This window comes from Billgrantia montanilacus, from assembly GCF_003336675.1.
Classification (GTDB): domain Bacteria; phylum Pseudomonadota; class Gammaproteobacteria; order Pseudomonadales; family Halomonadaceae; genus Halomonas; species Halomonas montanilacus.
The window spans coordinates 1-57,068 of record NZ_QPII01000024.1; the positions used below are offsets into that span (position 1 = coordinate 1).

General features: G+C 62.2%; 46 protein-coding genes. 26 read left to right on the forward strand and 20 right to left on the reverse strand.

Translation table 11 applies throughout. The annotated features are described in order from the left end of the window. Positions 1 to 15 precede the first annotated feature (15 nt). Together DU505_RS20465 and DU505_RS20470 are read left to right on the forward strand one after the other, a co-directional pair. Positions 16 to 3,657, forward strand: a complete 3,642-nt coding sequence (locus tag DU505_RS20465; RefSeq protein ID WP_220250952.1) for a DUF5801 repeats-in-toxin domain-containing protein — start codon at positions 16 to 18, stop codon at positions 3,655 to 3,657. A 123-nt stretch (positions 3,658 to 3,780) separates the two neighbouring features. Next, positions 3,781 to 4,116, forward strand: a complete 336-nt coding sequence (locus DU505_RS20470) for a tryptophan synthase subunit beta like protein (RefSeq protein WP_114480820.1) — start codon at positions 3,781 to 3,783, stop codon at positions 4,114 to 4,116. 541 nt (positions 4,117 to 4,657) lie between these two features. On the opposite strand, the gene DU505_RS20475 is transcribed toward DU505_RS20470, so the two are convergent. The 5 genes from DU505_RS20475 to DU505_RS20495 all read right to left on the reverse strand — a co-directional run bounded on the left by DU505_RS20475 (position 4,658) and on the right by DU505_RS20495 (position 10,845). Next, positions 4,658 to 6,565 carry a bifunctional diguanylate cyclase/phosphodiesterase gene (locus DU505_RS20475; protein ID WP_114480821.1) on the reverse strand — a complete coding sequence of 636 codons (1,908 nt, stop codon included), beginning with the start codon at positions 6,563 to 6,565 and terminating at the stop codon, positions 4,658 to 4,660. Between the two features lie 64 nt (positions 6,566 to 6,629). Then, positions 6,630 to 7,337 carry a transglutaminase-like cysteine peptidase gene (locus tag DU505_RS20480; RefSeq protein WP_114480822.1) on the reverse strand — a complete coding sequence of 236 codons (708 nt, stop codon included), beginning with the start codon at positions 7,335 to 7,337 and terminating at the stop codon, positions 6,630 to 6,632. Between the two features lie 180 nt (positions 7,338 to 7,517). Then, positions 7,518 to 8,693, reverse strand: a complete 1,176-nt coding sequence (locus DU505_RS20485; RefSeq protein WP_114480823.1) for a cation diffusion facilitator family transporter — start codon at positions 8,691 to 8,693, stop codon at positions 7,518 to 7,520. Then, positions 8,690 to 9,886 (reverse strand): 1-acyl-sn-glycerol-3-phosphate acyltransferase, encoded by a 1,197-nt coding sequence (locus tag DU505_RS20490; protein WP_114480861.1) that lies wholly within the window; start codon positions 9,884 to 9,886, stop codon positions 8,690 to 8,692. The genes DU505_RS20485 and DU505_RS20490 overlap by 4 nt, the downstream gene beginning before the upstream one ends. Before the next feature lie 26 nt (positions 9,887 to 9,912). Further along, positions 9,913 to 10,845 (reverse strand): recombination-associated protein RdgC, encoded by a 933-nt coding sequence (locus tag DU505_RS20495; RefSeq protein ID WP_114480824.1) that lies wholly within the window; start codon positions 10,843 to 10,845, stop codon positions 9,913 to 9,915. 196 nt (positions 10,846 to 11,041) lie between these two features. Between DU505_RS20495 and DU505_RS20500 the strand changes: the two genes are divergently transcribed. From DU505_RS20500 to DU505_RS20540, 10 genes are all read left to right on the forward strand, one after another. Then, on the forward strand, positions 11,042 to 11,464 hold the full coding sequence (locus DU505_RS20500; RefSeq protein WP_114480825.1) for an acyl-CoA thioesterase: 423 nt from the start codon (positions 11,042 to 11,044) through the stop codon (positions 11,462 to 11,464). Positions 11,465 to 11,789: 325 nt separating this feature from the next. Next, entirely contained in the window at positions 11,790 to 14,528 is a 2,739-nt protein-coding gene (gyrA, locus tag DU505_RS20505) for a DNA gyrase subunit A (protein WP_114480826.1), read from the forward strand. Positions 14,529 to 14,725: 197 nt separating this feature from the next. Next, positions 14,726 to 15,844, forward strand: coding sequence for a 3-phosphoserine/phosphohydroxythreonine transaminase (serC, locus tag DU505_RS20510; RefSeq protein WP_114480827.1), 1,119 nt, complete (start codon positions 14,726 to 14,728; stop codon positions 15,842 to 15,844). A 4-nt stretch (positions 15,845 to 15,848) separates the two neighbouring features. Beyond that, on the forward strand, positions 15,849 to 16,940 hold the full coding sequence (gene pheA / locus DU505_RS20515) for a prephenate dehydratase (protein WP_114480828.1): 1,092 nt from the start codon (positions 15,849 to 15,851) through the stop codon (positions 16,938 to 16,940). Positions 16,941 to 16,942: 2 nt separating this feature from the next. After that, positions 16,943 to 19,231: a bifunctional prephenate dehydrogenase/3-phosphoshikimate 1-carboxyvinyltransferase gene (locus DU505_RS20520; RefSeq protein WP_245948108.1), complete on the forward strand. Its 2,289-nt coding sequence runs from the start codon at positions 16,943 to 16,945 to the stop codon at positions 19,229 to 19,231. Then, positions 19,228 to 19,917, forward strand: a complete 690-nt coding sequence (gene cmk / locus DU505_RS20525) for a (d)CMP kinase (protein WP_114480829.1) — start codon at positions 19,228 to 19,230, stop codon at positions 19,915 to 19,917. Before DU505_RS20520 ends, cmk begins: the two co-directional genes overlap by 4 nt. A 179-nt stretch (positions 19,918 to 20,096) precedes the next feature. Further along, positions 20,097 to 21,773, forward strand: coding sequence for a 30S ribosomal protein S1 (gene rpsA, locus DU505_RS20530; RefSeq protein ID WP_114480830.1), 1,677 nt, complete (start codon positions 20,097 to 20,099; stop codon positions 21,771 to 21,773). Between the two features lie 533 nt (positions 21,774 to 22,306). Further along, positions 22,307 to 22,717: an SRPBCC family protein gene (locus DU505_RS20535; RefSeq protein WP_114480831.1), complete on the forward strand. Its 411-nt coding sequence runs from the start codon at positions 22,307 to 22,309 to the stop codon at positions 22,715 to 22,717. A gap of 47 nt (positions 22,718 to 22,764) precedes the next feature. Then, the gene (locus DU505_RS22645; protein ID WP_181872892.1) at positions 22,765 to 22,929 is read left to right on the forward strand and encodes a hypothetical protein; all 165 of its coding nucleotides are present in this window, start codon (positions 22,765 to 22,767) and stop codon (positions 22,927 to 22,929) included. A 57-nt stretch (positions 22,930 to 22,986) separates the two neighbouring features. Next, positions 22,987 to 23,661, forward strand: coding sequence for a TVP38/TMEM64 family protein (locus tag DU505_RS20540; protein ID WP_114480832.1), 675 nt, complete (start codon positions 22,987 to 22,989; stop codon positions 23,659 to 23,661). 11 nt (positions 23,662 to 23,672) lie between these two features. On the opposite strand, the gene DU505_RS20545 is transcribed toward DU505_RS20540, so the two are convergent. The 13 genes from DU505_RS20545 to DU505_RS20605 all read right to left on the reverse strand — a co-directional run bounded on the left by DU505_RS20545 (position 23,673) and on the right by DU505_RS20605 (position 39,716). After that, positions 23,673 to 25,226 (reverse strand): sensor domain-containing diguanylate cyclase, encoded by a 1,554-nt coding sequence (locus tag DU505_RS20545; protein ID WP_114480833.1) that lies wholly within the window; start codon positions 25,224 to 25,226, stop codon positions 23,673 to 23,675. Between the two features lie 126 nt (positions 25,227 to 25,352). Further along, the gene (locus DU505_RS20550) at positions 25,353 to 25,589 is read right to left on the reverse strand and encodes a DUF2789 domain-containing protein (RefSeq protein WP_114480834.1); all 237 of its coding nucleotides are present in this window, start codon (positions 25,587 to 25,589) and stop codon (positions 25,353 to 25,355) included. Between the two features lie 103 nt (positions 25,590 to 25,692). Further along, positions 25,693 to 26,745 carry an asparaginase gene (locus DU505_RS20555; RefSeq protein WP_114480835.1) on the reverse strand — a complete coding sequence of 351 codons (1,053 nt, stop codon included), beginning with the start codon at positions 26,743 to 26,745 and terminating at the stop codon, positions 25,693 to 25,695. A 64-nt stretch (positions 26,746 to 26,809) separates the two neighbouring features. After that, positions 26,810 to 27,799, reverse strand: coding sequence for an efflux RND transporter periplasmic adaptor subunit (locus tag DU505_RS20560; RefSeq protein WP_422667067.1), 990 nt, complete (start codon positions 27,797 to 27,799; stop codon positions 26,810 to 26,812). A 244-nt stretch (positions 27,800 to 28,043) separates the two neighbouring features. Then, positions 28,044 to 30,413 carry an ABC transporter permease gene (locus DU505_RS20565; RefSeq protein ID WP_114480837.1) on the reverse strand — a complete coding sequence of 790 codons (2,370 nt, stop codon included), beginning with the start codon at positions 30,411 to 30,413 and terminating at the stop codon, positions 28,044 to 28,046. A 4-nt stretch (positions 30,414 to 30,417) separates the two neighbouring features. Further along, positions 30,418 to 31,149, reverse strand: a complete 732-nt coding sequence (locus DU505_RS20570; RefSeq protein ID WP_114480838.1) for an ABC transporter ATP-binding protein — start codon at positions 31,147 to 31,149, stop codon at positions 30,418 to 30,420. A gap of 917 nt (positions 31,150 to 32,066) precedes the next feature. Continuing rightward, the gene (locus DU505_RS20575) at positions 32,067 to 33,281 is read right to left on the reverse strand and encodes an MFS transporter (RefSeq protein ID WP_114480839.1); all 1,215 of its coding nucleotides are present in this window, start codon (positions 33,279 to 33,281) and stop codon (positions 32,067 to 32,069) included. Beyond that, positions 33,271 to 33,822, reverse strand: a complete 552-nt coding sequence (locus tag DU505_RS20580; RefSeq protein ID WP_114480840.1) for a hypothetical protein — start codon at positions 33,820 to 33,822, stop codon at positions 33,271 to 33,273. Before DU505_RS20580 ends, DU505_RS20575 begins: the two co-directional genes overlap by 11 nt. Before the next feature lie 147 nt (positions 33,823 to 33,969). After that, positions 33,970 to 35,289 carry a DEAD/DEAH box helicase gene (locus DU505_RS20585; protein WP_114480841.1) on the reverse strand — a complete coding sequence of 440 codons (1,320 nt, stop codon included), beginning with the start codon at positions 35,287 to 35,289 and terminating at the stop codon, positions 33,970 to 33,972. Between the two features lie 250 nt (positions 35,290 to 35,539). Continuing rightward, positions 35,540 to 36,025 carry a helix-hairpin-helix domain-containing protein gene (locus DU505_RS20590; protein ID WP_114480842.1) on the reverse strand — a complete coding sequence of 162 codons (486 nt, stop codon included), beginning with the start codon at positions 36,023 to 36,025 and terminating at the stop codon, positions 35,540 to 35,542. A gap of 67 nt (positions 36,026 to 36,092) precedes the next feature. Next, on the reverse strand, positions 36,093 to 36,677 hold the full coding sequence (locus DU505_RS20595) for a PqiC family protein (RefSeq protein ID WP_114480843.1): 585 nt from the start codon (positions 36,675 to 36,677) through the stop codon (positions 36,093 to 36,095). Between the two features lie 70 nt (positions 36,678 to 36,747). Beyond that, the gene (gene pqiB / locus DU505_RS20600; RefSeq protein WP_114480844.1) at positions 36,748 to 38,421 is read right to left on the reverse strand and encodes an intermembrane transport protein PqiB; all 1,674 of its coding nucleotides are present in this window, start codon (positions 38,419 to 38,421) and stop codon (positions 36,748 to 36,750) included. Next, the gene (locus DU505_RS20605; protein WP_245948109.1) at positions 38,418 to 39,716 is read right to left on the reverse strand and encodes a paraquat-inducible protein A; all 1,299 of its coding nucleotides are present in this window, start codon (positions 39,714 to 39,716) and stop codon (positions 38,418 to 38,420) included. Before DU505_RS20605 ends, pqiB begins: the two co-directional genes overlap by 4 nt. Positions 39,717 to 39,953: 237 nt before the next feature. Between DU505_RS20605 and DU505_RS20610 the strand changes: the two genes are divergently transcribed. The 6 genes from DU505_RS20610 (at position 39,954) to DU505_RS20635 (ending at position 48,122) form a co-directional block, all read left to right on the forward strand. Further along, entirely contained in the window at positions 39,954 to 40,937 is a 984-nt protein-coding gene (locus DU505_RS20610) for a calcium/sodium antiporter (RefSeq protein WP_114480845.1), read from the forward strand. A gap of 297 nt (positions 40,938 to 41,234) precedes the next feature. Further along, a complete protein-coding gene (locus DU505_RS20615) occupies positions 41,235 to 42,647 on the forward strand; it encodes a cytochrome ubiquinol oxidase subunit I (protein ID WP_114480846.1) in 1,413 nt (470 codons plus the stop codon). A gap of 3 nt (positions 42,648 to 42,650) precedes the next feature. Further along, complete coding sequence (gene cydB / locus DU505_RS20620; RefSeq protein ID WP_114480847.1) at positions 42,651 to 43,661, forward strand: cytochrome d ubiquinol oxidase subunit II; 1,011 nt, start codon at positions 42,651 to 42,653, stop codon at positions 43,659 to 43,661. A gap of 4 nt (positions 43,662 to 43,665) precedes the next feature. After that, positions 43,666 to 45,375, forward strand: a complete 1,710-nt coding sequence (gene cydD, locus DU505_RS20625; protein ID WP_114480848.1) for a thiol reductant ABC exporter subunit CydD — start codon at positions 43,666 to 43,668, stop codon at positions 45,373 to 45,375. Further along, entirely contained in the window at positions 45,368 to 47,101 is a 1,734-nt protein-coding gene (cydC, locus tag DU505_RS20630; RefSeq protein ID WP_114480864.1) for a thiol reductant ABC exporter subunit CydC, read from the forward strand. The genes cydD and cydC overlap by 8 nt, the downstream gene beginning before the upstream one ends. Before the next feature lie 25 nt (positions 47,102 to 47,126). After that, entirely contained in the window at positions 47,127 to 48,122 is a 996-nt protein-coding gene (locus tag DU505_RS20635; RefSeq protein ID WP_114480849.1) for an adenosine deaminase, read from the forward strand. Between the two features lie 51 nt (positions 48,123 to 48,173). Here the strand turns inward: DU505_RS20635 and DU505_RS20640 are convergent, their stop codons facing one another. Then, positions 48,174 to 49,178, reverse strand: a complete 1,005-nt coding sequence (locus DU505_RS20640; RefSeq protein WP_114480850.1) for a cytochrome-c peroxidase — start codon at positions 49,176 to 49,178, stop codon at positions 48,174 to 48,176. Between the two features lie 223 nt (positions 49,179 to 49,401). Here DU505_RS20640 and msrP point away from each other — a divergent pair, with 223 nt between their 5' ends. After that, entirely contained in the window at positions 49,402 to 50,367 is a 966-nt protein-coding gene (msrP, locus tag DU505_RS20645; RefSeq protein WP_114480851.1) for a protein-methionine-sulfoxide reductase catalytic subunit MsrP, read from the forward strand. Positions 50,368 to 50,382: 15 nt separating this feature from the next. Continuing rightward, positions 50,383 to 50,979, forward strand: a complete 597-nt coding sequence (locus DU505_RS20650; RefSeq protein WP_114480852.1) for a protein-methionine-sulfoxide reductase heme-binding subunit MsrQ — start codon at positions 50,383 to 50,385, stop codon at positions 50,977 to 50,979. Between the two features lie 34 nt (positions 50,980 to 51,013). Here DU505_RS20650 and DU505_RS20655 read toward each other — a convergent pair whose 3' ends face one another. Next, positions 51,014 to 52,393: an NCS2 family permease gene (locus DU505_RS20655; protein ID WP_114480853.1), complete on the reverse strand. Its 1,380-nt coding sequence runs from the start codon at positions 52,391 to 52,393 to the stop codon at positions 51,014 to 51,016. 329 nt (positions 52,394 to 52,722) lie between these two features. Here DU505_RS20655 and DU505_RS20660 point away from each other — a divergent pair, with 329 nt between their 5' ends. The 6 genes from DU505_RS20660 (at position 52,723) to DU505_RS20690 (ending at position 56,659) form a co-directional block, all read left to right on the forward strand. Next, positions 52,723 to 52,980, forward strand: a complete 258-nt coding sequence (locus DU505_RS20660) for a type II toxin-antitoxin system Phd/YefM family antitoxin (protein ID WP_114480854.1) — start codon at positions 52,723 to 52,725, stop codon at positions 52,978 to 52,980. Further along, positions 52,968 to 53,297 (forward strand): type II toxin-antitoxin system RelE/ParE family toxin, encoded by a 330-nt coding sequence (locus DU505_RS20665; RefSeq protein WP_114480855.1) that lies wholly within the window; start codon positions 52,968 to 52,970, stop codon positions 53,295 to 53,297. The genes DU505_RS20660 and DU505_RS20665 overlap by 13 nt, the downstream gene beginning before the upstream one ends. A 587-nt stretch (positions 53,298 to 53,884) precedes the next feature. Further along, positions 53,885 to 54,340 carry a DUF6998 domain-containing protein gene (locus tag DU505_RS20670; RefSeq protein ID WP_114480856.1) on the forward strand — a complete coding sequence of 152 codons (456 nt, stop codon included), beginning with the start codon at positions 53,885 to 53,887 and terminating at the stop codon, positions 54,338 to 54,340. 94 nt (positions 54,341 to 54,434) lie between these two features. After that, positions 54,435 to 54,929, forward strand: coding sequence for a P-loop nucleotide/nucleoside kinase family protein (locus DU505_RS20675; protein ID WP_114480857.1), 495 nt, complete (start codon positions 54,435 to 54,437; stop codon positions 54,927 to 54,929). Between the two features lie 93 nt (positions 54,930 to 55,022). Then, on the forward strand, positions 55,023 to 55,388 hold the full coding sequence (locus tag DU505_RS22775) for a glyoxalase superfamily protein (RefSeq protein ID WP_114480858.1): 366 nt from the start codon (positions 55,023 to 55,025) through the stop codon (positions 55,386 to 55,388). A 653-nt stretch (positions 55,389 to 56,041) separates the two neighbouring features. Further along, positions 56,042 to 56,659, forward strand: coding sequence for a hypothetical protein (locus tag DU505_RS20690; protein WP_114480860.1), 618 nt, complete (start codon positions 56,042 to 56,044; stop codon positions 56,657 to 56,659). Positions 56,660 to 57,068 lie beyond the last annotated feature (409 nt).

Here is a 57,068-nt window from a genome sequence, read left to right on the forward strand (position 1 = left end):
AGCGGCAGCATCACCGTGACCGCCGAGCTGCTGTCCGCGCTGCCACACAATGTAGACACTGACGACCTGACCATCAGCGGCCTCAGCGTCGTGGCCAGCGACCAGGACGGCGACAGCACCGAGGCTGGTATCACCGTCGAGGTCGCGGACGACCTGCCTAACGTAGAGGGAACCGAGCCCTCCGGCCATGAGGTCACTATTACCAACCTCGGCAGTGCCATCGGTGTTGGCTACAACAATAGTTTTGGCTATTACATCAAGGATGAGAACGGCAATCCTACCGCGGGCAAGGTCATTTGGTCGAATGTCAAGGATGATGTGGGCGTCACCTATACCCTGGAAGGCTACGCGCCTGGTGAGGTGGGTTACTTCATTATTCCTAATGGGGCGAACCTGAACTCGGGGCTGGAGAATGAGACAGACATCACATTCGTCCAAGTCAATGGTGTTTGGGTAGCGGTAACTGAGGATGGGGAGGTGTTGGTCGGACAAGACACCAATGCACCTGTACTATTCAGCGATTCGTCGCTGCACCCCGATGGCGCCTCTCATGTCGAGAACAACGCCGAAGAAGGTGATCTCAACTGGGAAGATATCTACGGCACCGGTAGTGACCGCGACTACAATGACGTCAACATCAACGTCGAATGGACTCCTGCCAACCTTACCGTTGACGAGTCGAATCTTGACGTTACGGCAGCGTTTGATTTCTCTGGCTACTTCAGCGCCGAGTATGGTGCCGATGGCTTGGATGTGCGGGACTACAGCTTGAGTGTGGCCGAAGATGGTATCGACTCTGGCCTGATTGATACGCTGACCGGTCAGGCTGTTCTCGTCAAGGAAGTTGATGGCGAGATTGTTGGCTATGTTGTTATCAACAGTGAAGAAGTTCCTGTCTTCACTCTTAATGTCGATGCCGAAACAGGCATTGTAACCTTGGATCAGATCAGAGCGCTGGCACATCCGCTGGAAAATGTGGTGGGAGCGAGCGACCCTGTCAATATCCTAGCCGGTGTTGTTTTCCTGACCAAGTCTGTCAAAGACGGAGATGGTGATGAGGCAAGCGCTGTGATCGATATTGGCGAGGTTATCTATTTCCTCGACGACGGTCCAAGCGCTTTCACGCCGGACAACGCTAGCCTTGTTGAAGGCTTCACCGGCAATATCAACTTTGCAGATGTGGCCGGTAGCGATGGGGTCGGAAATGTTACTTTCCTCGTGACAGAAGGTTCGCCAGTTCTCGACAAAGGGGGCAATCAGCTGTTCTTGAATGGTGAGCCTCTCTTCTACAGCTATGAAGTGGGTAACGAATCGGTTTTGCTAGCGAAGACTGACGAGGATGATCTCGGCTTCAAGATCACACTGAATCCGGCTGCTGATACTTACACTATTAGCGATGTAGGTGAGATCTATACGATTCAGGAGCTCAGTTTTGACCTTGTGGGCTTCAACGGTGGAAATTCCTCTCTTTACGATCTCTCCAGCAGTGCCGAAGGTGCCAGCCAGGGGGTGTTGATTTCTACGACCTCCGGGGAAACGCTGAATACAAGCTCTAGTCCCAATAGAGGTCTGGGCGTAAGCAGCAGTCAGGGTATTAGTGATGGCGAAGTGGCACGCTTCAATTTTGTCGATGACCTGACGCTTTCCGGCAGTGATGCAAGCTGGGCGAGGAACATCTCGGCGACGCAGTTCGAGCAGAAGATCAGCTACGCTAACCAAGGGGGCTCTAGCAAGGTTAATTTTACCATCCAGGCTTTCAAGGACGTCACTACGCTGTTTGATGGTGGCGAGGGTGACCTGATCGATACTGGCAACCTGGTTGTCCTGACAGCTGACGATATCACCATCTATGATGGGAATAACAATGTCGTCGTGCATGGCACCAATGGCTTGACAGTGTCGGCCTCTGCCGATGGCACGATTACTGTTAAAGGTATGGGAGATGGATGGCGGTTTGAGGTGAACTCCAGTGAAGCCTTCCAGGCCATTGAGGTGGAAGGTGCTAGTGAGACCAAGCCATTCACTCTGAATGACTTCAGTTATGGTGCTATCGATCATGCCGTGGGCAATGGGCTGGAGCTTGAGCTGGAAGGTGTCGACGGTGATGGTGATAGCGCCAACGGCACCATCGATGTAGAAACTCCAGAGCCCTCGCTGCTGCTGGTAGGTAACAACCTCGATAACGATCTGACAGGTGAAGGTGGGGCCGATATCTTGATCGGTGACCTAGGGGGAAAGCAGACTGTTATCGAGCCCGGTCAGTCTTACAATATCTCACTGATCCTGGATGCTTCTCTAAGTATGAATGATCCGTCCGGAACGCCTGGCCTCTCTCGCTTCCAACTGGCCAAGCAGGCCTTGAAAGCCTTGGCCGACCAGCTCGCTGACCATGACGGCACTGTCAATATCCAGCTTGTGGCATTCTCTAATAACGCTTGGGAAGTTGCGACTGTTGAAGGGCTTAATTCTGCTAATGTTGATGTCTTCAAGTCTGATATCGATAGTGTTTCTCAGCAAACTTGGACGAATTACGAGGATGCTTTCCTCGAGTCGAAAGATTGGTTCGATGGTATAGGTTCTTCTGGCTTTGAGAATGTTACTTATTTCCTGACGGATGGTGTGCCGACAGCCTACAACCATGGCTCGGGCTATCGCACGACAGGAGGGTACGGTACTAACCAGACTGCCATGCAAAAAGCCATGAATGCATTTGAGGAGCTGGCTGATATCAGCACCGTCAATGCCATTGGCATAGGGGCGGACATCAATGAAGACTATCTGAGGTTCTTCGACAACTCCGATGTGGTAGGCACCGCTTCACAATTTGTATTTGGTGGCTCGGTCACAGGCCCGGTCGGTCAGGTCGATATCGTCAACACCGCGGAGGATCTCGATGCTGCTCTGCAAGGAGGCTCTCAGCGCGACGAATTGGCTGCATTGGGTGATGATATCCTTACAGGTGGAGATGGCGATGACATCCTTTTCGGGGATACGGTTTCTAGTGATCATCTCTCCTGGGTCAATGGCGATACAGGTGAGGCGTTCAATGCCGGTGAGCATGATGGGTTAGGTTTTAACGGTTTGATCGAGTTCCTGCGTTGGGATAGTGACATTGGCAATAACGGTGCGACTCCCAGTGAAAATCAGATCATGGGCTATATCCGTGAGAACTGGTCTCAGCTGATCGACACGACTCGTGAGGATGGCGGCAATAACACCCTGGATGGTGGTGCTGGGGACGACATCCTGATCGGCGGTGCCGGGGACGACATCCTGATCGGCGGTGCCGGGGACGACATCCTGATCGGCGGTGCCGGGGACGACATCCTGATCGGCGGCCTTGGAGCAGACACCTTCGTCTGGAATCTTGGCGACGAGGGTGAAGAAGGTGAGGCCGCAATCGATACGGTCAAGGACTTCTCGTTGGAAGAAGGCGACAGTCTGGATCTGAGTGATTTGCTCAGCGATGGTAACGGCCCCGAGCATCTGCGCTTCGAAGCCGAAGAGGGTGGTAGTACTACGCTCTACATCAGCACTGAAGGTAATTTCGGTAGCAACGAAGACAGTTTCAATAGCGATCTTGCCGATCAGGTTATCGTGCTGGAGAACTTCAACGGAGACCTGGATGCGCTGAAGGCGAACCTGAATATCGATTGACCGGCTCGTAGAGCGAAGCGCCTGGCTTTGCCGGGCGCTATCGTCTTCTAACCCATCGCCCTGCCTGGAGACACCAGGCAGGGCGTTTGTTACTCTACGTTAGGATCATTCAAAGGTAGAGCCATGTTCATCAAACGCGACGAGTCAGGTCAGATCGTTCAGGTCAGCCGCGAGGCGACTGCCGAGTGCAAGGAATTCGTGCCACCGTGCTCACCGGAGGTGCAGGCATTCGTGTCCGATGAAGAGGGTGGCGAGAACCTGGCTCTCTCGAAGTCGGACCTGGCTTTCGTGCGGGTGCTGGAGGACGTGATCAACGTACTGATGGACAAGAGCGTGATCAGCTTCACCGACCTGCCCGAACCCGCACAGCAGAAGCTGATGGAGCGCCAGTCGCTGCGCAAGCGGTTGAATAGCGTCGGCTTGATGTCTGAGAGCGATGACGACAGCGGCGTGATCTAACGCTTTTGCTTTACCTGATTACGCATAAGACTCCGCAGGCGCCTGGTGGAGGCCGCCGCGATGCCGGTGATCGTTGGCGTTGGCAATACCGCCGGGAGTCCTTCGGCCTCCAGTCGTGAGCTGAAGCTTCCTCCGACATAAGTAAAAGCAGCTGTTGGAGCACTGCTCCGCATCGCGACTGGCGCCGATAGGCGCCTCGGCGGAGGCTGAAAGGTTGGTTGTTGTCGCGAATACCGGTAACACCGCCGGGAGGCTTGCGCCTCCAGTCGTGAGCTGAAGCTTCCTCCGACATAAGTAAAAGCAGCTGTTGGAGCACTGCTCCGCATCGCGACTGGCGCCGATAGGCGCCTCGGCGGAGGCTGAAAGGTTGGTTGTTGTCGCGAATACCGGCAACACCGCCGGGAGGCTTGCGCCTCCAGTCGTGAGCTGAAGCTTCCTCCTACAGCGGCGTGGCAACATCAGTTTACTTTAAGAACAGCCGGCACAAGTGCCGGCTGTCGGTCCTTCAGGCTGTCCGTTTCCGGGTGCCTTGCTATTCCCCTCAATCCTGGTCTTGGCGAATGCCCGGTCCGGTTACGCCATCCATGCCCAGCTCGAATAGCACGGTGGCGGCGGTGCGGGATTCCACCCCTTCGGCGATCGCCATGATGCCAAGCGAATGGGCGAGGGTGCACATGCCGCGCAGCAGGCTCTGCTGCTGGCTCTCATTCTCGATGCCCTGGCTCAGTGACGCATCGATCTTCATGAAGGTCAGTCCCAGGTCCTGGAGCCCTTCGATCTTGCCGAACTGGGTGCTGACGTGTTCCAGGCCCATCTTGCAGCCCAGGGGCAGCAGTTCGTTGCACAGGTTCTGCAGAGCCTTCGGCTGCTGGAAGGCGATCGACTGAGGCAACTCGAACCAGAGCCGAGATGCGCAGGCGGGCCGGGCGCGAACCCGGGAGACCACTTCACTGACGAAGCGACCGTCTCGCAAGGAGTTGGCCGAGAGGTTGATCCCGACGGGCTTGCCGCTGGTTTCGGTGTCCTTCAGGGCGGCGGTCACCACGGCGAGGTCCAGCTCGGCTGCCATGGCCAGACGTGACACCCATGGCAGGAAGATGCCGGCAGGCTGCCACTCTCCCTTCAGGCGCAGCCGGGAGGGAATCTCATGATGGATCAAGTGCCCCTTGGGGTCGAGCACGGGGTAGTGGGCCAGGAAGACGCCCTGTTCCAGCGCATCGTTCAATGCCCGGCGCCACTCTTCATGGCTGGTGTAAAGCACGCTGCTGGCGGGAACGCTCAGGATGATCTGCCCATTCTGCGCCTGGTTTTCGGCAGCCGCCAGCGCGCCATCGAGGCTTGCCAGCAGCTCGGCACGGCCCTCGCCCTGGGTGTATTCACACAGTGCCGATGGCAGCGAAAGCGAGATATCCTGTTCGTCAGACAGGGCTTCAAGGCGTGTCTTCAGTTCATTGCCGATGGCTTGCAGGTCGTGGTATCGCGGCACGATCAGCGCGAAATCGCTGCCGTTCAGGCGCCCCACCTGGCCGTCGCCGAAAAATTGGCCAAGCTGCTTCAGGCTGTAGGCCACCTTCACCAGGAGTGCGTCGGTCGCTCCATGGCCGATCTGCTGATTGACTTCTCCCAGACGAGCCACCCGCACGATGGCCAGCGTGCCGCTGGCATCGTCGCTGTCGCTCTGGAGGTGAGCCTGCAACTGGTCGAGGAAGGCGGTTCGGGCGGGTATCGCAGTGACCGAATCGTTCTGCATCCGCCGCCGCAGCTGGTCGAGCTTGTCGCTCTCTGCGCCCAGCATCTGTCGCACCGCGCCGGATAGCCGGTTCATGGCCTGAACCACTTCGCGCAGTTCCAGGGTTTTGGGCTCCCTGGCCGTGGTGAAGCGTCGCTCTCCGATGGCTTGAGCCTGCGAGACGACGTCGCGTAGCGGCAGGCGAATGGTGCGCACGATCCAGCTCGCCAGCAGCAGGCTGATGACGCCGGCTATGGCAAACCAGCCGGCCAGCTCCAGGCTGCTTCGCCACAGCGAGCGATAGGCGAAGCTGTGCTGGCTCTCCAGCTCGAGAGTGCCAAACTGCTGCCAGCCATCCTGGACGACGGCCTGGCCGGCTGGAATATCGAAACGGACCAGCTCGACGAACCAGCCGGGTACGTCATCGATATGCCCGTTGCCAACACGCTGTTCGATGACTCCGCCTTCCGGGTCACGAAGCTCGATGCGCCGGTAGTGGCCGGTATCGAACTGGGCGGCCAGCAGTAGCTCCAGGATCACGGGGTCCTTTTCCATCTGGCTCATGGATAGCGCGAGGGCGTTGGCGTTGTCGGTATTCTTGATGCGAACTTCCTGCTCGATGTAGTGGCGGCTGCTCGTCACGCCGATGAGCAGGCTGCCGACGAACGCCAGCAGCAGCAGTACCACGATGGTCAGCCAGAGCTGCTTGATCAGTGACATCTTGGTTCTTCCTCTGCCTGGGGCTGGTACCCCTGTTTTTCATGTCGACCGCTTTCGTGAATCATCAGATAAACCCCTGTTGCTGCATGCGCTCGATCACGCTGCGCCAGCGCGACAGTCGTGCCACAGGATCGGCCCGCGATTGAGTGGAGCCGCCGGCCCAAAGCCCTTCGCTGTTGAAACTGAAGACAGGGTCCAGGTCGGTGCGCTGGGTTGCGGGTGTGATGGAGGGGACCAGGTTGTCCAGCACCAAAGGCACGGCGCTGGGGCGCTCGTAATAGCCGAGCACCATGTGCGCCTGAACGATCTGGCTGCGCCCGATGCGGGCGCGGACATAGATCATGCGAAGTCGCTCGCCGGGTACACCCAATTCCTTCAGGCTGACGTATTTGGCGATGGAGTAGTCCTCGCAGTCGCCCTGGCCTTGGCCCATGGTTTCCAGCGGAGTGGCCCAGTGGTCCTCTCGGCCCCAGTTGTCGATGTCGTCCACCCAGCGAACCCGGCGATTGAAGAAGTCGTTGACCTCACGCATCTGGTTGTCGAGAGGGGCTCCATTCAATCTATCCAGCAGCGCAAACCAATCTTCCAGGATGCGCAGCCCCTGTTGGCCATAGAGACGTTGCATGCTCTCACGTAGCCTGGCCCGGTTGAGTCGTGCCTCTGCCGGGCCAGGCTTGAGACCCAGCCCGACAGCCAGAAACAGCGAACCCAGGCCGGCAATGAAGCGGCGGCGACTGGGGCTGAAGCGGTGTCTAGGAGGACGAGGGGGCATCTGGGTGCGCCGAAAGTGTTTAGTAATGTAAATCAGCGTTTCGTTGAGTATAGAGGAGTGAGAGGTGCAGGACGACCCGTGTGAGGGTTGTCATGCTGAGGTATGAGGAAATGGGCGGTGAACAGGGAGGCCAGGGCGGAGAGGCAGGGCAGGGAGTAAGTTATGGACGACGCTTGAGGATCAACCCTTGCCGGGACCCTGCCACACCCTGAGCCGCCCGATCCAGGCCAGCTTCCGGGAGGCAACGCGAAGTTCATGGGCGGCGTCATCCAGGCTCTGCTCGGGGGGCAGGTGTCGGACATAGATCGAGACATCGACCTGGTTGTCGAGATAGTGCAGGTCGAGGGCGATGCGGGTTTGCCAGGCTGGGCAGCGGGACCAGACTTCATCGAGAACACCCTCCACGTCGCGGCGCAATGGCAGGCCGGGGCGCAGGCTATGCTCGGTCTCGCCCGCATCGTCCTCGGGGTCGATGTGAAAGGTGACATCGGCAAGATTGGAGAAGTTGTCCCGCAGCCTCCGGCTGACAGCGTTGCCGATCTCGTGGGCCTCCGAGACGGTCAGCCGCGGCGCGACGACGATATGCAGGTCGAGAATGACCTGGCTGCCCAGCGAGCGGGTTCTCAGGTCGTGCACGCCATGGACGCCGGGCACTGCTTCGGCCACCGACTGCATCGCGTCGCGCTCCTCCTCCGGAAGCGCGGTGTCGATTAGTTCCTGACTCGATTCCCACAGCAGTCGGCCGCCCACTTGGCCGACCATCACGCCGACCACGATGGCGGCCGCGGCATCCACCCAGCCGGCACCGAATTGCGCGGCGATCAGGCCGATCAATACCACTACGGTGGAGAGGGCGTCCGAGCGGGAGTGCCAGGCGTTGGCCTCCAGCAGGCGCGAATTCACTCGCTTGGCGATGCGCAGCGTATAGCGGAAGATCCACTCCTTGGCGAGCAGCGCGAAGAGAGCGACGCCGATGGCCCAGATTCCGGGCGCAGATATCGGCTCGCCGACCAGCAGGCGGCTGAGACTGGCCCAGGCGATGCCGCCGGCAACGAAAATCAGCACACTGCCTAGCACGAGGGTGGCGAGAGTCTCGATGCGGCCGTGGCCGTAGGGGTGGTTGCTGTCTGGCTCCTGGCGTCCGTAGTGGGTCGCCGCCATGACGAAGCCGTCGGTCACCAGGTCGGAGAACGAGTGGATGCCATCTGCTATCAGGGCGGCCGAGCCGACCAGCAGGCCGGTGATCAGCTTGAGCACGCCGACGGTAAGGTCGACCACGGCGCCGACCAGCGTGACCCGATGAGCCTCGCGCGTCTGTGCACCGCGATCGGACGGCAGATGAACGTGTCCGCTCACGCCGTTCCCATGTCACTGCCGTTGAGCTGCCCCGCCTTGTTGCGAACGGGGTTGGCGTACTGGGCCAGCCACCAGGACCGCAGCTCGGCCGGCACGTCGTTCAGGCGGGCCTGGAAGCGTGCCCGGTCGACGTCGCTGACTTCGCTCATGTCCAGCAGCTCCGGAGCATCACCCAGCGCCTCGAGGGCGAGGTAGTGGCTTGGAAAGAGCTGATAGCCGGCTACCACCTGGCGGTCGATCTCGGCGGCAACGGCTTCCGGTGTATCGAAGCTGGCTTCCAGTGGTTCGCCGAAGCGCAGCTGTACTCGCCCCTTGTGGCCTGTAATCCCGGCCACGATGGACTGGATGTCTTCGAACTCGCTCTTGGCATAGCCGCCCTGGCTATGAATCGCCTGTAGCTCCCGGGCCTTCTGTACGTCGCAGGGGTCGTACTCGTAGCTGATCGATACCGGCACCACGCGCAGTTCGGCGATCGCTTCACCGATGGGCGCCTGGCGATCTTCCTGGCGTCGGGCCATGGTCAGCATCTTGATGATGGCGGGATCCGTGCGGTCGATGCCATCCTTGGCCCGACCCTCGCGCTGGGCCATCCAGATCGAGTGATTGTCTTCGATGATGGAGTGGCGGATATAGGCGGAAAGCGATTGGAATGCGGCCAGCATGGCACGTTTTCCGCGCAGCGCACGGCGAACGATGAAGCTCTTGTTGAGCCGCATCAGGTCGGTGACATAGGGCTTCTTCAGCAGATTGTCGCCGATGGCGATTCGCACCGTGTCACGTCCGCCACGATGCAGGCCGTAGTTGACGAAGGCCGGGTCGAGCGAGATGTCGCGATGATTGCCGATGAACAGATAGGCCGTATCCGGCGCCAGATGCTCCAGCCCCTCGACTCGAAATTCGTCGGTGGAGGTGCGTATCATCCGCTCCATATAATAGGCCACGCGCATCTGGAAATCGTGGACGGTGGCCACGCCGCGGGTCTCCCGGCGAATGGCGTAGGAGGCAATCGCCCGAGCCAGTGCGGGCAGCATCCGGTTGAGTCTCGGTAGCCGGTAGCGCGTCAAGGCGTCGAGCAGCTCACGGTTGCTGGCCAGCCTGGCCAGTACTGCTGCGACTTCACTATCCTCATAGGGTCGTATGTCGGCCCAGGGATCCTGCTCTGCGGCTGGCGTATCGGTCTGCGGTTCTGTCATCGGCGTATTCTGGTTGACGGGATCGGTCATGCGCTGTCCTGCAGCGACGCAGTGGAGGCTTCGCCATCCAGCCAGCCGATCAATTGCTCGATCTCTTCGGCGAGGGTCTGGGTCATCAGCATGAAGTCCGCCTCCAGTCTCACGATGGCATCGCCATCGTCTTCGGTTTCGTTGGCCTCGTCGATCAGTGCATCACTGAAGCGCAGGGATTTCAGGGCCAGGTCATCATGTAACACGAAGCTTAGCCGGCCTTCGATCTCAAGGGCCAGCCGGCTCGCCTGGCGGCCTGCCGACAGCAGCTGCTGGATCTCGTCGCTGTCCAGGTCGACCTGACGAGCACGCAGTACACCATCATCGCCTTTGGCCTTGAGCTCGACCTGGTCACCGAGCTGCAGGCTGGCGGGGCGTTCGTCCGGCTCGGCCAGCCACTGGGTCATGGCACGCATCGGTAGGGTCTGGGTGGCTAGAGGAGTTACCTTGAGGCTGCCCAGGGTTTCTCGCAGCAGGTCCAACACTTCCTCGGCACGCTTGCGCGAGCTGCTGTTGACAGCGATCAGGTTGCGCCGCGTATCCCACCACAGGTCGACCTTCTGGCTGCGGATGAAGGCGCGGGGCAGCAGCTCTTCATAGACCTGCTCCTTGAGTTCCTGCTTTTCCTGTCGGCGCAGTTTACGGCCCTCGCGGGCCTCGATGTCGGCGCCGCGCTCCTCGACCTCTTCGCGCACCACCCCCGCCGGCAGCAGGCGTTCCTGACGCAGGACCGTCATCAGCCGCTGCCCCTGCAGTTCGTGCAGCAGCGCCGTGCCGGCACGACCCGCAGGCGGGCACCACCCCAGCCGGCGAGCCTCGCTGCTGCCGGGCAGGCGCGCCGCCTGTTCGGCCAGTGCCGTCTCCAGGTCGGCTGCCGGGATCGTCGCTGACTCATGCAGGCGGTAAAGGTGCAAGTGCTTGAACCACATGGCGCATTACCTGATCAAAAAGGACGCATATTATGGCCAAGGGGAGGCGGGGGTTCCAGTGTTGAAGGTAACGGCGGGCAAGACAAATTCAAACTCTTGTTTGAATTGAGGCGGTGGCGGGGCCTAGAATCGATGCTCGCTTCCACTTCTGTATCGCACTCCCTCATATACCGGACCACCCTCAGGAGAAGCACCGATGGATTCTCGACTTTCCCGCGTCACCCTGCGCGTTCGCGGCTATCACCTGGATGGCTATGGCCACGTCAACAACGCCCGTTACCTGGAGTTCCTCGAGGAGGGTCGCTGGGGCTACTTCGATGATCGGCCCGATGTCGCTCGGCCGTTCGCCAGCGGCAACCCCGCCCTGGTGGCCGTCAACCTCAATATCAACTACCGCCTGGCGGCCGTGGCGGGCGACGACCTGGAGGTGCGCACGCGCCTTGCGGAGCTAGGCAGTCGAAGCGCGCGCATGCATCAGGAGATTCGCCGGCTGCGCGATGACAAGCTGGTGGTCGACGCCAGTCTCACCTTCGTGCTGCTCGATGTGAAGGCGAACCGGCCCCTTGCCATCGAGGGTGAGCTGCATGATCTTCTGGCGCCCCTGGTCCTCGAGGATTGAGCGTGACAGGGCGCACGTGACGGCACGTGATCCGAAACAACCACCCGGTTGATGAAGAATCCGGCTGATCCGTGACAGCCCCCCGCTGCCTTTGCGCTGTCCGCGATGGTATGATGCAAGGCTGTAATGGCGCCTCCTTAGTGGAGAAACGCTGCACGAATCGGCGAGCGAGATGAAGCGCAAGGCGCCCGGAGCGCAGGAACCGGAGCATATGGGGTATATGTGAGGATTCCGAGCACCGCGTAACGCAGCGATTCGCTCGTGCAGACATTCGTGGAGTGTTTCTTGGTGCCAAACCGCTGCAGCGCAAAGGATTCGACGACCCATGGGTGACATCGCCAGAGAAATTCTGCCAGTCAACATCGAGGACGAACTCAAGCAGTCGTACCTCGACTACGCGATGAGCGTGATTATTGGCCGTGCGCTTCCCGACGTGCGCGATGGCCTCAAGCCAGTGCACCGGCGCGTGCTGTTCGCCATGCACGAGCTCAGCAACGACTGGAACAAACCCTACAAGAAATCTGCCCGCGTGGTCGGTGATGTCATCGGTAAGTACCACCCCCACGGTGACAGTGCGGTCTATGACACCATCGTACGTATGGCCCAGCACTTCTCCATGCGCCACGTGCTGGTCGATGGCCAGGGCAACTTCGGTTCCATCGATGGCGACAACGCCGCTGCCATGCGTTACACCGAGGTGCGCATGGCCCGGCTCGCCCATGAGCTGCTGGCCGACCTCGAGAAGGATACCGTCGACTGGGTCGACAACTACGACGGTACCGAGCGCATTCCCGATGTGCTGCCCACCAAGGTGCCCAACCTGCTGATCAACGGCTCGTCGGGCATCGCCGTGGGCATGGCGACCAACATCCCGCCACATAACATGGTGGAGATCATCAGCGGCTGCCTGGCGCTGATCGACGATTACACGCTCTCCGTCGACGACCTCATGGAGTACATCCCGGGACCCGACTTCCCCACCGGGGCCATCATCAACGGCAAGGCCGGCATCCTCGAGGCCTACCGCACCGGGCGAGGGCGCATCTATGTGCGTGCCTGTCACACCATCGAGCACGACGACAAGAGCGGTCGCGACCACATCATCGTCACCGAGCTGCCGTATCAGGTGAACAAGGCGCGGCTGATCGAGAAGATCGCCGAGCTGGTGAAAGAGAAGAAGATCGAGGGCATCGCCGAGCTGCGCGACGAATCCGACAAGGATGGCCTGCGGGTGGTGATCGAGGTCAAACGCGGTGAATCGGGCGAAGTGGTGGTCAACAACCTCTTCGCCCAGACCCAACTGCAGAATGTCTTCGGCATCAATATGGTCGCCATCGAGGATGGCCAGCCCAAGATCCTCAATCTCAAGGAGATCCTCGAGGCCTTCATTCGCCATCGCCGCGAAGTGGTCACCCGCCGTACCCTGTTCGAGTTGAAGAAGGCCCGCGAGCGCGGTCATCTGCTCGAAGGCCTGGCCGTAGCCATCTCCAACATCGACGAGGTGATCGAGCTGATCAAGGCCTCGCCGAGCGCCGCCGAGGCCAAGGAGAAGCTGTTGGAGAAGGTCTGGCAGCCGGGGCAGGTCACCGCCATGCTGGAGCGGGCCGGTGCCACCTCGTGCAAGCCAGAGGAGCTGGAAGAGGGCTTCGGCCTCAGCCAGACGGGCAGCGAATATCGTCTTTCGCCGGCCCAGGCCCAGGCGATACTCGAATTGCGCCTGCACCGCCTCACCGGGCTCGAGACCGAGAAGCTGCTCGATGAATACCTCGGTATCCTCGAGCGGATTGCCGAGCTGACCGCCATTCTCGCTTCCAGCGAGCGCCTGCTCGAAGTGATCCGCGAGGAACTGGCTGCCGTGCGCGACCAGTTCGGCGACCCGCGGCGTACCGAGATCCAGGCCAGCCATCTCGACCTTTCCATCGAGGACCTGATCGCCGAGGAGGACATGGTGGTCACGGTGTCGCGTACCGGCTACGCCAAGACCCAGCCGCTTTCCGACTACCAGGCCCAGCGCCGCGGTGGCCGCGGCAAGTCGGCGACTTCCATGAAGGATGAGGATGTCATCGAGCACCTGCTGGTGGCCTCGACCCACGATACCGTGCTGCTGTTCTCCAACAAGGGCAAGGTGTACTGGCTCAAGGTCTACGAGATGCCCAACGCCAGTCGTGGCTCTCGCGGCAAGCCGCTGGTCAACATGCTGCCGCTGGACGAAGGCGAAGCCATCAATGCCATCCTGCCGGTGCGCGACTACCGGGCTGACAGCTACATCTTCTTTGCCACCGCCAAGGGTACCGTCAAGCGCACCAGCCTCAACCAGTTCTCCCGGCCGCGCAGTGTGGGCCTGATCGCCATCGACCTGGAAGAGGGCGACCGCCTGGTTGGCGCAGCCATCACCAGCGGCTCCGACCACGCCATGCTGCTGTCGTCCAACGGCAAGGCGATTCGCTTCGAGGAAGGCAACGTGCGCGCCATGGGGCGTACCGCCCGCGGCGTGCGCGGCATGCGCCTGCTAGGCGGTGCCGAAGTGATCAGCCTGATCATTCCCCAGAGCCAGCAGATCGACGCCGAGGCGGATATCGAGAGCGAAGCCGAGGAGGGCGCCGAGCTCGAAGCCCTCAACGGCAACGGTGGCCAGATCTACATCCTCACCGCCAGCGAGAACGGCTACGGCAAGCGTACCCGCCTTGAAGAGTTCCCGCTGCGCGGTCGTGGCGGCCAGGGCGTGATCGCCATGCAGACCAGCGAGCGCAACGGTTCGCTGGTCGCCGCCATGCAGGTCTACTCGGCCGACGAGATGATGCTGATCACCGACAAGGGCACCTTGGTGCGTACCCGGGTCGATGAGGTATCGATCACCTCGCGCAATACCCAGGGCGTGATGCTGATCCGTCTCGGCGAGAACGAGAAGCTGGTCAAGACCGTACGCATCGACGAGCCCGAGGAGGTCGAGAGCGAAGCCATCGAGGGTGAATACGAAGAGACAGCACCGTCCGATGGACCGGATTCGTCGGAGCAGGGTGCGGATGAGAGTGACACCACGGACGAGACCAAAAACGACGAGTAAAGGCCTGCCGCGCCATACCGAGCGATGAGCGCCGGGGAGCAGTCGAAGCGAGGGTCTTTTGTCATGGATGGCAAAAGTAGCGCCCTGGGAAGGGTTCACAGCGCCCTCGCGCAGGCTGGTCGCCGGGTTAGCTCATCGTCAGCTAGGGCGCTCATCTCGCCTCGACACGATATGAGCAGAACGGAACCACGACGCTGATGACACGCCACTATAATTTCTGTGCCGGCCCGGCTGCGCTGCCTGCCCCGGTGCTGGAGCGGGCTCGCGAGGAGCTGCTGGACTATCAGGGACGCGGGCTCTCGGTGATGGAGATGAGTCACCGTTCTCCCGAGTTCGTCGCCATCGCCGAGCAGGCCGAGGCCGACCTGCGCGAGTTGCTCGCGATACCCGACAACTACCGCGTGCTGTTCCTGCAGGGGGGCGCCAGCCTGCAGTTCTCCATGGTGCCGATGAACCTGCTGGGGCAGGGTGGCAGCGCCAACTTCCTCTATACCGGAATCTGGGGCAAGAAGGCCCTGGCCGAGGCGAAGCACCTGGGCTTTCCGGTCCAGCTGTCGGGCTCCAGCGAAGACAGTGGCCATACCCGGGTGCCTGCCCAGGTCGACATCGCGCTATCCAGTGATGCCGCCTACCTGCACTACACCGCCAACGAGACCATCGGTGGCCTGGAATTCGACTATATCCCGGGTACCGCACAGGGCGGGTTGCGCCGCGCCGACGGTGTCGAGGTGCCGCTGGTCTGCGATCTTTCCTCGAGCATACTCTCCGGCCCCCTGGACGTATCGCGCTTCGGCGTGATCTACGCCGGTGCCCAGAAGAACATCGGGCCGGCCGGCCTCACCCTGGTCATCGTGCGCGACGACCTGCTCGAGCGCCGCTGCGAGCGGATTCCGAGCCTGTTTGACTACCGCGCCATGGCCGAGGCGGGCTCCATGGTCAATACGCCGCCCACCTTCGCCTGGTACCTGGCGGGCCTGGTGTTCCAGTGGCTGAAGCACGATATCGGTGGACTTGCGGCCATGGACGCCGTCAATGCGCGCAAGGCTGCCAGGCTCTATGCCACCATCGACGGCAGCGAGCTCTATTCCAACCCGATCGCCTTGCCGAACCGCTCGCGAATGAACGTCCCGTTCGTTCTGGCCGATGCGCGCCTCGACAAGCCGTTCCTCGACGAGGCCGAGCAGGCCGGCTTGCTCAACCTCAAGGGGCATCGTAGCGTCGGGGGCATGCGGGCCAGTCTTTACAATGCCGTGCCGGAAGCGGCGGTCGACGCCCTGATCGATTTCATGGCCGACTTCGAGAAGCGAAGGGGATGACACGATGAGCGATACCCCCACCAACCTGGATGCGTTGCGCCAGCGCATCGATGAGCTGGACAACGATATCCTGAGATTGATCAGCGACAGGGCGCGGTGTGCCAAGCAGGTCGCCGATGTAAAGACCAAGAGCGACCCCGATTCCGTCTTTTACCGGCCGGAGCGCGAGGCCCAGGTGCTGCGTCGTATCATGGAGCTCAACAGCGGGCCGCTGGACAGTGAAGAGATGGCCCGGCTGTTCCGAGAAATCATGTCGGCCTGCCTGGCGCTGGAACAGCCGATCAAGGTCGCCTACCTGGGCCCAGAAGGGACCTTCACCCAGCAGGCGGCGCTCAAGCACTTCGGAGCCAGCGCCGTCAGCTTGCCCATGGCGGCCATCGATGAGGTCTTCCGCGAAGTCGAGGCCGGTGCCGTGAATTACGGCGTAGTCCCGGTTGAAAACTCCACCGAAGGGGTGATCAGCCATACCCTGGACTCCTTCATGGACTCCTCGATTCGCATCTGCGGTGAAGTGGTGTTGCGTATCCACCACCACCTGCTGGTGTCCGAGGCTACCCTGAAGGACAAGGTGTCGCGGATCTACTCGCACCCGCAATCCTTCGCCCAGTGTCGCAAGTGGCTCGATGCCCACTATCCCCGCGCCGAGCGGGTGCCGGTGTCGTCCAATGCAGAGGCCGCCAGGATGATCAAGGGCGAATGGCACAGCGCGGCGATCGCCGGCGACATGGCAGCCAAGCTCTACGGGCTGGAGAAGATCGCCGAGAAGATCGAGGACCGCCCGGACAACTCGACGCGCTTCCTGATCATCGGCAGTCATGACGTGCCGATTTCCGGCGAAGACAAGACGTCCATCGTTGTGGCCATGCGCAACCAACCGGGTGCACTGCATGAGCTGCTCGAGCCCTTCCATCGGCATCAGATCGACTTGACCCGTCTCGAGACGCGCCCCTCGCGCAGCGGGGTGTGGAACTATGTGTTCTTCATCGACTTCAAGGGCCACTCCGACGAGCCCCGGGTCGCCGCGGTGCTTGAGGAGGTGCGTCTGCGCGCCGCCGAGCTCAAGGTGCTGGGCTCCTATCCGATAGGTGTGCTCTAGGCGTGGTGGGGGATGCCTCCGGCCAGGTCGCCGAGTCGCGCATTCTGATTGTCGGCCTGGGCCTGATAGGCGGCTCCCTGGCCGCCGCACTTCGCGCCGGCGGCTTCGGTGGCACCATCCATTCTTGTGACCCGGACCCCGACGAGATCGCCCGTGGCATCGCCATGGGGCTGATCGACCATGGCGATACCCGGCTGGCGCCGCTGGTCGAAGGCGCTTCGTTGATCGTGCTGTCGGTGCCGGTGCTGGCCATGGAGAGCGTGATGGCCGAGCTGGTCGAGGCACTGCCGGCAGGTGCTCTCGATGGTGAGGCCCCGCCCGTCACGGTGACCGACGTGGGCAGCACCAAGGCTGCGGTGCGCGACTGTGCGCTGCGGGTGTTCGGACGCCTGCCGCCCGGCCTGGTGCTGGGTCACCCCATCGCCGGGTCGGAGAAGAGTGGCGTGGCGGCGGCGAATCCGTGCCTCTATGTCAACCACAAGGTGATCCTCACGCCCAGCGCCGAGACGGCGCCGGCCGCCGTCGCACGGGTGCGCACCCTATGGCAAGCCTGCCGCGCCCAGGTGCTGGAGATGGATGTCGAGCGCCACGACCAGGTGCTGGCCCGCACCAGCCACCTGCCGCACCTGCTGGCGTTCTCGCTGGTGGATACCCTGGCGCGTCAGGACGAACGCCTGGAAATCTTCCGCTACGCCGCCGGCGGCTTTCGCGACTTCACTCGCATCGCTGGCAGCGACCCGGTGATGTGGCGAGACATCTTCGTTGCCAATCGTGAGGCCGTTCTGGCCTCCCTGGACGAGTTCGAGGCCGGTGTGTCGCGGCTGCGGCGCGCCGTGGAAGCCGGCGACGGCGATGCCATGCTTGCCATCTTCGACCGGGCCAGCCATGCGCGACACTATTTTGACTCGCTCCTGAATCAGACCAGTTATCAGGTGGAATACCAGATGGAATCACAAGAGAAACTCACCTTCCTGGCGGCTCCTGGCGGCCACGTTGCCGGCCGTATTCGCGTGCCCGGCGACAAGTCCATGTCCCATCGCTCGATCATGCTTGGCGCGCTGGCGGAGGGCATCACCGAGGTGAAGGGGTTCCTGGAGGGAGAGGACAGCCTGGCCACCCTGCAGGCCTTCCGCGAGATGGGGGTGGCCATCGAGGGGCCCCATCAGGGCCGGGTCACGGTGCATGGCGTTGGCATGCATGGACTCAAGGCGCCATCGGGCCCGCTCTATGTGGGCAATGCCGGCACCGCCATGCGCCTCTTCTCCGGCCTGCTGGCCGGTCAGGCCTTCGATACCGAGCTGATTGGCGATGCCTCCCTGACCAAGCGTCCCATGGGCCGGGTGGCCGACCCGCTGCGCTTGATGGGTGCGGTGATCGAGACCGCCGAAGATGGCCGGCCACCTCTGAAGATCCGCGGCGGGCAGACGCTCAAGGGCATCGACTACGACATGCCTATGGCCAGCGCCCAGGTGAAATCCTGCCTGCTGCTTGCCGGCCTCTATGCCGACGGCGAGACCCGGGTGCGCGAGCCCGCTCCCACCCGCGACCACACCGAGCGCATGCTGACTGGTTTCGGCTATGAGGTCGGTCGTGAAGGCGATACCTGCTGGCTCACCGGCGGAGGCAAGCTCACTGCGGCGCCTATCGACGTGCCCTCGGATATCTCCTCGGCCACCTTCTTCCTGGTGGCCGCCGCCATTTCGCCGGGGTCGAACCTGGTGCTTGAGCACGTCGGCATCAACCCGACCCGCATCGGCGTGATCAATATCCTCAAGCTGATGGGCGCCGACCTGCACCTCACCAACGAGCGCGAGGTCGGCGGCGAGCCCGTTGCCGACCTGCATATTCGCTACGCGCCGCTTCACGGGATCGACATTCCCGTCGACCAGGTGCCGTTGGCCATCGATGAATTTCCGGCGCTGTTCATCGCCGCCGCCTGCGCCACCGGAACCACTCGCCTGCGTGGCGCCGAAGAATTGCGCGTCAAGGAGTCCGACCGCATCCAGGCCATGGCCGACGGCCTGGCGACCATCGGCGTCGAGCATACCGTGCGGGAAGACGGCATCGACATCGTTGGCGCCGGGGAGCGCGAGGTCGCCTACGGCGGCGGGCGGATCGACAGCCTGGGCGATCACCGCATCGCCATGGCCTTCGTGATCGCTTCGCTGCGTGCCGGCGAAGCGATCATCATCGATGACTGTGCCAACGTGGCTACCTCCTTCCCGGGCTTCGTCGAACTGGCCTGCACCGTCGGTCTTCAGGTTGGCGAAGACACGGAGGTAATGACATGAGTGACAAGGCCGCGGTGCTGACCGTTGATGGCCCTGGTGGGGCTGGCAAGGGCACCATCAGCCGCCTGGTTGCCGATCGGCTCGGCTGGCACCTGCTGGACAGCGGTGCGCTCTATCGACTCACCGCCCTGGCCGCCATGCGGCGTGGTGTGGCGTTCGATGACGAAGCGGCACTCGAAGGGCTCGCCGCCGCTCTCGATGTGGTGTTCCTTGCCGAGGGCGACACAACGCGTGTCATGCTCGAGGGAGACGACGTCAGCCGCGAGATTCGCACCGAGCAGGCAGGCGATGCCGCCTCTCAAGTGGCTTCGCTGCCTGCCGTTCGCCAGGCGCTGTTGCAGCGCCAGCGCGATTTTCGCCAGCCCCCCGGGCTGGTGGCGGATGGCCGCGATATGGGCACCGTGGTTTTCCCCGATGCCGAACTTAAGGTCTTCCTCACGGCGAGCCCCGAAGAACGTGCGCGAAGGCGCTACCTTCAGTTGCAGGAAGCCGGGGTGAATGCTAGTCTATCGAGTCTTTTGAAGGAGATTCAGGCGCGCGATGCACGCGACATGCAGCGCAGCGTGGCTCCGCTCGTACCGGCCGATGACGCCATCGAGCTGGATACCACGAGCCTGAGTATACCGGAAGTGGTGGAACGGTTGACGGAGTGGCTGGCCGAGCGCGGCCTCACCCGGCAGACTTGATCTCCCTTGCGGCGCCCCCGTCAGGATGTGATGGCATGGCCGAGCAGCCCTTTCACTGAAAGCTCGTCCAGGTCGAACCGGCGTTAACATCCCCGGGGGTTTGGCAAATTAGGCCCGCACTCGCTGGTGGTGCGGAGAAGGCGGCAACGCCTCAACACCGTTGATCACGTAGGAAAATCATGAGCGAAAGCTTTGCTGAACTGTTTGAACAGTCACTCCAGGACATCAACATGGAGCCGGGCGCCATCGTCACGGCCACTGTTGTCGACATCGAAGGTGACTGGGTCACCGTCAATGCCGGCCTGAAGTCCGAAGGACAGATTCCCGTGGCTCAGTTCCGCGACGAAAGTGGCGAACTGAACATTGCGATCGGCGACGAAGTCAGCGTCGCCCTGGAAGCCGTTGAAGACGGTTTCGGCGAGACGCGTCTGTCTCGCGAGAAGGCCAAGCGCGCCGAGGCCTGGAAGGTGCTGGAAGCGGCCTTCGAGAAGGAAGAGATCGTCAAGGGCGTGATCAACGGCAAGGTAAAAGGCGGTTTCACCGTCGATATCGATTCCATTCGTGCCTTCCTGCCGGGTTCCCTGGTCGACGTGCGTCCGGTGCGCGACACTACGCACCTGGAGCACAAGGAACTCGACTTCAAGGTCATCAAGCTCGATCCGAAGCGCAACAACGTCGTGGTTTCCCGTCGTGCCGTTCTCGAAGCCGAGAACAGCGCCGAGCGTGAAGCGCTGCTGGCCACCCTGCAGGAAGGCCAGCAGATCATGGGTATCGTCAAGAACCTCACCGACTACGGCGCCTTCGTCGATCTGGGCGGCGTCGATGGCCTGCTCCACATCACCGACATGGCCTGGAAGCGCATCAAGCATCCGAGCGAGATCGTGGCCGTGGGCGACGAGATCAACGTCAAGGTGCTCAAGTTCGACCGTGAGCGCAACCGCGTTTCGCTGGGCCTGAAGCAGCTGGGCGAAGATCCCTGGGTCAACATCAAGGATCGCTACCCTGAGGGCACTGTGGTCACCGCCCGTGTCACCAACCTCACCGACTACGGCTGCTTTGCCGAGCTGGAAGAGGGTGTCGAGGGTCTGGTTCACGTCTCCGAAATGGACTGGACCAACAAGAACATCCACCCGTCCAAGGTCGTCAACATCGGCGATGAGGTGGAAGTCATGATCCTGGATATCGACGAAGAGCGTCGTCGTATCTCCCTGGGTATCAAGCAGTGCACCGCGAATCCGTGGGAAACCTTCAACGCCCAGTACAACAAGGGCGACCGGGTTGCCGGTACCATCAAGTCGATCACCGACTTCGGTATCTTCATCGGTCTGGAAGGCGGTATCGACGGTCTGGTTCACCTCTCCGACCTCTCCTGGTCCGAGACCGGTGAAGAAGCCGTGCGTCGCTTCAAGAAGGGCGACGAGGCCGAAGCCGTCATCCTTTCCATCGATCCCGAGCGTGAGCGCATCTCCCTGGGTATCAAGCAGCTGGATACCGATCCGGTTGCCGAGTACCTGGCCGTCAACGACAAGGGCAGCGTGGTCTCCGGTCGTGTGGTCGAGGTCGATGCCAAGGAAGCCCACGTCGAGCTGGCGACCGATGTCGTTGCCATCCTCAAGGCATCCGAGATCAGCGCCGACCGCGTCGAAGATGCGCGCAACGTGCTGAACGAAGGCGATACCGTCGAAGCTCGCATCGTCGGCGTCGATCGCAAGAACCGTGCAATCAGCCTCTCCATCAAGGCCAAGGATCAGGATGATACCCGTCAGAACCTGAAGAAGCTGCGTGAAGATGCTCCCGAAGCGGGTGGCCCGACCACCATCGGTGACTTGATCAAGCAGCAGATGGGTCAGGACTGATCCCCTCGGCCCCGATCAATCGGGGCCGTCAGGAACGGTTGACAAGAACGCCGCCTCGGCTTGCCGGGGCGGCGTTCTTTTTTTGGTTGATAGCATGTTGGCGTGAACCTGCTCTGCATAGGCTGCATTGCGGAAGGGGGCTCGACGACAGCGACGCTGGCGCTCCTTGTTGGAGCGCCGCTTTGCGTCGCGACTGGCGGCGATAGGCGCCCGGCGGAATAACCGCGACCATCGATAACGCTGCCGGGAGTCCTTCGGCCTCCAGTCGTGATCTGAAGATACTCCTACAGCGCGGCCATGACTTCCCTTGCCATTTTACGCCAACGTGTGAAGATCCTTTTTTTTGGCATGCCGCAGCGCTGTTGGAGGACGGCTCCGCCGCACGACTGTGGCCGAAGGCCACCCAAGTCTGGCAGCGTGTGGCCCGTCGGTGCGGAACATTACGCATCGGCGGTAGCTTGATGAGGGGTAGGGCGGTACTCTGCATGACGTAGGTGAATTTCCAGTGTCAACCGGGAGTCCAGGAAGCCGCCATGGCCACCATTGAACACAGTGCAATACTCAGGGCATCGCCGGAGCGTGTCTTTGCGCTTCTCGAGCGGGTCGAAGACTTCGTTGAGTACTCGGACATGATCCAGGCGATCGAACCGCTGGGTGGCGAGCGCTACCGCTGGCACGTTCGTGCCGTGGGCATGGACTGGACCTTCGATGTGGAAATCACCGAGAAGCTGCCACCCCAGACACTGGCCTGGGAATCCCTGGAAGGGGTGCGCAACCAGGGTTGCTATCGTCTGGCACCGGTTGCGGAGGGCACCCGTGTATCACTCACGGTGACCTATACCATTCGTAACCGGATGGTGGAGAAAGCGGTGACGCGCGCTGCCAGGCCGCTGGTCAACAAGGTCAGCCGTCAAATTCTCGAGCGCGTAGAAGCCAAGTTGTGATTCAATCGACTCGACGAGGCCAGCCGGCCTCATTCGAGGATATGGCGATGGTCATGGGGCTGATGTGGTGTCTTGCCGTGCTGGTGATACAGCTGGGGCTGCTGCATTACGTGGACCTCCGTGTCGCGGCCATGTCGCGATTGGATCATGCACCGGAATCCGTTCCCGGCAATCCGCCGTCAACGGGGCGGGAGGATGGGCTCGACGCGTGACCCAAGCAAGACCGCATGTCACCATGGGCTCTTTCCAACGGGCAAGCGAGACATGTGATGGCGCAAGACACCTCATTGCGCCGACGGTGGCGTCTGGTAGCCGTCGGCGCAAGCCTGCTCATGGCCGGTTATCTATGGATATGGGACTCGCCCGATCTCATCGCCATCAAGCATTGGGCCGAAGAGGCGTCTCACCATCCGCTGACTATCATCAGCGTCATCACGATCATGGCCATCACACTGGCCTTTGGCTTGCCGGGCAGCATCGGGCTATGGCTGATCGCGCCTTTCTACCCACCTCAAGTCGCCACTCCCATGCTGATCGTCGGCAGCGTCGGCGGTGCGCTGGGTGCCTATCAAATAGCTGCCAGGGTGGGCGATCGCTGGAATCCCAAGGGGCTGACTCGCAAGATCATGCATATGCTGGAGCGGCGCAGCGACTTTCTCACGCAGTGCGCCCTGCGTGTGCTGCCGGGTTTCCCACACTCGGTGATCAACTTCGCTGCCGGGCTGCGTCGCCTGCCGCTGCGTACCTTCGTGATCGCCGCCATGGTGGGGCTCGGCATCAAGTGGGCGGTCTACGCCAGCGCTATCCATAGTGCGCTGGAAGCCGTGGAGAAGGGGGAAAACGCCATCAGTGCGGATATCGTACTGCCGCTGGTGGCGTTGGCTCTGCTACTGCTGGCTGGTGCCTGGATGCGACGCCGGGTGGAAGAAGGGCGCGAGGTGTAGCCAGTCGTGCATCAATCGCGGTGTTTGTAATGGGCGACGCCGTCACGCCCATCATGCTTGACGCCATACATGGCCTTGTCGGCAGCATCGACCATGGCATTGACGTTCTCGAAGTCGGCATCTTCCATCGAGGCGATACCGATAGATGCGGTCACATGCAGCGGTTCGCCCTCGGTCTTGGCCAGGGGCTGTGAGGCCAGGTACTGGCGAATCCGGTCGCCCAGCTTGCTCGCCTGCTCCCGGCGGGTATTGGGCATTATCACCAGGAATTCTTCGCCGCCATAACGGCCGGCAATATCATCCTCCCGTACCATATTCTCCAGCGCAGCGGCGAAGCGGATCAGTACTTCATCACCGAAGCGGTGACCATAGAGATCGTTGATGCGCTTGAAATGGTCCAGATCGATGAACATGACAGAAAGCGGGCGCTTGCCCATCAGGGCGCAGTCGAAGTGCTGCACAAGCAGCTTCTCCAGCCAGGGGCGGTTGGCCAGCCGGGTCAGGTGATCCGTGCGGTGTTGTTCGTCGAGTTCGTCATGGCGGGCGAGCAAGGCTTCCAGCTCATGGCGCTGCTCGGCAAGACGCTGATTGAGTAGCAGATTCTGTTCGAAGAGCAGCTCCTTGGCTTCGGCCAGCAGGGTCGTGCTGTTGATATCGGGGGGGCAGGTAATCTCGAACAGTTTTGCCAGCGTGGGCAGGCGTTGCTGCAGGTCCTCCAGCACGGAGACCAGCATGGCGATATCCAGCGATTCCAGCAGCGCCAACTGATGCAGCAGGTCACTGAAGGCTGCTGCCGGCGAATGGGCAAGCCAGCCATCGGCGATGCGGCAGGAGAGGCGCAGGCAGAGACGCTTCGGGTTGCCATCCTCCAGGGGGCCATGGCTATCCGCGATTCCCGCGGCCATAGGGGCGGGTACACCCCAACTGATGGCCAGCCACGCCCCCGCAAGGGAGTGGTCACAGCCGTAGAGCCGATGCTCGGTCTCGCGCAGCTTGTCGTGATCGCGCAGGCTTGGCACATGGCTTGAGTAGCGCTCGGCGTCCACGGCTTCCAGAGCCAGGATGCCAATATCCTGTATCAACGCCATGGTAAACAGTTGGCCTGCTTCATCGGGACAGAGCTGCTCGGCGAGCTGCTGTGCGGCCAGTGCGGCGATGATGGAGCGCTGCCAAAGGTAGTCGTAATCGAGTGCATCGCTCGCCCCGGGGCGAGGCAGGCCGAAGCTCATGGCGGCGGCCAGGGTGGCGTCCAGGCCGAGGCGAGAAACGGCATCATGACAGGTGACGACCCGATTGGCGCTGCGAGAAAAGTAGGCACTGTTGGCCATCGAGAGAAGGCGTAATGTCAGTGCGGGGTCCTGCTGGATTGCCGCGGCGAAGTCGGTGAGGCGAGGCTCCGGTGCTCGGGCCAGGCCGATCACCCGAGCCGCAGCGGCAGGCAGGCTTGGCAGTGTACGACACTCCCCCAGGCGTAGGCGAAGCGTATCGGGAAGCGGGGGAAGCTCAGGAATTGTCAAACCAATAACGCTTTTGGATTCGGTGGTCGACATCCTATCGAGCGGCATGATAACTCCTGATTTAAACAGTTGTTTGTTGTTATTTCTAAGTTACCATAGTCTTACATTCAAGCCATTTACTTTTTGCAGCTATCTTCCCTGCAGTTTTTTTCTTCTATAGTTTTTTCTGCGCCGCTACTGTTTCCGCAACGACGCGTCCAGGTGATCGACTACTTCGGCCCAGTCGGCGTCCTCCTCCAGCGCATTGAAGATGAAGGCGGCCTGGGACTCGCTCCAGAAGGGCGCTTCGTGCAGCTGCATGGTTTCCGGAAGCGGCGCGTGACGCTCGATGAAGTCCCTGATGGACGCCTCGTCGGCAGGCAAGCCCAACTGCTCGAACAGTTCAGTAAAATGATGAACGGGCTTTTCCATGGCATGTGACTCCTATGTAACCGTAGAGTACCAAAACAGTAGTCGGATAATGCCCCGCTCGTGCGGCACACTTCAACGCTGGGGCGGCTGGATTAGCGATTAATCAACGCTCGCCTACCAGCGGCGTGAGAAAGCGTCGCCTTCGCTCGCGGTCGTCCAGGGGTTGGGCCAGCAGATGAACCAGCTTGGCCAGTACCGCCTCCGGTGTCATGCCATCCCCCGAGAGTACGCCCGCTTCGGCCAGCCCTTGTCCCGCGGCATAGTGGCCGATGGTGATGCTGCCATGGGGGCACTGGCTGACGGCCGCCAACAGCTTGCCTTCCCCAGTGGCCTTGGCCAGCACCCCCAGCAGTTCCGGGTTCTCCGGCGCATTGCCGCCGCCCCAAACCTCCAGCAGTGCCCCCTGGACCCGGTGGTCCGCGAGCCAGGCAGCCAGCTGCCAGGCCTGGATGCCGGGCCACAGGGCGATGCGAACCACCCCTCCGTCCGCCAGCGCGGCGTAGTCGTGCAGTTCGAACCGGGGGGCGCCGCGCTGCTGAGCCTCCAGCCCTCGGCCAGGGTAGAGTACCGTGTCGTCGCCGACGCGCTCTCCCAGCAGGGGATAGTTGGGGCTGGCAAAGGCATCGGCGGCTTCGCTATGCAGCTTGCGGACACAGACGCCGCGAAACAGCTTGTCGGCGAAGGCTACGGCGACTTCCTGCAGGCGTGGCTCGGAGGCGAAGCGAAGTGCCAGCTCCACGTTGGCCTGGGCATCGCTGTCTGGCGCCTCGAGAGGTAGCATGGCGCCGGTGACGATCACCGGGCGGTCCAGTCCCTGGAGCTGGTAGGCAAGGCTCGCGGCAGTCCAGGCCAGGGTGTCGGTACCGTGGAGTACCACCACGCCGGCGTAGTTGCGTAGAGTCTTGCCGATGGTATGGCCGAGACGCTGCCAGTCGGCGGCGGTGGCCGCGCTGGAGTCAATGGGCTCGTTGGTTTCCTTGACGACGAAGGCCGGCAGACGCGCCTGCCGCGACGGGGGCAGGTTGGCCAGGGCGCCGCGCATCCGCGCATCCATATTGCCGCCTGCGGTCAGGCCGCGGGGCGAGGCTACCATGCCCAGGGTGCCCCCTGCGTAGAGAACCAGCACGGGGTGATCGGGGGAAGAGGGCGTGGTCATGTCGGCTCCTGACGGTCTCATTGGCTAACGCAAAGCCGCATGATAGCGCTATCGCGGCGCAGGCTCACTCCTCGACCCTGACTCTCACGCCATCGGTCACCAGCTCGCCCGGGTGGTTGATGACCTGTTCGCCTTGCGCCAGCCCCTCCAGCACCTGTGTAATCATTCCCTGTCGGCGGCCTATCTCAATGATGCGGCGTACGGCACGACCCTCCTCTATGACGAAAACGGCCCACTCGCCCTGGTGGCGGAAGAGCGCGCTGGTGGGAATCTGTCGCACATCGTCGCCTTCCCAGATCAGGAACTCGGCATCGATACGAAAGCCTTTTCCCAGGCCAAGGGCGGCGGGATCGATCCCCGTGTCGAAATCGATGATTACCGGCACGCGCTGTTCGTCCACTCCCAGTGCGGAGATTCGGGTGAAGCCAGCTGGCTCGACGCGCCTGACCTGGCCCGGCAGGACGCCGCCACCCCAGCCGCTGAGACGAACCGCCATGCCCGGGCGCAGGCGCACGGCATCCATGGATAACAGGTCCACCTGCACCTCCATATCGGCCGGCCGGCCCAGTTCGAGGATTGCCTCGCCCGCTGCCACGCTGCCTTCACAGCATCGATAGCGACTCAGTACCAGGCCGGTGACGGGGGCGCGTATTACCAGTTCGGGGGTGTCGTTGGGCACGCTGCGCTGGCCGCTGCCCACGTCGAGCATGGAACGGGCCGCCTCGACCTCGAAGCGTGCCACCTCGACGCTGGAGGCAGCCGAGTTTTCCAGGGCCCGTTGACGGTCGCGCAGGTTCTGGCGGTGCTCCAGCTCGGCGGTCGAAACCAGGTTTCGTTCGTGCAACTGGCGGTAGCGCTGATATTCCGCCTCGGCGAAGCGTCGGTCGGCCCGCGCGGTTTCCAGGTTGGCCTGTGTTGCCTGCCATCTGGCCTGGGCAGCCTGGAGGTTGTCTTCGGCCTGCTGGCGGGAGCGGGCATCCAGGGCGGGTGCCGGGCTCGCCTCCAGGCGAAACAGAATATCGCCTTCCGTCACCGTGTCGCCGACTTCGAGCATGACGCGCTGCAGGTAGCCGGCAATGGGCGCCGAGACATTCCAGGTATCCCGCAGCCTGGTGCGGCCCTCCTCGTTCACGGTTTCCCTGAAGAGCCCATTCTGAACCGTAGCACTGCTGACGCTGACGGGAGCAGGCCATAGCGCCCAGGCCAGTGCAATGATGATGGCAAGGCTCAGAGCAGCGACGCCCAGGCGCTTGATTGTTCGTGTCGCGGTCTTGTTGGTCGTCATTGTCGTTCCTTGTCTACTCCACGGCTTTCAGGGCGGTGACCATGTTGAGCCGCCCCAGTCGCCGAATCACCAACACGGCCACTACTGTCGAGGCAGCCATGACTCCGCCGGCGGCGAAACCGAAGGCGTAAGGAGTCATTACCATCGGCATGCGAAAGAGGTCGTTGCTGAAAGCCTGATTGAGCAGGGCGCTGAAGCCGATGCCAATCAACCAGCCCAGCGGGATCGCCAGGGCCGTGATCAGGGCGATCTCGCCGAGCAGAATACGCGCGACTTCCGTTCGGCTGTAACCCAGTACCCGCAGTGTTGCCAGTTCTCTCGCGCGCTCGGCGAAAGCGATGCGCGCGTTGTTGTAGATCACGCCGAAAGCGATGGAGGCAGCGAGTGCCACGAAGACCGCAGCGAACATCAGGATGGTCTCGTCCATGTAGTCCCGAATGCCGCGCTCGGCCTCCGACAGCAGGCCGATGGCGGCCACGGCCGGCATGCGGTTCAGGGCTTCGTTCAGCGCCCCCTGTTGAGCTCTGTCCACCAGCAGCCAGGCACCGCTGATTGACGGCCCTTCTCCGAGCAGGGCGTGTAGGGTGTCCCGCTGTAGGTACGTGCCGACGCCGATGGGTTCGTCGACCAGGGCCATCAGCGGCAGGTCGAGAAGCTGACGCCTGCCTTCCATTACCGCCACCTGCAACGTGTCACCTACGTCAGCCTGGAGAAAATCGGCCAGGAAGCGAGTCAGCATCACGCCCTCTGCTGGGAGCTGTTGGGGTCGCTGCTTGGCATCCAGTACCTGTCGTAGGCGGGGAAGTTCGTCCATGCCCAGTAGGCTGGTGCGGTATTCCAGGTGGCCGTGGCTGAGGGTGACGGGGACCCGGCGCCAGGCTTCCACGGCCAGAACGCCGGGTAGATGACGTAGCTCGCCCACTGCCCGGGCCGGGGTCGCCTCGCCGAAGGTCAGTTCGATATCCATGCGCATGACCTGGCGGTATTGCAGGTCCAGCATCTTCTCCACGGCGCTGAGCTGATAGGCTCCCATCATCAACAGGCCTGCCGACAGGGCGATCCCGGTCACCGAGAGTGCCGACTTGGTGGGGTGGCGCAGCAGGTGGCGCAGGATGATTCGCGACTCGTTGCCCAGTGCTCGGCCCAGCGGAGAGCGCTCCAGCCAGGTGCGGCGAAAGCGCTGCGGAGCAGGCGGCCGCATGGCTTCCGCCGGCGGCTCCCGGACGGCGCGCCATACTGCGTGCCAGGTTCCTGTCAGGGCCGAGAGCCCGGCAACGGCCAGCGCCAGCGCCATGGACCAGGGCGGCACGTGAAAATACATCTCGGGGAAGCGGAAGTAGTCACTGTAGATGCCTGCCAGCCCTCGTGCCGACCAGGCACCCAGCACCACACCCGCGGCCCAGCCAAGCAGTACGATCGCACCGGCAAGCCAGCCATAGTGCCGTGCCAGTTCGCCGTTGCGATAGCCGAAGGCCTTCAGCATGGCCAGCGGTTCGCGTTGGGTCTGGATGATACGTCCCATTACCACATTGAGCAGGAAGGCCGAAACGGCGAGGAAGATCGCGGGCAGTATCGTCGCCTGGGCGCGCTGCTGGGCCAGCTCCTCCTCGAGGAAACGATGCGACTGCTGGTCATGGCGGGTCTGCGTGCCGGTACCGCCGTAGCGGGCCAGGATCAGGTCGAGTTCATCGATCAGGGTTTCGGCGTCGGCGCCGGCCTGCAGCGTGACCAGCAGTTGGTTGAAGGCCCCCTCCATGGCGTAGCCGCTGGCCAGGGCGCGCTGATTCATCCATAGCGTGGCATAGCGTCGATAATCGGGCAGCAGGTCGGTGGGAGCTGCCTGGTAGATGACCTCGGGACTGCGCGCGATGCCGCTCAACAGCAGGCGAGTCTGACGACCGTTTATGATCGCTTCGAGGCTATCCCCGGGGACTAGCCCATGCGCCTCGGCGAAGGCGTCACTGACCACGGCCTGGTCGCTACGCCCCGCCTCCGGCAAGCTGCCTGCGAGCAGGTGCAGGCGGTTCAGGTTTGGCTGGCGGCCATCGGGCAGCGAGAGCATCATGCCGCGCACCGGGTCGTCGAAGCCTGGCACGGCCAGGCGCACCGGGGCGCGCACGCGAGGTTCCATCCGGCTCACGCCATCGAGGGTTTCCAGTCGTTCCAACAGCCCCAACGGAGCCCGCTTGAGGTCGGCAAAGAGGTCGGCGTAGTGGTGGCTGGCGTAGAAACTGTCACGAGAGCCCGACAGCGCTTCCAGGGTGGTCGTCGACATCACCAGTGTCATCACGCCGCTGGCGATGACCACGGCGATGGCCAAGGCCTGCCCCTTCAGTCGGAGCAGGTCGCGCAGCAGCTTCCAGTGCAGGGTGGCAAGCTTCATGGCGTCACCAGCGCAGCTCGCCCGGTTTCCGGCGCTCGGCGTTGACATGTATGTCGCCCACCTGGCCGTCGCGCAGGCGAATCACACGATCGGCCATTTCACCGATCACCTCGTTATGGGTAATGATCGCCAGGGTCGTGCCGGTGGTGCGGTTGATCTCCTCGAGCACTTCCAGCACTCGGATTCCGGTGCGAAAGTCGAGTGCACCGGTGGGTTCGTCGCAGAGCAGGACTTCGGGGCGCTTGGCGATGGCCCGAGCGATGGCGACACGCTGCTGCTCACCACCGGAAAGCTGCGAGGGAAAGTGATCCAGTCTCGCCTCCAGGCCCACCATGGCGAGCGCCTCTTCCGGTGCCATGGGATCGCGGCTGATATCGATGACGATGGCGACGTTCTCGCGGGCCGTCAGGCTCGATATCAGGTTGTAGAACTGGAACACGAAGCCGACATGATGGCGGCGGTACTCGGTGAGCACCCGCTGGCTGGCATGGGTCAGGTCGTGGTTGCGGCTGTTGCGGTCGATGTAGTGCAGGCTGCCCTCGCTGGGGCTGTCCAGGCCACCCATGATATTGAGCAGGGTGGACTTGCCCGAGCCGGAGGCGCCCAGCATCACCAGCAGCTCTCCGGCATGTAACGCGAGGTCGATGCCGCGCAGTGCCTGGATGGTCACTTCGCCCATCTGGTAGAAGCGCTTCAGCCCCCGGGCCTGGAACACCACCTTGGCCGTGTCGTTCATCGGCTGCCTGACTATAGGAAGAGCATCGTGGAGTTTCGGTGAGCCCAGGCTACCATGCCCGGCTATTATTGGAGCGTTGACCGAGATCAAGCTTAGTGCCAGTTGCGATGCTGGCGACCACCGCCAACGTCGGCAGCCGCCGCCGGGGCGCCTGGCGGCGCCAGTCGCGATGGGGACTCGGAGCGCCGAACTGAGCGCTCCTACAGCGATTCTTTCCACCAACGGTGCCACGCCGCTGTTGGAGGAAGCTTTAGCTCACGACTGGAGGCCGAAAGCCTCCCGGCGGTGTTGCCAATGCCGGCGACCACTGCCAGCGTCGGCAGCCTCCGCCGGGGCGCCTATCGGCGCCAGTCGCGATGGAAACCAGCGCTCCTACAGCGATCCTATCCACCAACGGTGCCACGCTGCTGTTGGAGGAAGCTTTAGCTCACGACTGGAGGGCGAAGGCCTCCCGGCGGTGTTGCCAATGCCGGCGACCACTGCCAGCGTCGGCAGCCTCCGCCGGGGCGCCTGGCGGCGCCAGTCGCGATGGAAACCAGCGCTCCTACAGCGATGCTTTCCACCGACGGCGCCACGCCGCTGTTGGAGGAAGCTTTAGCTCACGACTGGAGGGCGAAGGCCTCCTGGCGGTGTTGGCGATGTGAGCGATAAGTGCTGCCGTTGCAGCCTCCGCCGGGGCGCCTGGCGGCGCCAGTCGCGATGGAAACCAGCGCTCCTACAGCGATCCTCTCCACCAACGGTGCCACGCCGCTGTTGGAGGAAGCTTTAGCTCACGACTGGAGGCCGAAGGCCTCCCGGCGGTGTTGCCAATGCCGGCGACCACTGCCAGCGTCGGCAGCCTCCGCCGAGGCGCCTGGCGGCGCCAGTCGCGATGGGGACCAGCGCTCCAACAGCGGATTTTTCCTGCCGTGGCACCCTCAGCGTGTCACCAACTGACCCGCCTCATCCACGTCCAGGCGCCGGTTGCGCCCGGCTAGCATGGCGAAGATCGCGGACACCGCGACGATCAGCAGCAGGGCGGTGGTGACGATGGACAGGCTGACGTCGAACTGCAGCAGGATACCCACCGCCAGCGGCCCCATGGCGGCCAGGGTATAGCCGCCACCCTGGGCCAGGCCCGAGAGCTTGCCGGCCAGCCGCGAGTTGGCGGTGCGCAGCACGATCAGTGTCAATGCCAGGCTGAAGCAGCCGCCCTGGCCAAGGCCGAGCAGTACCACCCCGGCCCAGCGCCAGCTCGTGGGGCCGAGTAGCAGCAGCCAGAGGCCGGCGCCGACACAGCCCAGTACCAGCATCAGGGCAGGGCGCTGGTCACGGCTGAAGCGGGCAAGCCAGGGTGCCCCCAGGGCCGAGATGAGCTGCACCATGACCGACGCGCCCATCATCCAGCCGGCTTCCGACTCTCCATAGCCACGAGCCTGAAGCAGGGTCGGCAGCCAGCCGAAGACGATATAGGCCAGCGACGACTGGGTACCCATATAGAACATGACCTGCCAGGCGAGCGGCTGGGAGAGCAACTGGCGCAGGGAGCCGCCGCTTCCTGGCAGCGACGCACTCCTTGGGGTTCGCGGCATGAGCATGATCCAGGTCAGCAGTGCCGTCACGCCGAGCAGTGACCAGCTGATCAGGCTGAGGCGCCAGCTGCCGAGCAGGTCGGCCAGCGGGATGCTGAGACCGGCACCGAGTGCGCCCCCCAGGCACAGTGCCATGGTATAGACACCGGTCATCAGGTCGGCACCGGCGGGAATCTCGCGCTTGACCAGGGCCGGCAGCAGTGTACCGGCCACGCCGATGGCGGCACCCACCAGCAGGGTGCCGAAGAAGAGCAGCGGCGTGGGTGGGAGGCCGCGCAGCAACAGGCCGGCGATCAGGGCTGCGAGAGCCAGCGTCAGGGTATTCTCGGGCCCCATTCGCTTGGCGAGCCAGGGTGCCAGGGGGGCGAAGATGCCCAGGCAGAGTACGGGAAGGGTGGTGAGCGCCCCGATGGCAAGCGGGGAGAGGCCAGTGTCCAGCTGCAGCCTGACCAGCAGGGGAGCCAGTGAGGAGAGTGCCGGCCTCAGGTTGAGGCCGACCAGTACCATCAGGAACAGGAATAGCACCATGCGGGCGGTGTTGGGCTTGGTGTCAGTCGTCATCGCCTCGCCATTCTCGTCCCTTGGGCGGTTTCCTGGCTCTGCCCGACGAGTCGGTATGTTCGCCGTCACGGGGCGCAATCAAGGGGTGCTCGTTGGTGGGGGAACCGAAGGTCACTACGCCAGGGTCAAGGCTGGCCTTGACCTGGCGGCGAATACCGGCGACATCCTCGGTGCTGATCAACAGCTCCTGGTTGTCTTGACGTTGACGCTGCGCGATCAAGGGGCCATCGAAGGTCCAGCAGCGCTGGGGGACCTGTGAGACTTGCCAGGCCCGCCCCTGCCAGTGCGCCTGGGCCTGGACATCGAGCTCCAGCGCATCCAGCGGTACCAGCGCGGCAAAGAGCCGAGCGTTCAGGACGAGTCCTCCGCTGGCCATGTTCACCGCACCCTGGTAACGCCTCTCATGCAGTTCCGTGAGAACGACACTGCGTTTTTTCTGGGGCTCGACGATGGCCTGCCCGCAAAGGTGCAGCAGGCCGTCGTCGATCTGCTTGATGACCCAGACCGGGATAGGTTGCTTGCCGGTCAACCACTTCAGCATTGGCGGGGCACTTCCACCACGGCACGCCGATACGCGCTCATCCCTTCTCTCCCTATCGGCACGGTACACTCGGCATCGGTAGCACTCGTACGGCACAATTTAGCTGCCTACATTGGCACAGATCCCTGCAGTCTACCATGTGCCGAATCAGGCTTGGCGAGCGCCCTGGCCACGGCTGCGACGCCGGCGTGGCGCCCGGTTGTCGTCGCTGCTGCGGTTGCCTTCGCTACCACGTGAAGCGGCGCCTCGGGTACCGTTGCCGCGCTGCCCCTGTCCGCCAGAACGGCCACCGCGTCCGCCGCGTCCATTCTCGATGGGTTCAGGCTTCGCGTTGGGGTCGGGTTCGAAGCCCGGCTCGACATGCTTGGTCAGGTCGCGCTTGATCAACCGCTCGATACCCTTCAGCAGGCCATGCTCGTCGACGCAGACCAGTGAGACGGCCTGGCCGTCGCTGCCAGCGCGGCCGGTGCGGCCGATACGGTGAACGTAGTCTTCCGCCACGTTGGGCAGTTCGAAATTGACCACGTGGGGCAGCTCGCTGATATCGAGGCCGCGAGCCGCGATGTCGGTTGCCACCAGTACCTGCAAGTCGCCGGTCTTGAAGGCGGCCAGCGCCTTGGTGCGCGCCGACTGGCTCTTGTTGCCGTGAATCGCCATGGCAGGGATGTCCTGCTTGGAGAGCTGCTCGGCCAGCCGGTTGGCACCATGCTTGGTGCGGGTGAAGACCAGCACCTGATTCCAGCTGTGCCGGGTTATCAGGTGGGCCAGCAGCTCACGCTTCTTCTCCCTGTCAACACGATAGATCGACTGGTCGACGGTCTCGGCGGTGGTGTTGCGACGCGCCACTTCGATCATGGCCGGGTTGTCGAGCAGCTTGCCGGCAAGCGCCTGGATCTCGTTGGAGAAGGTGGCCGAGAACAGCAGGTTCTGGCGCTTCTCGGGCAGCACGCGCAGGATCTTCTTGATGTCGTGGATGAAGCCCATGTCCAGCATGCGATCGGCTTCGTCGAGCACCAGGATTTCGACGTGGGACAGGTCCACGTGCTTCTGCTGGTGCAGATCGAGAAGACGGCCGGGCGTGGCCACCAGCACATCCAGGCCGGGCCGGATGGCGTCTACCTGGGGCTGCTGGCCCACACCGCCGAAAATGACATGGCTCTTCAGGGTGAGGTGGCGACCGTAGTCGGCCACGCTTTCGCCCACCTGGGCGGCCAGCTCGCGGGTTGGCGTCAGGATCAGGGCGCGAATCTGGCGCTTGCCGGGTCGCGGCCCCTCTGCCAGGCGTTGCAGCATCGGCAGGGTGAAGCCGGCGGTCTTGCCGGTGCCGGTCTGGGCGCTGGCCAACAGGTCGCCACCGTTGAGGACGGCAGGTATCGCCTGGCGCTGAATGGGGGTCGGAATCGTGTAGCCCTGTGCCTCGACGGCACGGAGCAGTTCGGCACGCAGGCCGAGTTCGGAAAAGGTCATGCGGTCTCCGCAGATACGCCTCCGCCATGCCATGTGCGTCTTGCACATGACCAGTCCCGGGCCAAGGCGTGAAAAATTCGGTTCAGGGCGCGGCAGGAGGGACTACAGGTTGCCGCGAAGGCGCATTATGCCACAGGGTTGGCGGTAGCGCAGCTTGTTCTGCTCCCAGCGCCTTGTTTTCCGGGGAGATGGTTTTCCAACATGGGGCTTGCCCAATGGGGTTTTCCAGGAAAACCTTCCATGCTCAAGGTTAGGGAAGGTTCTGCTTGATACGCGCCCGAGTGGCGGCATTGAGTCCCTTGACGTTGTCGAGGGCTTCCGGCTTCAGTGCCTTCAACTGCTCGAGGTCGCTGATACCGTGGGCGAAGAGCGCCCTGGCGCTGACGGGGCCGATGCCGTCGAGCAGGGTGAGTCGCTGAGCGAAGCGGTCGATGAAGGCCTGCTGTGCCTGCTGGTCCAGGTGATCACAGGCGCCACGACCATAGAGTTCGCCGGCCAGCCGGTTCATGCTCCGCTCGAGGCGCTCCAGCATCGGCAGCTTGACGTCCGGATGTTGCCGCAGGCGCTCCTGCAGCTCCGTCAGTGCCTGGCTGGCGGCTTGTAGCGAGGCTACCGCCGTTGCCGGTTCGGCATCCATTGCTGCGAGCAGGCTCGACTCGAACTCACGCGCCTGCGCCTGCAGCGACAGCGCATCGTCCCGTGAAAGGGTGGTTTCCTGCTGCCCGGTATCGCTCATGACGCTGTTCCTTTGCTTTAAGCCCTGTCTGGTGGCAGTACGCTACTAGCGTAGCGTACTGGTCGTCTCATCGGTGGCGACGTATGGTTGCGGCCACCTGGTCGGCCACCTGATCCCAGCTTCTACCCAGGGCCCTCACCAGGGCGGGGTAGCCGTCATCGTCGAGCTCAGTTTCAGCGCGGAAGTTCTCCATGGCCACCAGAGTGCCATCCGCTGCCAGCAGCTGCCACAGGCCGCTGGCCACCGCCAGGCCGTCGTAGCGGCCCTGGAAACTGTCGACCTCCAGCCGCAGGAACAGCGCATCGGGCTCCCGCTGGCCGCCTTCATCGCGCAGGACACGGGTGTCGCCCAGCCGCTCGGCAAGACGCGCCCGCATGCCCCGTTCGAGCTGGCGCCCCAGGGGTTCGGCCCAGAGATGCTGGCGAGCCGCATTGAGGCTGATGTCGTCGAGCTGCAGCACGATGCCATCCACGTCCAGGTAGTGGGCCAGGCGAGGGGCACGAACCCGTAGCACATGCTCGGCATCGGACCCGCCGGAGGGAACGGCCTGACTGTCGGGCAGCATGAAGCGATTGGCAGGCGTGGTACTGGTGGCGCAACCGCTGAGGCCGAGCAGCATCGTCAGGGTGAGAAGGGCAGGCAATATCCTCATTCACGGCTCCATTGCGCAGGTCGAGAAGTCTTGAGACTCATACCAGGCTCCTTGTTCAGTCCAGTCCAGTTCAGTTGCGACTCGGTGCGCGGGGTTGCGGGTCTTCGGTATCCAGGCTGTCGAACAGCAGTGCCCGTGGATTCTCGTTGAGCGTGCGGGTCACCGGCTGAAGGTCGCGCATCATCCGCTCGAGCCGTTCGGCGGCGCCGCTCAGGTCGCGATAGGCACTGGAGTCCGGCGACATGCCCTCCAGCGTCTCCTGCAGGGCCATCAGCGTCGCGTTCAGGTTGCTCGGCAGGCTGCGAGTGCCAGGGTCGTCGAGCATGGCTTGCAGCGAGGTGCTCAGCTCGCGCACCTCGTTGAGCATGGCCTCCGATGTGGCCAGGTTGCGGTCGAGGCCGGCCAGCAGCGGCTCGATTTCCAGTTCGTTGAGCTTGGTCAGCAGGCTGGTCACCTGGGATTCGATCTGGGCAAAACCGGCCGAGATGATCGGGAAGACGGCTTTGTTGCTGAAGGTTTCTTCCTCGTAGCTGTCTACCTCGGCACTGTGGAAATTGATATCCACGAACATCGCGCCGGTCAGCAGATTGCCCGACTTGAGCGAGGCGCGCAGCCCGTTATTGAAAAGCCGCCCGAAGCGCTGCTCCCACTCATCGAGATCCACCTCCTGGTTCTCGATACCTAGCCGCTGGGGTTCGATACGGATCAGAACCGGGATCGAGAAGCCATCCCGGTTTGCCGGCTGGGAGGCGGTGAACTGCCAGGGCACCGCAGCCACGGTGCCGATGCGCACACCGCGAAACTCTACCGGTGCCCCCCGGGACAGGCCGCGAACGGTATCTTCCACCAGCAGCACGTATTCCAGGTAGCGGTTGAAGGTGCCCTGGCGAGCGCTGTCTTCGTCGGGATAGAGATTGAAGGCGGTATCGTCCGCCACCGGATTGCCGCGGGGCAGGTCCTCTGGCACGCCGAATGTCACCCCACCTCCCAGCAGGGCCTCCAGGGACTCGACGTTGACCCGGATGCCATCGGCATCGAGGCGCAGGTCGATGCCGCTGGCCGACCAGAAGCGCGTGTTGTCGGTGACCAGCCGGTCGTAGGGGCTCTCGATGAAGATACGCTGATCCATGCGGCGGGCCTCGGCATCGAAGTTGACCTCCTCCACGCGCCCCACGGTATAGCCCTGGAAGGTGACGGGGTCACCGGCGCGCAGCGAATTGCCCAGCTGGCTGATCAGGTTGACGCGAACACCGGCGGCATCCGCCGGGGCCACCGGGGGTTGGTCGCTCACCTCGAACTCCCGAACCCCCGGCTCGCCACTGCCGGGCTGCAGCTGGATGAAGGCACCGGAGAGCACCGTGCCCAGGCCGCTGATACCCTCGCGGCCGATGCGCGGCTTGACCACCCAGAAACGACTGCCTTCGGTCAACATGGCGTCGGAGTCCGGCGCCATGCGCGCCGAGATCACGGTATGGGTCAGGTCGTCGGAAAGTTGCACCCGTTCGACGCGCCCCACCTCGACGTTGCGGGTCTTGATCAGCGTACTGCCGGCCTCGATGCCTTCGGCGTTGGACATGGTCAACGTGATTAACGGGCCACGGCTACGATAGTTGTCGTATACCAGCCACAGGCCGATCACGATGGCAACGATGGGGACGATCCAGATCGGCGACAGCCTTGCCTGGGGCGAGGGCTTGGCGCGCTGCATGTCCCGGGTATCGTGTTCGCGGGGTGTCTCGCTCATTCAGAGATTCCTTGCGGGTCGCGGGTGGCACGCGGCGGAGGCGTGTCCCAGATCAGGCGTGGATCGAAGGTCATGGCGGCCAGCATGGTCAGCACCACGACACCGCCGAAGGCCAGGGCCGCGGGCCCCGGTGTGATCGACATCAGCGACCCGGCGCGGATCAGGGCGACAAGGATGGCCACCACGAAGACGTCGACCATGGACCAGCGGCCGATGAACTCGGTGAGACGGTAGAGCCGCGTTCGCGTACCGGCGTTGAGTTCGTTGCTGCGCTTGACCACCAGGCAGAGCCAGGATAGTGCCACCAGTTTCCCCACAGGCACGATCACGCTGGCGGTGAAGATCACTGCCGCGATCGGCCAGGAGCCCATCTGGATCAACTCCACGACACCGCCAATGATGGTCGATGGCGTGGAATGCCCCAGGCTGGTAGTCGTCATGATCGGATAGAGATTGGCCGGCACGTACATCACCGCGGCGGCGGCCAGCAGGGCCCAGGTTCGCTGCAAGCTGTGCGGCATGCGGGCGTGCAGTCGCTCATCGCAGCGTCGACAACGGCTTGTTCCCTGCGGCGAGAGTCGGTTGACCAGGCCACAGGTGGGGCAGCCGGTCAAGCCCTGGGGGGCCGCGGTCTGGCCCGAGCGGGCGCCCTCAGGCGCCAAGGGTTCGCCGCTGAGAGAGAACCACATCCAGTCCGAGTCGAGGGATTGCGTGGTCGACAACAGCAGTATGGCGAAGGCGCAGAAGGCCCAGAATGAGACGCCGAGCTCGATCTGCGCCATGCCGGCGATCTTGATCAGGCTGACCAGGGCGCCAATGATGAACACATCTGCCATCATCCACGGGTGCAGGTGGGAAAGCGAGCGGGCAATGTTGCGGCTGGAAGGCAACGGCTCGCCACGCAGCAGGCCGAACTGCAGCCAGATCACCCCCAGCAGGTAGACGGCGGGCAAGACCAGTATGGTCATGATCACGGCGATGGCGACGAGTGGCTGATGGAAACCGATCAGCGTCGTGGCGGTCTGGGAAAGCTCGATGTTGTTTCCGATACCCCCCACGCTGAAGCTGACGAACGGGAAAGAGGCTGCCAGCATCAGCGCGATGAGCGCCGAGACTGCCAGGGCCATGCTGCGTTGGGCCGGCTGATGGTGGCGCGTGGCAAGCGTATGTCCACAGCGGGGGCAGTCGGCTTTCTGACCGCCACGCAAGGGCGGTAGCGCGACCAGCCAGTCGCACTCGTGGCAGGCACGCAGGCGTCGCCTCGAGGTGCGCGTCTCGGGCGGGTACTGGTCCACCAGGGGCTGGCCCCGAGGAAAGCCAGGAGTTCGGAATGATCGTATGGGTTGCCTGGGCACCGGCGTTGTTTACCTGAAGAATTTACCTGAAAACGAAAAGAAAAGAGCGTCACCCACTGCTGTTTGGCCGTACACATCATGTCGTCATGGCCATGGGCGTCAATCGAAAGTGTGACAGGTTGACGCCATGCATACCATATACAAACATTCGGCACTGAATGTTCCCGAGGAAAAGGCATGTTGCTACCCGCTTTCGCCGTCATTGGCGGTCTCGTTCTGCTGGTCTGGAGCGCCGAGCGCTTCGTCGAAGGGGCAGCAGCCTCATCCCGTCGCCTGGGTGTCTCACCACTGTTGATCGGCATGCTGGTGCTTGGTTTCGGAACATCGGCACCGGAATTGATGGTATCGGCACTGGCGGCGGGGCAAGGCAATCCGGGGCTGGCGCTGGGGAATGCCTACGGCTCGAATATCGCCAACATCGGCCTGATTCTCGGGCTGGTGGCGCTTGCCTCGCCGTTGTCGGTGCACTCCGGGGTGATTCGACGTGAGCTGCCGCTGTTGGGTGGGGTGACGCTGCTGTCGGCCCTGTTGATGTGGGGCGGCGTGATCGGGCGTATGGAGGGTAGCCTGCTGCTCGCACTGCTGGCCGCTTTCATCCTGTTCAGCATCCTGCAGGCCCGCCGAATCGGGCCGGACGCCCTGGCGGCGGAGACCGAGGAAAGCCTGGCGGTCAAGCCCATGTCGCTCAAGGCCGGACTTGTCTGGACCCTGGTGGGCCTGCTGCTGCTGATCGTGAGTTCACGCATCCTGGTGTGGGGGGCGGTAGCCATCGCCCAGGGCTTTGGCGTCAGTGACCTGATCATCGGGCTCACCGTGGTGGCGGTGGGCACCTCGCTGCCCGAGCTTGCCGCCTCGGTCAGCGCATTGCGCCGGGGCGAGCACGACCTGGTGCTGGGCAACGTGGTTGGCTCGAACCTCTTCAATACGCTGGGCGTCGTCGGGCTCGCCGCGGTGATCCGGCCCATCGAGGTCGGCAGCGAGGTGCTGCTGCGGGATTGGAGCCTGATGGCTGTCATGACGGCGCTGATGGTGGTCTTCGCCATGGGCTGGCGAGGTCGCCCGGGGCGTATCAATCGCCTCGAAGGGGCCGTGCTGCTGACCCTGTTCCTTGGCTATATGCTCTTCATGGTCCGCCTTGTGGTGCTGTCCGGCAGCGCTTGAGCGTGCCCGAAGCCCGACAGCCACCGGTGAGTGATGCGACAACGAGACACAGGAAAAGCGGAGTCATAACGGTTACTGTTCAGCTTCGTTGTCGGTCTTATCGAGAGGCCGGGCAGCCGCTGGTCGCGACGCCGTTACAGGACGGCGCCACACCAGCAGGGCTGCTAGGCTCACCAGAGTGTCGAGGTGGAATGCGTCACGGCAAGCCAGGACGGCCTTGCCGGAGGCACAAAAGCACACGGTGTGCATCCGCATCCCTTGGGACGTGAACTCTTTGCAGCCAAGAGGTATTGCGTCATGGAGCTAGATCCCCTGTTGCTGTCACGATTGCAGTTCGCTTTCGTGGTCTCCTTCCACGCCATCTTTCCGGTCTTCACCATCGGCCTGGCATCCTACATTGCCGTGCTTCATGCGCTGTTCTACAAGACCGCCAACCCGGCCTGGGACCGCCTGGCCCAGCTCTGGACCCGGGTCTTTGCCGTGGCGTTCGGCATGGGGGTGGTGTCGGGCATCGTCATGTCGTTCCAGTTCGGTACCAACTGGAGCAACTTTGCCCAGTCCACCGCCAACTTCATGGGGCCGCTGCTCAGCTACGAGGTCGTCACCGCCTTCTTCCTCGAGGCGGCCTTCCTCGGCGTATTGCTGTTCGGCCGTGGCCGGGTGCCCCAGGGGGTCCACCTGTTTGCCGCCATCATGGTGGCAGTGGGCACCTTCATTTCGACCTTCTGGATACTCTCCGCCAACAGCTGGATGCACACCCCGGCCGGGGTCGAGGTGATCAACGGCGTCTTTCGCGTCACCTCCTGGACCGAGGCGATCTTCAACCCTTCGTTTCCCTACCGTCTCGCCCATATGGCCATGGCATCGTTCATCACCGGCGGCTTCGTGGTGGCCGGGGTCAGCGCCTGGTACCTGCTGATCGGCCGCGACGTGGAAGCCAACCGCAAGGCACTCTCCATGTGCCTTTGGATGCTGCTGGTACTGACACCGAGCCAGGCGCTGGTGGGCGACTTCCACGGTCTCAATACCTTCGAGTACCAGCCCACCAAGCTGGCAGCCATGGAGGGTAACTGGGAGACCCGGGAGGGGGCGCCGTTCCTGCTGTTTGCCTGGCCGGATCAGGCGGCCCAGCAGAACCGCTTCGAGATCGGCATTCCCTATGCGGCGAGCCTGATCCTGACCCATGAGCTGCACGGCGAGGTGCCGGGCATTCTCGAGGCGCCGCCGGAGGAGCAGCCGCCGGTTGCCCTGGTGTTCTGGTCGTTCCGGATCATGGTTGGCCTCGGCCTCCTGATGATCGCGGTCTCCCTGGTGGGGCTCTATCTGCGGCGGGGAGGGCGCCTCTATCACTCCCGTCGATTCCTGCAGACGCTCCGGCTGATGTCGGTGACGCCCTTCATCGCGGTGCTAGCCGGCTGGGTCACCACCGAGTCGGGACGAGCCCCCTGGCTGGTCTACGGGATGATGACCCATGCGGAAGGGGTCACGCCCTCGCTGACCGGTGGCATGGCCCTGTTCACGCTGCTCGGCTACATCACGGTCTATGGGGTGATCTTCTATGCCGGTACCTACTACCTGACGCGGGTCATCCGCTACGGCATGCAGCCAAGGGATGAAGAGAAGCTGGTGGACGACTTCGAGACGCCCAAGCGGCCCTGGTCGGCTGCCACCACCCCCTTCGACGACGACCCCACCAAGGCGGAGGGCTGAGACATGGATATGTTCGACCTGTCATTGATCTGGGCGCTGATCATCGGCTTCGGCATCATGATGTACGTGCTCATGGATGGCTTCGACCTAGGGCTTGGCATCCTCTTTCCCTTCGCACCGGACGAGGATGCCCGGGACGTGATGATGAACTCCGTCGCGCCGGTGTGGGATGGTAACGAGACCTGGCTGGTGCTGGGGGGAGCGGGGCTGCTGGGCGCCTTTCCTCTGGTCTATTCCGTGTTCCTGCCGGCGCTCTATATCGGTGTGTTCCTGATGCTGGCGGGGCTGGTATTTCGCGGCGTGGCCTTCGAGCTACGCTTCAAGTCGCATCGCGATCGTCGCGGCCGCCGGATGTGGAACCGAGCGTTCAGCTGGGGGTCGGCCATCGCCGCCTTTGCCCAGGGGGCCGTGGTGGGTACCTATATCCAGGGCTTCGAGACCCAGGACCGCGTCTTCGTGGGGGGCGCCTTCGACTGGCTCACTCCTTTCTCGGTACTCACCGGGATCGGCATCATGATTGGCTACACGCTGCTGGGCACCACCTGGCTGATCCTCAAGTCGGAAGGCTATATCCAGGCCTGGGCCTACAAGCTGACACCGCGGCTGCTGCTGGCGGTGCTGGTGATCTTCGCCATCATCAGCATCTGGACACCGCTGGTGAATCCACTGGTCTGGGAGCGCTGGTTCGGCAACATCGGCTGGATCTGGATACTTCCCGCGCTGACCCTGCTCTGCATCTTTGTCGTCCACTGGTCGGTGAAGCGTCGCCGGGAGCTGATGCCCTTCCTGGCCGCGCTGGGCATGTTCCTGTTCACCTACCTGGGGCTGGTGGTCAGCAAGTGGCCGATGATCGTGCCGCCGGACTACACCATCTGGGACGCCGCCTCGGCGCCCGAGTCGCAGCTGTTCCTGCTGATCGGGGTGCTCTTCGTGCTGCCCTTCGTGCTGGTCTATACCTTCTGGTCCTACTGGGTCTTCCGCGGCAAGGTCAGGGTTGGCGAAGGGTATCACTGAGCTGATGGGCGAGCGCTTCGGCCCGGAATTGACGCCGCGCCACTGGCTGGCGGCCCATGCCGCCGGCCAGCGAGTCTGGCTGACGCTGGCGGCGCTGGCCGGCTTCGCTGTCGGCGCCCTGACCATCGTGCAGATGCTGCTGCTGGCCTGGATCATCAGTCGCCTGCTCGTGGACGGTGCCAGCGTGGCGTCGCTTGGCGGTGGCTTTATGGCCCTGGCCGCGGTGCTGCCGGTGCGTGCCCTGGCCCAGTGGGGGCAGGAGCTGGCGGGCCAGGAAGCCAGCCTGCGCATCCGGCGCGCGGTGCGGGCCGAACTGCTCGATCACCTCGCGGCCATGGGGCCGGTGCGTGCCGGTGCTCGCCATACGGCAGGGTTGGCCAGTCAGCTGGTGGAGCAGGTCGAGGCGTTGGACGGCTATTTCGCCCGCTTCCTGCCACAGCTTCGGCTGGCCGTGGCGATTCCCATGATGATCCTGGCCGTGGTGGTGTGGCTGGATTGGCTGGCTGCACTCTTCCTGCTGCTGGCGGCTCCCTTGATTCCTCTGTTCATGGCGCTGGTGGGGATGGGGGCGGAGCGGCTCAACCAGGCGCAGTTTGCCGCGGTCAGTCGCCTGGCCGGCCACTTTCTCGATCGCGTTCGCGGCATCGCCACGCTTCAGCTGTTCCACCGCACCGAAGCGGCGACCCAGGAGGTGCACGAGGCGGCCGACCACTACCGGCGGCTGAGCATGCGCACCCTTCGGCTCGCCTTTCTTTCTTCGGCGGTGCTGGAGTTCTTCGCCTCGGTGGCCATCGCCGTGGTTGCCATCTATGTCGGCTTCGGACTGCTGGGCTATATCGACTATGGCCCGTCGCCGCAGCTGACGCTGTTCACCGGGGTGCTGGTGCTGCTGCTGGCGCCGGAGTTCTTCCAGCCCCTGCGCAGCCTGGCTCAGCACTATCATGATCGTGCTGCCGCCCTGGGTGCGGCGGACGGTATGGTGGCACTGCTGTCCGAAACGACGGCGGAGCAGAGGTCATGTCGGCCCCAGCCGGTCCGGGAAGCCGGCCAGGTCGTCACACTCGCCAATGTCACCCTCGACCACCCGGGGCGTGGGCGCGTCTTGGGGCCGCTGGATCTGACCGTGCGTCAGGGCGATATCCTGGCGATAACGGGGCCTTCCGGTGCCGGCAAGTCGGCCCTGCTTCAGTTGCTGGCGGGCTTCGTGGCCCCGGACCAGGGCGAAAGGCGTGTCATGGAGGGGCTGAGCTTCGCCTGGATGGACCAGCGGCCGCTGCTGATCCATGGCAGCCTGGCCGACAATCTTCGACTGGCCGCTCCCGGGGCGAGCGACGCCGAATTGCAGCAAGCGCTGCGACACGCCGGGTTGGCCGAGCTGATGGACGTGCTGCCAGGTGGCCTTGCGACCCCTCTGGGAGAGCGCGGCTCGGGGCTCTCCGGCGGCCAGGCCCAGCGTCTTGCGTTGGCCCGGGTGTTTCTCTCCAATTCACCACTGGTGCTGCTGGATGAGCCCACCGCCAGCCTCGACGAGGGTACTGAGGCCAGGATCATCGAATCGCTTCGGGAGCTTGCTGCCGCTGGTCGCACTCTGGTCATTGCCACCCATCATCCGGCATTGATGGCGCTGGCGACTCGGCGCCTGACGCTGGCCGAGGGCCGGGTCGCGTCGGCTACCGGCAAAGGGAGTGGTGATGGGAGAGGCGACGATGCGTGATCCTTCGCTGCCGATAACCCTGCGCCCCTGGCTGCGCCTGCTGGCGCGCCGGCGCCGTCGGTTGGTGAACGGTGCTGCGTTGCTGGCGCTCACGCTGGGCTCTGCCATCGGCCTGCTGGCACTCTCGGGCTGGTTCATTACTGCCAGCGCCCTGACCGGCATGGCGTTGGCGGCGGGGCTCGCGGCGAGCCTCGACGTTCATGTGCCCGGCGGTGGGATACGTACCTTCGCCGTGACCCGGACCGTGGCGCGCTACGTCGAGCGACTCTACAACCATGACACGGTGCTGCGGCTGTTGGCCGATCTGCGTGGAACGCTCTTTGCCGTGATGGCGCGGCTCGACGAGCGTGTGCTGGCTCGTCGGCGGGCCAGCGACTGGCTCAACCGTCTGACTGCCGATATCGACACCCTGGACGGTCTCTACCTGCGTCTGCTGGCTCCCCCCGTCGTCGCGCTGCTGGCGATCCTGCTGCTGTCGGGCTTTGTGGCGCTGTGGGTGCCCGTGGCGGGTCTGTCGGTGGCGGCGCTGCTGCTGACTGCCTGGCTGTGGCTTACCGTCGGGCAGGCCTGGCTGGGGATGGCGCCGAGCCACCGCCAGGTCAGCCACGTACAGCGCCTGCGTAGCCAGGCCATCGAGCATCTGCAGGGTCAGGCGGAACTGGAGGCCTACGGCGCCCGCGACGCACATCGCCGCCTGCTGCTGCAGCGCGAGTCGCAATTGCAGCAGCTCCAGCGCTCTCTGGGTCGGCTGTCCGGTTTCGGCACGTCGCTGGTCAACCTGGTGGTCGGGCTCGCCATGCTGGCGGCACTCTGGCTGGCCGCGATGGCCTGGGAGCAGGGCGGCATCAGCGGGGCCGTGATGGTCATGCTGCCGCTGGCGGTGCTTGCCACGGGGGAGGCGCTGGCGCTGCTGCCCGTGGCCTTCACCCACCTGGGGGCGACCCGCGCCGCGGCCGAGCGGCTCAATGAGCTGGTGGCATCCGGGGGCGAGGGCACGAAGCCGGGCCGCGTGGTGCTGCCGGCAGGGCCGCTGTCGGTTGTTCTGCGGGGGGTGACCCTGCGCTATCCCGGCGCGTTGCAGCCGGCACTGGAGAGTATCGACCTCGCGCTGCCCGCCGGAGCGCGGCTGGCCCTGACAGGCGCCTCCGGTGCCGGCAAGTCCAGCGTGGCGGCGCTGCTGACGCGCCAGTTGCCAGCGACCCTGGGCGAGATATGGCTGGGTGGCAGCGCGCTTCATGACATCGAAGAACGATCGCTGCGCGAGCGAGTGGCCATCCTGGGACAGCGCGTCGATCTCTTTCAGGACAGCCTCGCGCACAATCTTTACCTGGCCGACCCCAAGGCCAATGAGACTGACCTGTGGCGGGCACTGGCCTGGGTGGAACTCGCGGATTGGGCCGAGTCGCTCCCCCGCGGCCTGGCTACCCGGGTGGGTGAGGGCGGGAGTCAGCTCTCGGGGGGGCAGGCGCGTCGCCTCGCCCTGGCGCGGCTGTGGCTGCGTGATCCGGGACTGGTGATCCTCGACGAACCCTTTGCCGGGCTGGATGCCGAGTTGGCGGCCAGGCTCTCGGGTCGCCTCGACGGATGGCTCGCTGGTCGCACCGTTGTCTACCTGGTCCACCAGCTCGCCGGGGACGCCTTCGAGCCCCCGGGCATCACCCGTCATGAGCGCCTCTCCCAGGGGCAGTTGACCGATTGCGCAACGCGCTCCTATCGATCAGGATGAAGAGAAACTGACGACGAGGTGACAAATGCGTGACTTCCTTCACCGGCTGCCCAAGGCGGAGCTTCATCTGCATATCGAGGGTTCCCTGGAACCGGAGCTGATGTTTGCCCTGGCGGAACGAAACGGCATCGCCCTGCCATACGATTCTGTAGAGGCGGTGCGCGCGGCCTACGAGTTCGAGGACCTGCCCGCCTTTCTCGACCTCTATTACCAGGGCATGAGCGTGCTGAGAACCGCTGAAGACTTCCATGACCTGGCCATGGACTATTTTCGCCGTGCCCATGAGGAAGGGGTGGTGCACGTGGAGATGCACTTCGATCCCCAGGCCCACCTGGCTCGTGGCATCGAGCTCGATGTCGTGATGGAGGGGCTGAGCCTGGCGCAGCGTCATGCCGAACGGGAGCTGGGCATGTCCACGGCACTGATCATGGCCTTCCTGCGGGACAGATCGGCCGAAGAGGCCATGAAAGTGCTGGAAAGCGCGGCGCCCTACTGGGAAATGATCGATGCCGTGGGGCTCGATAGCGCCGAGCGGGGACATCCCCCTTCCAAGTTCGCCGAAGTCTTCCAGCGTGCCCGCATGCTCGGCATCCCCAGGGTCGCCCATGCCGGGGAGGAGGGGCCGCCTGAGTATATTCGTGAAGCGCTGGACCTGCTGGATGTCTGCCGCATCGATCATGGCGTACGCTGCCTGGAAGACCGCGAACTCGTCACGCGGCTGCGAGACGAGGCCGTGGTGCTCACCGTCTGTCCGCTCTCCAACGTCAAGCTCAAGGTCGTCGAGCGCATGGAGGATCACCCGCTACCCCAACTGCTGGATGCGGGCCTGAGACTGACCATCAATTCCGACGACCCGGCCTATTTCGGCGGCGGGGTGCTCGACAATTACCTGGCCTGTCATCAGGCATTTGGCTGGTCCCGGGAAATATTCATTCAATTGGCCGGTACCGCCATCGAAGCGGCCTTCATGAGCGACACCCGCCGCCTCGACCTGCACCGGCAACTGGCCGCCAGCGCATGAAAAAGCTCCCGGGTTTCGCCGGGAGCCAGTCGGGGCAGATGCGTCGCAGCGCTACGGCAGGGCCGGCACCTCGAAGTCTGGCATCTCACCGGTCAGGGTGTGCAGGAAGGCGGTGATGTCGGCAATCATCTCCTCATCGAACTCGCGATTCAGCATTTCCTGACCCATGATTGCCACGGCTTCCTCGAGGGTCTGGGTAGCGCCGTTGTTCATATACGGGTAGGTGACGCCGACGTTGCGCAGGGTCGGGGTACGGAACTTGTACATGTCGGCTTCGTCGCCTGTCACCTCGAAGCGGCCCACGTCGGTTGAGCCGGGCACCTGGATAGCCCAGAAATTGCTGTCGGTCAGTGCCGGGCCGCTGTGACAGGCGATACAGCCGGTGTCGACGAAGGCCTGCATGCCGCGTTTTTCCTGCTCGTTGAGCGCATCCATGTCACCATGCAGGTATCTGTCGAACGGTGAGTTCGGCGTATTCAGCGTACGCTGGAAACTGGCCAGAGCCTGGGCCAGATTCTCCTTGTTGATCGGACTCTCGTCGTCGGGATATGTCTCTGCGAACTTCTCCTGATACAGCTCGAACTCTTCCAGCCGCTCCAGCGCCATGTCGAGGTCCATGGCCATTTCGATATCGGCCTCGATGGGGCCGAGGGCCTGCCCTTCCAGATCGGGTTCGCGGCCATCCCAGAACTGGGCGCCGAGGAAGCCGGAATTGAGCACCGTCGGCGTATTGCGCTCACCGATCTGACCATCATGGCCGGTGGCACGGGGGATGCGGTCGCTCCAGCCAAGTGCCGGATTGTGGCAGGTGGCACAGCTGATCACACCGCTGGAGGAGATGCGCGGCTCGAAGAACAGCATGTTGCCCAGTTCCACCTTCTCGGGAGTCAGGGAATTGTGTGAGGGTATCGGCGGAAAGTGGGGCAGCGGCTCGAAGCGGTCTCGATAGTCACCAAGGCCGTCTTCGGCCAGGACGCTACCGCTGAAGGCGAAGGCGGTTCCCAGTGTCACGGCAGCGACGAGTCGGGCGGGTTGTATAGATTTTTTAGACATCATGATAATTCCCCTGGTAGGTGCTCAATACAGGTCAGGCTCCCATATCCTGACGCCAGCTTATTCCTGTGGCTTGATGCATATCAACCAACTGAAATGCTCGGAAAAGGGAGGTCGTTGAGGTAGGTCAAGTTTTCGTCGACTTGAGGTGATATTGGTGGATAAGGTGTTGTAGAAGGTTGCATCGTCAGGATTTTACGCACTGTGATTTGCGTCAGGAGAGGGCATGGCTCGCTATCGCTATCCGAGAATTCCCGAATCCGAGGTGACCCCGCGTGAGCTGTTCGAGTCGCGCCGACGTCTGCTGCGGGGCGGGCTGGCGCTGGGTGCTGCCGTCGTTGCCCCCGGTCTGCTCGGGTCGCGTGAGGCTCAAGCGTGGCAGGACCTGTTGGAGGAGCGTCTGTCGGTCGATCTACCCAGCAGGGAACTGGCCGATGGCGAGTCGTTGACACCCCGGCGTGATATCACCACCTACAACAACTTCTACGAGTTTGGCACCGGCAAGCGAGATCCGGAGACCTATGGCCATCGACTGGTAACCGACCCCTGGTCGTTGACCATCGAGGGTGAAGTCGACAAGGCAGGCACCTTTGCCCTGGAGGACGTTCTGGCGGGGCAGAGGCTGGAAGAGCGTATCTATCGCCATCGCTGTGTGGAGGCGTGGTCCAAGGTCATACCCTGGGTCGGGTTTCCTCTGGCCGACCTGCTCAAGCGCCATGGTCCGACGTCACGGGCGAACCATGTCATCTTCGAGTCGATTCACGACCCCGACAACCTTCCCGGGCAGCGCCGCTCGATCATCGACTGGCCCTATCGGGAAGCATTGCGCATCTACGAGGCGATGCATCCTCTAACCCTGCTCGCCGTGGGGCTCTACGGCGAGGTGATGCCGAACCAGAGCGGGGCGCCGATCCGACTGGTGGTGCCCTGGAAGTATGGCTTCAAGAGCATCAAGTCCATCGTGCGCATCGAGCTGGTCGAGGAGCGCCCCATCACGTCATGGCAAGCGCGCAATCCCGACGAGTATGGCTTCTATGCCAACGTCAATCCCGGTGCCGATCATCCCCGCTGGTCCCAGGCCCGTGAACGCCGCATCGGCGAGAGCGGCCGGCGCGAGACCCTGATGTTCAATGGCTACGCCGATGAGGTGGCTCATCTCTATGCTGGCATTGATCTGCAACAGCACTACTGAAGACGGGGAGCACGAGTGAGTCAACGCACCGCAATCACTGCCTTTCGGCTGCTGGTGCTGGCGGGCTGTGTCACTCCGGCCGGCTGGCTGGTGTGGCAGTGGTTCTTCGGTGACCTGGGTGCGGTACCCGGTGAGGCGGTGGTGCACTTTACCGGCATGACGGGACTGACGCTGCTGCTGGTTACCATTGCCTTCAGTCCCGCCTTTCGCTTTACCGGCTGGGTAGGCTTCATGGCGGCGCGGCGCCAGATCGGCCTGTGGGCCTTTTTCTGGCTGGTTGCCCATATGCTGGCCTGGATGGGACTGGACCAGTACTGGGATTGGCCCTGGATACGGCGGGAAATGATCGAACTGCCCTATATTCGCTACGGCGTTGCCGCGCTGGCGCTATTGGTGCCTTTGGCGCTGACTTCCTTTCGCCGAGTGCAAAAGGTGATCAGGTATCGTGCCTGGCATTGGCTGCATCGACTCATCTACGTGTCTGCGGCACTGGGTGTGACCCATTTCTGGATCCTGACGCGGGCCGATTACATGATCCCGCTGATCTTTGTCGCCGTGCTGACGGGCCTCATCGTGTTCCGAATCGTCGATGCCATGCGCCATCGCCGGTGACGAGAATGCCGCCATCCCTGGCGGCAGCGAACGTTCAGTGCGTGGTGACTAGCATGACCACGCTGAGGGCGGCGGAGACCCACATGGCCGGCTTGATCTCCTCGATACGGCCGGTGAAGAGCTTGATCAGCACAAAGCTGAGAAAGCCGAAGGCGATACCCAGGGTGATCGAGTAGGTCAGCGGCATCAGGATGATGGCCAGGAAGGCGGGGAAGGCCTGGTCGAACTTCGCCCATTCGATCTTGCTGATCGGCGCCAGCATGAACAGGCCCACCAGTACCAGTGCCGGCGCCGTGGCGATGCCGGGCACCAGCGAGAGCAGCGGAGACAGGAACAGGAACGGCAGGAACAGCAGGGCGATGGTCACCGCCACCAGGCCGGTACGACCGCCCTGGGCGACGCCGGCACCGGATTCGATGAAGGTCTGGGCCGCACTGGTACCCAGCGGTGCGGCGATCATCGAGGCGAAGGCGTCGACCGTCATGGAGCGCTTGAGGTTGCGCGGGTTGCCATCCTTGTCCTTGAGATTGGCGGACTCGGAGAGGGCCATGAAGCACGACAGGGCATCGAAGAAGTTGGTGAACAGCATGACGAAGATGAACGGCAGGTAGGCCACCTTCAGCGCCCCCCAGATATCCACCTGCATCACCGCGCTGAAGTCGGGCCAGGCTGCCAAGCCGCTCCACTCCACCACCACATCGCCGCCCCAGAGCCTGCCCATGGGGGAGGCCAGCAGGGTTGTCAGGGCGATACCCAGGATCAGCGCGCCGTTGAAGCGCAGGATCACCAGGATCGCTGTCGCCATCATGCCGATGAAGAAGGTGACCATGCTGGCGTCCATATTGCCCAGCGTGACCAGGGTGGCATCGCTACCGACGATGAACCCCGCATTCTTGAAGCCGATGAAGGTGATGAACAGGCCGATGCCGCAGGTGATCGCGTAGCGCAGCGAAGGGGGAATCGCCTCGATGATCGCCTTGCGGACGTTGAACATGGCCAGGGTGGCGAACAGCACGCCGGACCAGAACACGCAGCCCAGTGCCACTTCCCAGGAGAGGCCCGCGCCCTGCACCAGGGTATAGGTGAACAGGGCGTTCATGCCCATGCCCGGTGCAACCAGGATCGGGTTGCGGGCATACAGGCCCATGGCCAGGCTGCTCATGAAGCTGATCAGCACCGTGGCCGAGAGAGCGGCGGAGAAGGGGATGCCGGCGTCACTGAGAATCGCCGGGTTGACCACGATGATGTACATGGAGGCCAGAAAGGTGGCAATGCCGGCGAGGAACTCGGTTCGCAGCGACGAGCCGCGGCGCGTCACGCCGAAATAGTGGTCCAGCCAGTTGGCGGGTTCCGAGACCTGCTCGGGCGACTGGCCTTGGGCCTTGCCGGCAAGGGAGGAAGAAGTCGGTTCCATAGCTTGTGTCCATTGTTGTTGGAGAGACGTCAGCGGATGATCTTGTGCGACATGACATGATTGACCATTTGGTCAGGCTCGTTCGGCTACAGCCTAGACGGTATTTGACCGATTGGACAAGTAGATTGCGACCAAGGTCGTAGTGCCAGAAGGGAGAGAGGCTGGAGACCCCTGTTGCTTGGGTAGGCGTTACCTCGAGCGTTTCGCTTGATTGCGGTAGGTAAAGCCGCACCAAGTATTTCCGCGGCTCGTCGGCTGAGCCCGCTGTGATTGACTCATCAAAAAAAGTGATACTATAGTGACACTATTGGTCTGATTCGGGTGAGCCCATGAAAGTCGAGCTTGTTACAAACCTTAAGCGCCAAGCCACGAAGATTCTGGCCGATCTGCATGTGTCAAAGGAGCCGATACTGATTACAGAGCACGGTAAGCCATCCGCTTATCTTGTCGATGTACAGGATTATGAGTTCATGCAGCACCGACTCGAGCTGCTTGAGGGGCTCTCACGGGGAGAGCGTGCTGTCCTTGAGGGAAGAACGTACAGCCAAGGTGAGGCCAGGGAGAAAATGAGTAAATGGCAAAAGTGATCTGGACGGAGCCAGCTCTGCAGGAGTTGGACGCCATTGCTGAGTACATCGCCCTGGATAATCCTGCTGCTGCAGGCCAATTGATCGAAGAGGTTTTCGATAAAGTCGAGCGTTTGGAAGATTTCCCTCAATCTGGACGAACTCCTCCGGAGCTCCCTGACTCGGTATACAGAGTGGTAGTGGTTCCACCGGGTCGCATCTTTTCTCGTGAAGAAGGGGGAAGGGTGTTCGTCCTCTATATCATGCGAGAGGAACGGCAGCTTCGTGCGTTCATGCTTAGGGCAGCTAACCCAAAGACAAGCGATGCGCCGGGCTGACAAAAACCGAACAACCTTCACTTATGTTGACAGCGCAAGCACTTTTCCGACAGAGCCTGGTAGGCGTTGCCCTCAACGTTTCTCTCGGTTACGGTAGGTAAAAAGCCGCAAAATATGGCTTATGTGACCAAGACGTACTCAGGGATGCTGCACTAGGAATGAGGGGAGTTATCATTCGTTCTGCCAGCAGAGCGGTAGCGTGCCCGAATTTCTCGATGCTCCCTATCCCAGAGGGCTGCGCACCCCCTGCACATGCTTTGCCCAGCATATGCGTTCCACCGTAGGTCTTCTCGGCCGGGGGCCTGCAGCACTCTACGCGAATGGTCGCCTGTACCTTATCCATGAGCTTTGGGTCAGTGTGTGCCTCCCAATTCTTCAGATAAGAAAATATGCATACAGTATAATGATTCCGACAAAACGTGCGTGCACGCGAATTCTGCATAGGTGGCCGAGCTATTCTTAGCCTAATAAGATATCAATCGGTTAGGTGCGAAGCAGCAGGCTAGATAAGATTGTTGAACGCGCCGGCGCGTTTAAGACGATGAATGAGCGTCCTATCCCATACCTGTTAAGCCAAAAGGAAATCTGTGAGTAAAGAGTTGCATGAGATTTTGGAAGCGGCAAAAGATGTTGCTGGTCGCTTCAAAAAGCTGACAGGTAAGCCGCTCGGGATTACAGGTGAGATTGCTGAGTTCAGTGCCGCCAAGCTGCTCAATTTAAAGCTTGCCGAAGCAAGGCAAGCTGGTTATGACGCAATTGATGGTGCAGGCCGAAAAGTTCAGATTAAAGGTCGTTGTCTGCCAGAGAAACCTGGTCCTGGCCAAAGGCTCGGCTCCATTCGACTCGATCACGAGTGGGACACTGTATTATTGGTTTTGCTGGACGAGATGTTTGAAGTAATTGAGATGTGGGAGGCTGAGCGTCCGGTAGTTGAGGAGGCAATTCTTGCTCCCGGCTCCAAAGCCCGAAACGAACGTGGTGCTTTGGCAGTACGTAAGTTTAAACAAATTGGGACTAAAGTGTGGCCTGCAGACAAGGCTTAACAAGGCCAGTCACGGCGACGTCTACTACATTGCGGCTTCGCCTCCATTCCGTAGCCGCGCGTGCTGAGCGGCGTTATGCAATACGAGGCAAGAAATGAACAAAGGAGTATTGACATTTTTCTGTGGAAAAATGGGAGCGGGTAAAACTACAAAGTCTCTTGAAGTCTCCCATGAGCGAAACGCCGTGTTGCTTTCTGAAGACGAGTGGCTTGCGTCAGTTTATCCGGATAGCATTAAGACGCTGGGAGATTACGTAGAATATGCTGGTCGTCTCAAGCCTCAAATGAAGAAACTGACTCAGTCGATCTTGGCGGCAGGAACTAACGTCGTAATGGACTTTCCTGCAAATACAGTTTCGCAACGAGAGTGGTTTAAAAGTATTTTTTCTGAGATCCAGGCTCCTCACGAGCTGATTTACATCGACCAGCCAAATGAGATTTGCTTGGGGCAAATCGCAAAAAGGCGGATAGAGCAACCACAGAGAGCGGCGACTGATACGGAAGAGATGTTTGGGATTGTTACAAAGTACTTTGTTGCCCCCACGCCTGATGAAGGGTTCAACACAACCGTAATTGCGGCAAATGCATAACAATCGCAGGCACGGCGACGGCTTTTCCGTTGAGGCTTCGCCTTCACTACAAAGCCGCGCGTGCTGCGGGCGTTATGTGTAAGGAGAGCATGGATGCGATTTCAAGCCATCCCAATTATCAGAATCTTCGATGAAGCCAAGGCCAGAGAGTTCTACCTAGAGTTTCTTGGCATGTCGCTAGATTGGGAGTACCGCTTTGAAGCGGACTTTCCTGTCTATATGCAGGTCTCGCGCGGGAGTCTGGTTTTTCACCTTAGTGAGCATTCCGGTGACTGCACTCCCGGTTCCAAGACGTTCGTGAACACAGATGAGCTTGATACCTTGCATCACGAAATAACGTCTCGGGGTTATAGGTACTCTAGACCGGACATTACGACAGCGCCCTGGGGCGACAGGGTTTTCGAAGTGGTAGATCCGTTTTCAAATAGAATCCTATTCAATGAACGCACCATCACATAAGCTCTGCGTTAGGCATCATGAAGATTACTGAGCAACAGCTAATACGAGCCATATATTCGATTTGGGACTTTCAGCAGGCGCTGTCAGCCCTCACGTTTCTACTCGAAGATTGTGATTTCGATCGTAACTACGACAAAGTTAGCCTACGTCGTTTCCGTTGCTACGAGTCGACACTGATCGTATCAATGGCACGCCCATTCGAAACCACCAGGAGGGGTACGACTATTGGCTTACGAGCTTTGGGCATAACCTTGTCGCAGGAAGAGAAAAGATTGGTTGCAAGGATTCTTGAGCTAAGGCGGAAAATTGTTGCGCACTCAGATGAAGAGGAAATGCACTTTAGGTCTACGTCGTTTCCTGTGCTAGACGGGAAGGGCAATTTCCCCCACTTTCAGTTCAACGAAGGGCTTCACCTAGAAGAGCACGAATTACATAGACTAGAAACCTTACTACGAAGTCTCAAAGCCAAATTAGCGGAGTTTTTCTTTCGAGTGGCACAGGAACAGCCAGAGCTTCTAGAGAAGTGTCGTGAACCAGACTCCATTGCCAAGTCCGAGTGACAAAAATGCCTAACCAGTTGCTGCACGCGGAAAAATTACTCGCTAAGCTCCCAATTTTTCGGTGAGCAAAGCGTTAGCTTTAGGAGAGGGGCCTTGACTCTTCAGGATGAACTTTCCGCCTTCTACGAGCGGAATGGCTTTGGGCCGGTCCTCGGGGCACAGCCGCGTACCGTGCCGGTGTTCACCGGCTGTTTGCTGGTGCCATTGCCCAATATCGAGCTGCGTCACCGTTACCTGAAGTACCACGACCTGCACCATCTAGTTACCGGCTACACCGTTGGGCGAATCGGGGAAGGTGAGGTCAGCGCTTGGGAGCTCGGCTCGGGCTCCATGTTCGTATCGCCGATGCTCGGCGTCATGAACCTGATCGCGCTATCTACAGGGCTTGTTCTTCAGCCGCGGCGGATGTGGCGGGCGTTCATGCGCGGGACGAGGAGCCGGAATCTGTATCGCGCGGCGGATCGTGCGAATGTGGACGCGGGCGGGTGGCCCAACCTCGACTCGCTGCGTTCGTACTGCCTCGACCATGTGCCGCCGCGCGGATTACTACCGCATCGAGCGGTGGAGTTTGGCATCTACTGCGTTTTGGCCATGTGTATCCATGCCGCAATCGCCGGCCCTGCTGTGGTTGTCCGTTTCATCACCGATATCACGCTAGGGTACAGCGTGTTTCAGGCGGTCAAGCCGAAGAAGCGCGATGATATATATTGAACTAAAGCTAACAATCGCAGGCACAGCGACGTGGACTTCCCCTACACCAGTGGACACGCATCGATAACTCCCAACAGGAGAGAACCGATGCCCGAGATGATCACGGGGAAGAAAACTGGTTTCATAGAATAACTGCAGCACTTGGCCTTGTTTTGCTGTTCCTTGCATCGTACTAAACTGCGCTTAACCCTATGCTCGAGCTATCGAGCGCTTAACTATGGCGAGTGGTCCTCATGAATCCTGTTCCTGCTGGAACACTGGATTCACGAGAACCACTCGCCATTTTCGTTTCAGACAAAGCCTTGTGTCTCTCCGGGCTTGTTGATTAGCTACCAGCAGGCCTTGGCATCAGGGTGAGCATCCACAAAGCCTGAGGCGCTACAGCCTGGGACCTAGATTATGCCCCCTG

What these genes read in the sequence shown, in the direction of transcription:
- DU505_RS20470 (WP_114480820.1), top strand. Translation starts at nt 3,781, where the DNA reads ATGTTCATCAAACGCGACGAGTCAGGTCAGATCGTTCAGGTCAGCCGC.
- DU505_RS20475 (WP_114480821.1), bottom strand. Translation starts at nt 6,565, where the DNA reads ATGTCACTGATCAAGCAGCTCTGGCTGACCATCGTGGTACTGCTGCTG.
- DU505_RS20480 (WP_114480822.1), bottom strand. Translation starts at nt 7,337, where the DNA reads ATGCCCCCTCGTCCTCCTAGACACCGCTTCAGCCCCAGTCGCCGCCGC.
- DU505_RS20490 (WP_114480861.1), bottom strand. Translation starts at nt 9,886, where the DNA reads ATGACAGAACCGCAGACCGATACGCCAGCCGCAGAGCAGGATCCCTGG.
- DU505_RS20495 (WP_114480824.1), bottom strand. Translation starts at nt 10,845, where the DNA reads ATGTGGTTCAAGCACTTGCACCTTTACCGCCTGCATGAGTCAGCGACG.
- DU505_RS20500 (WP_114480825.1), top strand. Translation starts at nt 11,042, where the DNA reads ATGGATTCTCGACTTTCCCGCGTCACCCTGCGCGTTCGCGGCTATCAC.
- gyrA (WP_114480826.1), top strand. Translation starts at nt 11,790, where the DNA reads ATGGGTGACATCGCCAGAGAAATTCTGCCAGTCAACATCGAGGACGAA.
- serC (WP_114480827.1), top strand. Translation starts at nt 14,726, where the DNA reads ATGACACGCCACTATAATTTCTGTGCCGGCCCGGCTGCGCTGCCTGCC.
- pheA (WP_114480828.1), top strand. Translation starts at nt 15,849, where the DNA reads ATGAGCGATACCCCCACCAACCTGGATGCGTTGCGCCAGCGCATCGAT.
- cmk (WP_114480829.1), top strand. Translation starts at nt 19,228, where the DNA reads ATGAGTGACAAGGCCGCGGTGCTGACCGTTGATGGCCCTGGTGGGGCT.
- rpsA (WP_114480830.1), top strand. Translation starts at nt 20,097, where the DNA reads ATGAGCGAAAGCTTTGCTGAACTGTTTGAACAGTCACTCCAGGACATC.
- DU505_RS20535 (WP_114480831.1), top strand. Translation starts at nt 22,307, where the DNA reads ATGGCCACCATTGAACACAGTGCAATACTCAGGGCATCGCCGGAGCGT.
- DU505_RS22645 (WP_181872892.1), top strand. Translation starts at nt 22,765, where the DNA reads ATGGTCATGGGGCTGATGTGGTGTCTTGCCGTGCTGGTGATACAGCTG.
- DU505_RS20540 (WP_114480832.1), top strand. Translation starts at nt 22,987, where the DNA reads ATGGCGCAAGACACCTCATTGCGCCGACGGTGGCGTCTGGTAGCCGTC.
- DU505_RS20545 (WP_114480833.1), bottom strand. Translation starts at nt 25,226, where the DNA reads ATGCCGCTCGATAGGATGTCGACCACCGAATCCAAAAGCGTTATTGGT.
- DU505_RS20550 (WP_114480834.1), bottom strand. Translation starts at nt 25,589, where the DNA reads ATGGAAAAGCCCGTTCATCATTTTACTGAACTGTTCGAGCAGTTGGGC.
- DU505_RS20555 (WP_114480835.1), bottom strand. Translation starts at nt 26,745, where the DNA reads ATGACCACGCCCTCTTCCCCCGATCACCCCGTGCTGGTTCTCTACGCA.
- DU505_RS20560 (WP_422667067.1), bottom strand. Translation starts at nt 27,799, where the DNA reads ATGCTCGAAGTCGGCGACACGGTGACGGAAGGCGATATTCTGTTTCGC.
- DU505_RS20565 (WP_114480837.1), bottom strand. Translation starts at nt 30,413, where the DNA reads ATGAAGCTTGCCACCCTGCACTGGAAGCTGCTGCGCGACCTGCTCCGA.
- DU505_RS20570 (WP_114480838.1), bottom strand. Translation starts at nt 31,149, where the DNA reads ATGAACGACACGGCCAAGGTGGTGTTCCAGGCCCGGGGGCTGAAGCGC.
- DU505_RS20575 (WP_114480839.1), bottom strand. Translation starts at nt 33,281, where the DNA reads ATGACGACTGACACCAAGCCCAACACCGCCCGCATGGTGCTATTCCTG.
- DU505_RS20580 (WP_114480840.1), bottom strand. Translation starts at nt 33,822, where the DNA reads ATGCTGAAGTGGTTGACCGGCAAGCAACCTATCCCGGTCTGGGTCATC.
- DU505_RS20585 (WP_114480841.1), bottom strand. Translation starts at nt 35,289, where the DNA reads ATGACCTTTTCCGAACTCGGCCTGCGTGCCGAACTGCTCCGTGCCGTC.
- DU505_RS20590 (WP_114480842.1), bottom strand. Translation starts at nt 36,025, where the DNA reads ATGAGCGATACCGGGCAGCAGGAAACCACCCTTTCACGGGACGATGCG.
- DU505_RS20595 (WP_114480843.1), bottom strand. Translation starts at nt 36,677, where the DNA reads ATGAGGATATTGCCTGCCCTTCTCACCCTGACGATGCTGCTCGGCCTC.
- pqiB (WP_114480844.1), bottom strand. Translation starts at nt 38,421, where the DNA reads ATGAGCGAGACACCCCGCGAACACGATACCCGGGACATGCAGCGCGCC.
- DU505_RS20610 (WP_114480845.1), top strand. Translation starts at nt 39,954, where the DNA reads ATGTTGCTACCCGCTTTCGCCGTCATTGGCGGTCTCGTTCTGCTGGTC.
- DU505_RS20615 (WP_114480846.1), top strand. Translation starts at nt 41,235, where the DNA reads ATGGAGCTAGATCCCCTGTTGCTGTCACGATTGCAGTTCGCTTTCGTG.
- cydB (WP_114480847.1), top strand. Translation starts at nt 42,651, where the DNA reads ATGGATATGTTCGACCTGTCATTGATCTGGGCGCTGATCATCGGCTTC.
- cydD (WP_114480848.1), top strand. Translation starts at nt 43,666, where the DNA reads ATGGGCGAGCGCTTCGGCCCGGAATTGACGCCGCGCCACTGGCTGGCG.
- cydC (WP_114480864.1), top strand. Translation starts at nt 45,368, where the DNA reads ATGCGTGATCCTTCGCTGCCGATAACCCTGCGCCCCTGGCTGCGCCTG.
- DU505_RS20635 (WP_114480849.1), top strand. Translation starts at nt 47,127, where the DNA reads ATGCGTGACTTCCTTCACCGGCTGCCCAAGGCGGAGCTTCATCTGCAT.
- DU505_RS20640 (WP_114480850.1), bottom strand. Translation starts at nt 49,178, where the DNA reads ATGATGTCTAAAAAATCTATACAACCCGCCCGACTCGTCGCTGCCGTG.
- msrP (WP_114480851.1), top strand. Translation starts at nt 49,402, where the DNA reads ATGGCTCGCTATCGCTATCCGAGAATTCCCGAATCCGAGGTGACCCCG.
- DU505_RS20655 (WP_114480853.1), bottom strand. Translation starts at nt 52,393, where the DNA reads ATGGAACCGACTTCTTCCTCCCTTGCCGGCAAGGCCCAAGGCCAGTCG.
- DU505_RS20660 (WP_114480854.1), top strand. Translation starts at nt 52,723, where the DNA reads ATGAAAGTCGAGCTTGTTACAAACCTTAAGCGCCAAGCCACGAAGATT.
- DU505_RS20665 (WP_114480855.1), top strand. Translation starts at nt 52,968, where the DNA reads ATGGCAAAAGTGATCTGGACGGAGCCAGCTCTGCAGGAGTTGGACGCC.
- DU505_RS20675 (WP_114480857.1), top strand. Translation starts at nt 54,435, where the DNA reads ATGAACAAAGGAGTATTGACATTTTTCTGTGGAAAAATGGGAGCGGGT.
- DU505_RS22775 (WP_114480858.1), top strand. Translation starts at nt 55,023, where the DNA reads ATGCGATTTCAAGCCATCCCAATTATCAGAATCTTCGATGAAGCCAAG.